The organism is Pseudomonas sp. GW821-FHT04D07, from assembly GCF_059420225.1.
Genome location: NZ_JBWKTH010000004.1, coordinates 134,817 through 192,487 on the forward strand (window position 1 = coordinate 134,817; position 57,671 = coordinate 192,487).

49 protein-coding genes and 2 pseudogenes (2 of these 51 cut by a window edge) are annotated in these 57,671 nt (G+C 61.4%); 38 read left to right on the plus strand and 13 right to left on the minus strand.

Annotation, left to right across the window (positions count from 1 at the left end; genetic code table 11):
* On the minus strand, positions 1-230 hold the start of the coding sequence (locus AC07T0_RS08020) for an efflux RND transporter periplasmic adaptor subunit (RefSeq protein WP_495000650.1). The gene continues 934 nt to the left of window position 1, outside the view; only the first 230 of its 1,164 coding nucleotides appear in the window; the start codon lies at positions 228-230; its stop codon lies off the left edge, out of view.
* A gap of 300 nt (positions 231-530) precedes the next feature.
* Here AC07T0_RS08020 and AC07T0_RS08025 point away from each other — a divergent pair, with 300 nt between their 5' ends.
* The 9 genes and pseudogenes from AC07T0_RS08025 (at position 531) to AC07T0_RS08065 (ending at position 9,207) form a co-directional block, all read left to right on the plus strand.
* Positions 531-845, plus strand: a complete 315-nt coding sequence (locus AC07T0_RS08025; RefSeq protein ID WP_495000651.1) for a type 1 fimbrial protein — start codon at positions 531-533, stop codon at positions 843-845.
* A gap of 415 nt (positions 846-1,260) precedes the next feature.
* Complete coding sequence (locus AC07T0_RS08030) at positions 1,261-1,818, plus strand: fimbrial protein (RefSeq protein WP_495000652.1); 558 nt, start codon at positions 1,261-1,263, stop codon at positions 1,816-1,818.
* Between the two features lie 64 nt (positions 1,819-1,882).
* Positions 1,883-2,617, plus strand: coding sequence for a fimbrial biogenesis chaperone (locus tag AC07T0_RS08035; protein ID WP_495000653.1), 735 nt, complete (start codon positions 1,883-1,885; stop codon positions 2,615-2,617).
* Positions 2,618-2,861: 244 nt separating this feature from the next.
* On the plus strand, positions 2,862-5,315 hold the full coding sequence (locus AC07T0_RS08040) for a fimbria/pilus outer membrane usher protein (protein ID WP_495000654.1): 2,454 nt from the start codon (positions 2,862-2,864) through the stop codon (positions 5,313-5,315).
* Complete coding sequence (locus tag AC07T0_RS08045) at positions 5,306-6,097, plus strand: fimbrial biogenesis chaperone (RefSeq protein WP_495000655.1); 792 nt, start codon at positions 5,306-5,308, stop codon at positions 6,095-6,097. The genes AC07T0_RS08040 and AC07T0_RS08045 overlap by 10 nt, the downstream gene beginning before the upstream one ends.
* Positions 6,090-7,070 carry a fimbrial protein gene (locus AC07T0_RS08050; RefSeq protein WP_495000656.1) on the plus strand — a complete coding sequence of 327 codons (981 nt, stop codon included), beginning with the start codon at positions 6,090-6,092 and terminating at the stop codon, positions 7,068-7,070. The genes AC07T0_RS08045 and AC07T0_RS08050 overlap by 8 nt, the downstream gene beginning before the upstream one ends.
* A gap of 87 nt (positions 7,071-7,157) precedes the next feature.
* On the plus strand, positions 7,158-7,400 hold the full coding sequence (locus tag AC07T0_RS08055; protein ID WP_495000657.1) for a hypothetical protein: 243 nt from the start codon (positions 7,158-7,160) through the stop codon (positions 7,398-7,400).
* 223 nt (positions 7,401-7,623) lie between these two features.
* Positions 7,624-7,905, plus strand: a pseudogene (locus tag AC07T0_RS08060) (PAS domain-containing protein); the annotation flags it as partial.
* Between the two features lie 270 nt (positions 7,906-8,175).
* On the plus strand, positions 8,176-9,207 hold the full coding sequence (locus tag AC07T0_RS08065) for a methyl-accepting chemotaxis protein (RefSeq protein ID WP_495000792.1): 1,032 nt from the start codon (positions 8,176-8,178) through the stop codon (positions 9,205-9,207).
* Between the two features lie 142 nt (positions 9,208-9,349).
* Here the strand turns inward: AC07T0_RS08065 and AC07T0_RS08070 are convergent, their stop codons facing one another.
* The 5 genes from AC07T0_RS08070 to norR form a co-directional block, all read right to left on the minus strand.
* Positions 9,350-10,102, minus strand: coding sequence for a YkgJ family cysteine cluster protein (locus AC07T0_RS08070; protein ID WP_495000658.1), 753 nt, complete (start codon positions 10,100-10,102; stop codon positions 9,350-9,352).
* Positions 10,103-10,199: 97 nt separating this feature from the next.
* Entirely contained in the window at positions 10,200-10,523 is a 324-nt protein-coding gene (locus AC07T0_RS08075) for a hypothetical protein (protein WP_495000659.1), read from the minus strand.
* Between the two features lie 35 nt (positions 10,524-10,558).
* Positions 10,559-11,050, minus strand: a complete 492-nt coding sequence (locus AC07T0_RS08080) for a GNAT family N-acetyltransferase (RefSeq protein WP_495000660.1) — start codon at positions 11,048-11,050, stop codon at positions 10,559-10,561.
* Positions 11,051-11,953 carry a chemotaxis protein CheV gene (locus AC07T0_RS08085; RefSeq protein ID WP_495000661.1) on the minus strand — a complete coding sequence of 301 codons (903 nt, stop codon included), beginning with the start codon at positions 11,951-11,953 and terminating at the stop codon, positions 11,051-11,053. It lies immediately after the preceding gene.
* 120 nt (positions 11,954-12,073) lie between these two features.
* The gene (gene norR, locus AC07T0_RS08090) at positions 12,074-13,624 is read right to left on the minus strand and encodes a nitric oxide reductase transcriptional regulator NorR (protein ID WP_495000662.1); all 1,551 of its coding nucleotides are present in this window, start codon (positions 13,622-13,624) and stop codon (positions 12,074-12,076) included.
* A 155-nt stretch (positions 13,625-13,779) separates the two neighbouring features.
* On the opposite strand from norR, the gene hmpA reads away from it, so the two are divergent.
* The 9 genes from hmpA to AC07T0_RS08135 all read left to right on the plus strand — a co-directional run bounded on the left by hmpA (position 13,780) and on the right by AC07T0_RS08135 (position 23,774).
* Positions 13,780-14,961 carry an NO-inducible flavohemoprotein gene (gene hmpA, locus AC07T0_RS08095; RefSeq protein ID WP_495000663.1) on the plus strand — a complete coding sequence of 394 codons (1,182 nt, stop codon included), beginning with the start codon at positions 13,780-13,782 and terminating at the stop codon, positions 14,959-14,961.
* A gap of 352 nt (positions 14,962-15,313) precedes the next feature.
* On the plus strand, positions 15,314-15,823 hold the full coding sequence (locus AC07T0_RS08100) for a disulfide bond formation protein B (protein ID WP_495000664.1): 510 nt from the start codon (positions 15,314-15,316) through the stop codon (positions 15,821-15,823).
* Positions 15,824-16,650: 827 nt separating this feature from the next.
* A complete protein-coding gene (cyoA, locus tag AC07T0_RS08105) occupies positions 16,651-17,589 on the plus strand; it encodes a ubiquinol oxidase subunit II (RefSeq protein WP_495000665.1) in 939 nt (312 codons plus the stop codon).
* A 3-nt stretch (positions 17,590-17,592) separates the two neighbouring features.
* Positions 17,593-19,611 carry a cytochrome o ubiquinol oxidase subunit I gene (gene cyoB / locus AC07T0_RS08110; protein ID WP_495000666.1) on the plus strand — a complete coding sequence of 673 codons (2,019 nt, stop codon included), beginning with the start codon at positions 17,593-17,595 and terminating at the stop codon, positions 19,609-19,611.
* Positions 19,612-19,614: 3 nt separating this feature from the next.
* Entirely contained in the window at positions 19,615-20,241 is a 627-nt protein-coding gene (cyoC, locus tag AC07T0_RS08115) for a cytochrome o ubiquinol oxidase subunit III (protein WP_121134588.1), read from the plus strand.
* A complete protein-coding gene (cyoD, locus tag AC07T0_RS08120; protein WP_121134586.1) occupies positions 20,242-20,571 on the plus strand; it encodes a cytochrome o ubiquinol oxidase subunit IV in 330 nt (109 codons plus the stop codon).
* 10 nt (positions 20,572-20,581) lie between these two features.
* Positions 20,582-21,469, plus strand: coding sequence for a heme o synthase (gene cyoE, locus AC07T0_RS08125; protein ID WP_495000667.1), 888 nt, complete (start codon positions 20,582-20,584; stop codon positions 21,467-21,469).
* Positions 21,470-21,709: 240 nt separating this feature from the next.
* The gene (locus AC07T0_RS08130; RefSeq protein ID WP_495000668.1) at positions 21,710-22,015 is read left to right on the plus strand and encodes a DUF4124 domain-containing protein; all 306 of its coding nucleotides are present in this window, start codon (positions 21,710-21,712) and stop codon (positions 22,013-22,015) included.
* A gap of 133 nt (positions 22,016-22,148) precedes the next feature.
* Positions 22,149-23,774 carry a methyl-accepting chemotaxis protein gene (locus tag AC07T0_RS08135; protein WP_495000669.1) on the plus strand — a complete coding sequence of 542 codons (1,626 nt, stop codon included), beginning with the start codon at positions 22,149-22,151 and terminating at the stop codon, positions 23,772-23,774.
* 7 nt (positions 23,775-23,781) lie between these two features.
* Here AC07T0_RS08135 and AC07T0_RS08140 read toward each other — a convergent pair whose 3' ends face one another.
* Both AC07T0_RS08140 and AC07T0_RS08145 read right to left on the minus strand, forming a co-directional pair.
* Positions 23,782-24,366, minus strand: coding sequence for a DedA family protein (locus tag AC07T0_RS08140; RefSeq protein WP_495000670.1), 585 nt, complete (start codon positions 24,364-24,366; stop codon positions 23,782-23,784).
* An 83-nt stretch (positions 24,367-24,449) separates the two neighbouring features.
* A complete protein-coding gene (locus AC07T0_RS08145) occupies positions 24,450-25,355 on the minus strand; it encodes a LysR family transcriptional regulator (protein WP_495000671.1) in 906 nt (301 codons plus the stop codon).
* 101 nt (positions 25,356-25,456) lie between these two features.
* On the opposite strand from AC07T0_RS08145, the gene AC07T0_RS08150 reads away from it, so the two are divergent.
* Positions 25,457-26,692, plus strand: coding sequence for an acetylornithine transaminase (locus AC07T0_RS08150; protein WP_495000793.1), 1,236 nt, complete (start codon positions 25,457-25,459; stop codon positions 26,690-26,692).
* A gap of 189 nt (positions 26,693-26,881) precedes the next feature.
* On the opposite strand, the gene AC07T0_RS08155 is transcribed toward AC07T0_RS08150, so the two are convergent.
* Both AC07T0_RS08155 and AC07T0_RS08160 read right to left on the minus strand, forming a co-directional pair.
* On the minus strand, positions 26,882-27,895 hold the full coding sequence (locus tag AC07T0_RS08155) for a sensor domain-containing diguanylate cyclase (protein WP_495000672.1): 1,014 nt from the start codon (positions 27,893-27,895) through the stop codon (positions 26,882-26,884).
* Positions 27,896-28,892: 997 nt separating this feature from the next.
* Positions 28,893-29,597 carry a hypothetical protein gene (locus AC07T0_RS08160; protein WP_495000673.1) on the minus strand — a complete coding sequence of 235 codons (705 nt, stop codon included), beginning with the start codon at positions 29,595-29,597 and terminating at the stop codon, positions 28,893-28,895.
* Between the two features lie 356 nt (positions 29,598-29,953).
* Between AC07T0_RS08160 and bcsQ the strand changes: the two genes are divergently transcribed.
* From bcsQ to AC07T0_RS08205, 9 genes are read left to right on the plus strand one after another with little or no spacing between them, the layout of a single operon-like run.
* A complete protein-coding gene (gene bcsQ, locus AC07T0_RS08165) occupies positions 29,954-31,039 on the plus strand; it encodes a cellulose biosynthesis protein BcsQ (protein ID WP_495000674.1) in 1,086 nt (361 codons plus the stop codon).
* Positions 31,036-33,297 (plus strand): UDP-forming cellulose synthase catalytic subunit, encoded by a 2,262-nt coding sequence (gene bcsA, locus AC07T0_RS08170; protein ID WP_495000675.1) that lies wholly within the window; start codon positions 31,036-31,038, stop codon positions 33,295-33,297. Before bcsQ ends, bcsA begins: the two co-directional genes overlap by 4 nt.
* Positions 33,294-35,600, plus strand: coding sequence for a cellulose biosynthesis cyclic di-GMP-binding regulatory protein BcsB (gene bcsB, locus AC07T0_RS08175; RefSeq protein ID WP_495000676.1), 2,307 nt, complete (start codon positions 33,294-33,296; stop codon positions 35,598-35,600). Before bcsA ends, bcsB begins: the two co-directional genes overlap by 4 nt.
* Complete coding sequence (gene bcsZ, locus AC07T0_RS08180; protein ID WP_495000677.1) at positions 35,597-36,778, plus strand: cellulose synthase complex periplasmic endoglucanase BcsZ; 1,182 nt, start codon at positions 35,597-35,599, stop codon at positions 36,776-36,778. Before bcsB ends, bcsZ begins: the two co-directional genes overlap by 4 nt.
* Positions 36,760-40,665 carry a cellulose biosynthesis protein BcsC gene (locus tag AC07T0_RS08185; protein WP_495000678.1) on the plus strand — a complete coding sequence of 1,302 codons (3,906 nt, stop codon included), beginning with the start codon at positions 36,760-36,762 and terminating at the stop codon, positions 40,663-40,665. The genes bcsZ and AC07T0_RS08185 overlap by 19 nt, the downstream gene beginning before the upstream one ends.
* A gap of 19 nt (positions 40,666-40,684) precedes the next feature.
* Positions 40,685-41,371, plus strand: coding sequence for an SGNH/GDSL hydrolase family protein (locus AC07T0_RS08190; protein ID WP_495000679.1), 687 nt, complete (start codon positions 40,685-40,687; stop codon positions 41,369-41,371).
* Positions 41,368-42,045 carry a cell division protein FtsQ gene (locus tag AC07T0_RS08195; RefSeq protein WP_495000680.1) on the plus strand — a complete coding sequence of 226 codons (678 nt, stop codon included), beginning with the start codon at positions 41,368-41,370 and terminating at the stop codon, positions 42,043-42,045. Before AC07T0_RS08190 ends, AC07T0_RS08195 begins: the two co-directional genes overlap by 4 nt.
* Before the next feature lie 19 nt (positions 42,046-42,064).
* On the plus strand, positions 42,065-43,480 hold the full coding sequence (locus AC07T0_RS08200) for an MBOAT family O-acyltransferase (protein ID WP_495000681.1): 1,416 nt from the start codon (positions 42,065-42,067) through the stop codon (positions 43,478-43,480).
* The gene (locus AC07T0_RS08205; protein WP_495000682.1) at positions 43,480-44,625 is read left to right on the plus strand and encodes an alginate O-acetyltransferase AlgX-related protein; all 1,146 of its coding nucleotides are present in this window, start codon (positions 43,480-43,482) and stop codon (positions 44,623-44,625) included. Before AC07T0_RS08200 ends, AC07T0_RS08205 begins: the two co-directional genes overlap by 1 nt.
* 229 nt (positions 44,626-44,854) lie before the next feature.
* On the opposite strand, the gene AC07T0_RS08210 is transcribed toward AC07T0_RS08205, so the two are convergent.
* From AC07T0_RS08210 to AC07T0_RS08220, 3 genes are all read right to left on the minus strand, one after another.
* On the minus strand, positions 44,855-46,255 hold the full coding sequence (locus tag AC07T0_RS08210) for an amino acid permease (RefSeq protein WP_495000683.1): 1,401 nt from the start codon (positions 46,253-46,255) through the stop codon (positions 44,855-44,857).
* 228 nt (positions 46,256-46,483) lie between these two features.
* Positions 46,484-46,684, minus strand: a complete 201-nt coding sequence (locus AC07T0_RS08215; protein WP_495000684.1) for a hypothetical protein — start codon at positions 46,682-46,684, stop codon at positions 46,484-46,486.
* A 28-nt stretch (positions 46,685-46,712) separates the two neighbouring features.
* Complete coding sequence (locus AC07T0_RS08220) at positions 46,713-47,501, minus strand: MlaA family lipoprotein (RefSeq protein WP_495000685.1); 789 nt, start codon at positions 47,499-47,501, stop codon at positions 46,713-46,715.
* A 170-nt stretch (positions 47,502-47,671) separates the two neighbouring features.
* Here AC07T0_RS08220 and AC07T0_RS08225 point away from each other — a divergent pair, with 170 nt between their 5' ends.
* From AC07T0_RS08225 to AC07T0_RS08270, 10 genes and pseudogenes are all read left to right on the plus strand, one after another.
* The gene (locus AC07T0_RS08225) at positions 47,672-48,382 is read left to right on the plus strand and encodes a response regulator (protein WP_495000686.1); all 711 of its coding nucleotides are present in this window, start codon (positions 47,672-47,674) and stop codon (positions 48,380-48,382) included.
* A 68-nt stretch (positions 48,383-48,450) separates the two neighbouring features.
* Positions 48,451-49,728: a sensor histidine kinase gene (locus AC07T0_RS08230; protein WP_495000794.1), complete on the plus strand. Its 1,278-nt coding sequence runs from the start codon at positions 48,451-48,453 to the stop codon at positions 49,726-49,728.
* Between the two features lie 244 nt (positions 49,729-49,972).
* Positions 49,973-51,001, plus strand: a pseudogene (locus AC07T0_RS08235) (HAMP domain-containing protein); the annotation flags it as partial.
* Positions 51,002-51,094: 93 nt separating this feature from the next.
* Complete coding sequence (locus AC07T0_RS08240; RefSeq protein ID WP_495000795.1) at positions 51,095-51,859, plus strand: methyl-accepting chemotaxis protein; 765 nt, start codon at positions 51,095-51,097, stop codon at positions 51,857-51,859.
* A 94-nt stretch (positions 51,860-51,953) separates the two neighbouring features.
* Positions 51,954-52,742: a DeoR/GlpR family DNA-binding transcription regulator gene (locus AC07T0_RS08245; RefSeq protein WP_495000687.1), complete on the plus strand. Its 789-nt coding sequence runs from the start codon at positions 51,954-51,956 to the stop codon at positions 52,740-52,742.
* Positions 52,743-52,853: 111 nt separating this feature from the next.
* A complete protein-coding gene (locus AC07T0_RS08250) occupies positions 52,854-53,318 on the plus strand; it encodes a hypothetical protein (RefSeq protein WP_495000688.1) in 465 nt (154 codons plus the stop codon).
* A gap of 180 nt (positions 53,319-53,498) precedes the next feature.
* Positions 53,499-54,368, plus strand: a complete 870-nt coding sequence (gene kdoO, locus AC07T0_RS08255; protein WP_495000689.1) for a Kdo hydroxylase KdoO — start codon at positions 53,499-53,501, stop codon at positions 54,366-54,368.
* 234 nt (positions 54,369-54,602) lie between these two features.
* Entirely contained in the window at positions 54,603-55,355 is a 753-nt protein-coding gene (locus tag AC07T0_RS08260; protein WP_495000690.1) for a putative outer membrane beta-barrel protein, read from the plus strand.
* A gap of 457 nt (positions 55,356-55,812) precedes the next feature.
* Positions 55,813-56,256: a TM2 domain-containing protein gene (locus AC07T0_RS08265; protein WP_495000691.1), complete on the plus strand. Its 444-nt coding sequence runs from the start codon at positions 55,813-55,815 to the stop codon at positions 56,254-56,256.
* Positions 56,257-57,287: 1,031 nt separating this feature from the next.
* Positions 57,288-57,671, plus strand: the 5' portion of a protein-coding gene (locus AC07T0_RS08270) for a sterol desaturase family protein (protein WP_495000692.1). It continues 108 nt past the right edge of the window; only the first 384 of its 492 coding nucleotides appear in the window; the start codon lies at positions 57,288-57,290; its stop codon lies beyond the right edge, outside the window.

The window sequence follows — 57,671 nt, forward strand, 5'->3', positions numbered from 1 at the left end:
AGGATGCCGTCGATCTGTGGGCGGATCACCACGCTGTGCAACGACAGCACCGAGCCGATACTGCTGACATAACGCGGCACATCCTGCTGGATCACGCTGACCACCTTGACCGGCACCGTGACACTGGCGCTGGGCTTGGCTTGGGAGGGCCGGCTCAGTGTCCAGGTCGCGGCAGCGGCCACGAGGACCACCAGGCCAAGGATCAACGCGGTTTTCTTCGGGATACGCATGCTGTCGGGACGCCGAGACAAAGGGATAGGAAGGTGAATGCTGGCAGAACAGCAGTTCCTTTATAACCCCCCAACCGGGTCAGCAAGGTGACGGCTACCTGACAGGGCTGTCAGAAAACCGACCGTTTTATACCGCACCGGGCTATTAAAGCCGCTATCACTTTGGCCGATAAGGTTAAAGAGCCTTATGGACAGAGAAACACTTGTGACATGTCCTACGGATAATTCTTTGGTTTCTGGTGTGGTGGCCTGTGGTGATCTTTACTGACTAATACCGGCCCTGTCTTGGGAGTATTGGAAATGAACGGAAAGAGAGTAAGTCTCGCTGTGCTGTTGTTGCTCGCGGGCAGTGTCAACCTGCAAGCGGCGAACAGCAGTGGTCAAATCAGGTTTTCCGGACAGATCGTCGAGTCTGCTTGTGACGTCGGCCGACAGACCCATGACAATATCGAGCCGGGTAGCCGACGGCTGCAAGTCGCTTCCGGATTGAGTTTGAATGTCAACACGCTGGCCAATGCCTGTCGCGATGGTCAAGTGCCGTTTAGCGTGAGTTATCAGGCGCTGGCGTCAAGTGTCGGGACGCCGCGGGGCCTGGTCATCATCACGTACAACTAAGTTGTACGTGCGCTCAGGCGTCAGCGGTTGGCGCTCATGTGTATAGACGGGGCGCCGGAAAGGTAAAAGTCCGGCGGCCTGCGTGAGTGCCCGGGCCAGGTCCCTGACGACCGCGAATAAACAGTGCCCTGTACAACTATTAGGCATGGCATCAGATCAATATCAATGCACTCGATAGTTGTGTTTTAACGATAAGTTATTTCGTTGAAATAGTTTGAATGTTAAACGGCTGTTGTTCTTTTTTCTTGAGGTTTGGAATGACGCCGAGCTCTGACAGTCTTGGCGTGCCTTTTTCTAAGCGAGATCTTAGTTGTCCAGGAGGGAAGGGCTTACAGCGTAATAAAGTCTTCGGGTCTATAGTGCTCGCCACCCAAGTGATGGGTACAAACGAATTAACTCGAAGGATTGTGTTCGCATGAAAAAGATCTCGATGACCCTGGCTTTATTGGCGGCGACTCTGGGGGCAGTCACTACCACACAGGCAGCCAACAGTGGCACGCTGAATTTTACCGGTGCCTTGACCAACACCAGTTGCGAAGTGTCTTCCGGGGGCGGTTCGGCCGATAACATCCCGGTGGACCTGGGCCGTGTGTCCTTTGCCGATATCGGTAATCGCACCGACTCGCGACTGGGCACCGCGAAAGACATCGACCTGGTGGTGACCTGCCTGCAACCGGCGGCGGAGAACACCGTGCATATGTCGTTCCGGCCTTCGCAAACCGACGTCAACGATCCTTACCTGTTGACCACCGCCGGTGCCGCCAAGGGCGTCGGTATCGGCCTGGTACGTCGCGACAGCGACGCCTTCCTCAATATCCAGGATCCCACCGACACCATTGATGGCGTCCTTGAGGCCAACGGCACCGGCTCGCGCGGCGAACTGGCGCTACGGGCGGTGTTCGTCAAGAACGGTGTGGCCACGGTACCGGGTGCCGCGACGGGCACCGTGCCCTTTGTCCTGACTTATAACTAAGTGGCTTTCTTGAACGGAGCTTTGTACAGCTCCGTTCTTTTTTTCATTGGAATGGGTAGTTCGCATGCGGAACGTTTTTGCTCCGATGATCGGCATTGTCCTGGCCGTGTGGATAGGAGCCGATGCGTGGGCGGGTATCGTGTTGAATACGACACGGGTGGTGTATCCGGCGCAAGACAAGGAAGCGGTACTCAGTGTACTGAACAATAACTCCTCGAGCATATTGCTGCAGTCCTGGCTCGAAACCGATGACGAGAGCGCCCAGGAACCGCCTTTCGTGGTGGTCCCGCCTCTGGTGCAGTTGCCTTCGGGGGGGCGGCAGACGGTGCGTATCATTCACTCCGGGGCAGAAATGCCGGCGGATCGCGAGTCGCTGTTCTGGTTGAACGTGCAGGAAATTCCCCAGGCCAGCGAGCAGGAAAATGTCCTGCAGATCGGCATCCGCCAGCGCATCAAGCTGTTCTACCGCCCTGGCCGGCTCAACGAGGCGATCGAGCAGGCGCCGGCGCAACTGCGTTGGAGCCTGCCCCGTGGTGGCGTGCTGAATGTGCTCAACACCAGCCCTTATCACGTGACGTTGGTGGACATCCAGTTGTTGTCCGGGGGGCATCGGCTCCTGCACCGGAAGAGTTCGATGCTGGCCCCGGGGCAGTCCGCTGACTATGACTTGCAGGAACATGCCCAGGCGCAGAACGCCCAACTGAATTTCAGTGTCATCAACGACCATGGGGCGCTGGTGCCTTATCGGTTGTCTGCGGCTGACTGGGCCCGGGGTCAGGCGCAACCGCTGGACAGTTAGCGACTTCGAGCGTTATCCGATTTTTCGATGCCGGACCCCGCGCGCAGGTCAGGGCATTGTGCGGGCGGAAGGAACCCGTCTGGAACACACTTCAAGCTATTGTATTGTGAAGGTGCACATGGATTGGCTTTATCAGCGAACAAAGGAAGTTCTCGCGTTATCACGTCATGGGGACAGCAGCGGTTTCGTACGCTCCCTGCTTGAGACTGCACGAGGCCCATGGGGCTTCAAATGGTCATTGGGGGTGGCGCTGATTGCGCCGGGCGCTGCCTTTGCCGAGCCGGCGGGGGATGACGGCGGGCAGGGGCCGCGTTTCAATACCGCCTTTATTCACGGCGGTGAACAGTCGGCGGACCTGAAGGCCTTCCTCGAAGGCAACAGTGTCGTGCCGGGTACCTACCGGGTGGATATCTACCTCAATCGCAACCTCGGCGCGCGGCGGGACCTGGTGTTCAGCCGCAACGCCGCCACCGGCCAGGTCGAGCCTTGCCTGACCTTGCCGATGCTCGACGACCTCGGCCTGGACCTGGAGCGTCTGCGCAGCCTCGGGGTGTTGGGCGCGGATACGGCAGGCGAGCAGTGCTTCGATTGGCGTCGCCTGGACCAGGCCAGCGTCGACTACCAACCCAATGCCCTGCAACTGAATATCAGCGTGCCGCAGATCGCCTTGCGCCGCAGCGCCCGCGGCTACATCTCGCCGCAATTATGGGATCGCGGGGTCAACAGCGGTTTTATCGACTACAGCTTGATCGGCAACCGCCGCGAAGTGACGGGGGTTCGCACCGACAGCTACTACCTGGGCCTGAACAACGGTTTGAACCTGGGGGACTGGCGTCTGCGCAACCAGTCCTCGTTGTTGCAGGGTAGCGATCAAGCGAGCCGTTGGAGCAGCAACAGCACCTTCGCCCAGCGCGACCTGACGGCCTGGAAGAGCCAACTGACCCTGGGCGAGACCTATACCGATTCGCGGGTGTTCGACAGCGTGCGTTTTCGCGGTGCCCAGGTAGCCAGCGACGACGGCATGCTGCCGGACAGCGAACGGGTCTATGCGCCGACCATCCGCGGCGTGGCCGAGAGCAATGCGACGGTGGAAATCCGTCAGAACGGCTATCTGCTGTACAGCGCCAATGTGGCGCCCGGGCCATTCGAAATCCGCGACTTCTACCCCAGCGGCTCAAATGGCGATCTGCTGGTGACGGTGATCGAGGCCGACGGTCGGCGCCGCACCTTTACCCAGGCGTTCGCCTCCCTGCCGATCATGGTGCCCGAGGGCACCTTCAGCTACAGCGTCGAAGCCGGGCAATACGACAGCAACAGCAGCGGCTACCAGACTCCCGGCTTTGCCAGCGGCACCCTGATCTACGGCCTGAGCGAGCACCTGACCGGCTACGGTGGTCTGCAGCTGGCCGGGGACTACCAGGCCAGCAACCTGGGGGCGGGAATCAATACCGGGCTGGGGGCGATTTCGGCGGACCTGACCCATTCGGTCAGTCGCCAGCCGGCCACGGACCTGGGCGGACAGAGCGTGCGCCTGCGCTACGCGAATACCCTGAATGCCACCCGGACCACCTTTGCCATCGCCGGTTATCGCTATTCCAGCGAGCAGTACCGCACGTTCGACCAGCATGTGCAGGAGCGCAGCCAGCCCGGTTTGATCCAGCTGGGGCGGGCCAGGGATCGGGTCGATCTCAATCTCAGCCAGCCGCTGGGCACCGGGACCTTGAGCGTTTCGGCCCTGGAGCAGCGCTTCTGGGACCTGCCCGGTACCTCCCGGCAGTACAACGTGACCTATGGCGGCTACTGGCGCGATCTCAATTACAGCCTGTCGCTGGACCGCGCCGAAGTCATGGATATCAACGGCCAGGCCGGTACCGACCATCAATTGACCCTGACCCTCTCAATGCCGTTCGGCAATCACGAACGGGCGACCCGCGCCTCGTTCACCGGGGTGCGCGACAGCGAGGGCGGCTCCAGCGCCCTGGCCGGCTTGACCGGGCGCCTGCCGGAGAGTCGCGACACCTTCTATTCGGTGCTGGCCGGCAATGACGGCAGCGGCGCCGGTGCGGGTTCGGCGAGTCTGAACAGCACCACGTCCATCGGGCGTTTCGAAGCCGGCTACAGCCATGGGCGCGATTTCAATAGTTGGAACCTCGGGGCTCGTGGTTCGCTGGTGGCCCATGGTGGTGGACTCAATCTTGGCCAGTCGCTGGGCGATACCTTTGTGCTGGCGCAGGTACCGGGCGTCAGCGGCGCCCGGTTCAACAACTTCGGCGGCGTCGAAACCGGCGCCAACGGCTATGCCGTGGTGCCTTACGCGCAACCCTACCGGGCCAACTGGATCAGCCTGGATACCCGCGACCTGGGCGCCGATGTCGAGGTGGATAACGCCATCGCCCAGGTGGTTCCGCGGCGTGGCGCGGTGGTTCTGGCCACCTTCAAGGCCAGTGCCGGGCGCCGGGTGCAGTTTGAACTGAGCCAGGCCGATGGCCGCCCGATTCCCCTCGGCGCGACGGTCCAGGACGCCGCCGGGCGGAGTTTGGCGGTGGTCGACCCGAGCAGTCGCGCCCTGGTGCTTAGCGAGCAGGAGCAAGGCGTGCTGAGCGTCAGTTGGTCGGATCGGCGCTGCCAGTTTTCCTTCCAACTACCGCCCAAGGACCCGCAGCGGACCTACGAACGGCTGCGCGAGGTGTGCCAGTGAAGCGGCTGAAGGTGCTGGCGGTGCTGCTGGGCTTGCTCGCGGGTGGCCCGCTGTCGGCGGCGGTGTCCCTTAGTGGTACGCGGCTGGTGTTTGACGGGCGCTTTCGCGAGGTGAGCATCGAAGCCCGCAACCGTGGCCCGGAGGAGGTCCTGCTGCAAGCCTGGCTGAGCGACGCGAACGAGGGGCCGGAGTCGTCGGCGAACCTGCCGTTCGTACTGACCCCGCCACTGTCGCGGCTGGCGCCCGAGAACCGCCAGGTCTTGCGCCTGATGTATGAGGGGCTGGGCATGCCAACGGGCCGTGAGTCGCTGCTGCACCTGTATGTGTTGGAAATCCCCCGCAGCCGCCCGGGCGACGGGCTGCTGAACATCGCGATCCGCCAACGGATCAATGTGCTGTTTCGTCCGCCGGGTCTGCCGGGGGATCCGGCGGCCACCCCGCAGCGCCTGAACTGGACGCTGGTGCGCGATGACAGTGGCGTGCATCGGCTACGGGTGGAGAACCCGACGGTGTTCCATGCCGCCCTGCTGAATATTCAGATCGAGGAGGCCCCGCGCCAGGGCACGCCCCAGCCTCCGGGGGAGGATTTGCTGGTCCCGCCGGGAGAGCGTCGTGAACTGATCCTTGCCCGCTCCCCGGCGCAGCACTTGCAGTTCAAGGCGCTGACCGACTACGGCGGCCAGCGCGCCTATCGTGCCCGGCTGGCCTTCGGTGCGCCGTTCAATGCATCGCTGAATGCCGAGCCCGTCCATTCCGAACAGAAGGTTTCATCCCATGACTAAGCTTGCTTGCCGTGCCTGGCTGCGTCCGTTGCTGTGGCTCGGACTCTTGAGTCCGACCAGCGCCTTTGCCCTGAGCTGCACCTTGCAGGGCAGTGGCGCGAGTCTGGTCAACGCTGACCTGGGCAGCACGGTCGCGATACCGGCCTCATTGCCCAATGGCAGCGTGATCTGGCGTTCGGAACCGCTCAACCTGGCGCTCGATTGCGCCCGGGACAATCCTCAGGGCGGCGACGAGGAGGTATTTATCTACCTCAATCCGGCCGGCCAGGTGATCGGCCAGGGTATCCGCGCCGGCTTGAGCCATGACGGCGTCGATCATCGCCAGAGCAGTGGACGCATCGCTACCGGGCGGCGGGTCCCGGGATGCCTTGAAGGAGCCTGTCCGCCGTTGAGCTTCAACCTGGCCTTCTCGGTGTTTATCGAGAAGTTCGGGCCGACGCCGCCTTCGGGAGTGGCGAGCAACCTGCAGGACTACCGCCTGTTCCAACTGGATGGCAGCGCTGGGCCGAGCACGGGCGGGCGCTCGCTCAATTACGTGATCAACAACCTTTCCGGTCTGCGCTTCGTTGCCTGTGATGCCGAGCTGCAGGTGATTCCCGAAACCGTCGACTTCGGCAGGGTCGCCATCGAGCGGGTGGTCATGGGCCAGGTGGCGGCGCGCCGCCCATTCGCCCTGCACACCAGTCGGACCTGTGACACGGCGTTCAGCCTGGACGCGCGCTTGAAGCCGGTGTCGGGCAGTGTCTCCGGGGATCTGCTGATTCCCCAGGGCAATGATGGCGTGGGCATCCGAATTGTCCGGGCGGACGGCGGCCTGGGGATTCCCTACAACCGCTCCTTTCACCTGGCTGACCTGCTGGGCGAAACCCGGGCAGCCATGGCCCGCTTCGATGCCGAGCTGGTGTGGAACAGTGACCGACCCAAGGCCGGGCCGTTCTCGGCCGGGGTGGTGGTCGATTTGTTCTATAAATGACCGTTGGCGGCGGCGCGGGCAGGGCGCTCGCAGGTATACTGCGGTCTTTCGGTTCGACCTGATCCGTCCCGCCTTTTCGGAGCTTCCATGACTGCCCCTGAACAACCGTCCGTTTCCGCCAACCCGGGTGAAGAGCCTGTGGTCGAGGCCGAGCTTGCGGTCAGCGAAAAGCCCGCCGTCCCGGCCTTCAGCTTTCCGTTCAACCCTGCTGAATTTGCCGCGGCGAAAAAGGCCGGCCAGACCTGGTACCAGAAAGGTGGCAAGGACGGCCATCACGAGAGACCGGGCCGCGCGCCCAATGGTACGCGTCGATCCATGGGCAAACGCTGAGCTTCGCGTGGGAGTTGGCTTGCCGGCGATGGCGAGCGTCAATGCCGCGCCAGGTTCAGGGGCCTCGTCGCCGACGGGTTGGCGCCAAAAAAAACAGTGAACGTCTTTGATTTGTCATGAACATGGCTAAATGCCAGGATCATGAGCTGGATCAGTGTCTGGCTTTTTCGCGCGCTTAGAGTCGACGTCCTGTCGACTCCTCCCACTTTCGAGCGCGTTTTCCATGAAGATCAATCTCCCGATTACCGGGCGAAATCTAGACGTCGCCTTTGACGCCAACATCCTTTCGACTACCGATCTGGACAGCACGATTACCTACGCCAATCCTGACTTCATCAGGATCAGCGGCTACAGCCGTGAGGAGCTGCTCGGTTCGCCACATAACCTGTTGCGGCATCCAGACATGCCCGCCGAGGCATTCGCGCATATGTGGCAGACCCTCAAGGACGGGCACTCGTGGATGGGGCTGGTGAAGAATCGCTGCAAGAATGGCGATCACTACTGGGTCAGCGCCTACGCCACGCCGGTGACTCGCGACGGCCAGACCGTGGAGTACCAGTCGGTGCGGACCCGGCCCGATGCCGCGCAGGTCGAGGCCGCCGAACGCTGGTACGGTTGGTTGCGCAACGGCCGTTTGCCCTGGCGTCAGCGCCTGCCCGGGCTGCGCTTGCAGACCCGGCTCTGGGCGCAGGTCAGCGCCGCGCTTGCGCTTGTCCTGGCGCTGGGGCATGGGGTTGGCGGGCAATCGCTGGAGGTTGAGTTGGGACTCTGGGTCCTGGGGAGCGTGCTGGTCGGTGTGCTGACCCATTGCTCCTTGCGCCCGTTTTCCGGGCTTACGGCGCGGGCCCGGGAGATCGCTGACAATCCCTTGAGTCAGGCGATCTACACCGGTCGGAGCGACGAGTTCGGCCAGATCGGTTTTGCCTTGAACATGCTCGAGGCCCAGGTCGGTGCGGTGGTGGGGCGCATCGGCGATGCCTCGCTGCGCCTGTCCGGGCATGCCCAGGCGTTGGCCCGGCATCTTCACAGCAGTCACGACAGCACCCTCGACCAGCAGGCCGAAACCGACCAGGTGGCGGCGGCCATCCAGCAGATGAGCGCCAGTGTGGCCCAGGTCGCCAGCAATGCTCAGCAGGCCTCGGAAGTGGCCGACCAGGTGGGCAACGAAACCTGTGCAGGTCATCAACTGGTGGGGGAAAGCCGCAGTGCGGTGCTGCGCCTGGCCAACGAACTGGCGCGGGCCACGGAGGTGATCCTGCACCTGGAAAGCCACAGCACCGAGATCTCCACGGTGTTGGAAGTGATCCGCGCGATTGCCGACCAGACCAACTTGCTGGCGCTCAATGCCGCCATCGAAGCCGCCCGCGCCGGGGAGCAGGGCCGAGGCTTCGCGGTGGTGGCCGACGAAGTGCGCGGGCTGGCCCAGCGTACGCAGCAGTCGACCAACGAAATCCAGCGCATGATCAGCAATCTGCAGGAGGGTGCGCGCAACGCGGTCGAGGTGATGCAGCACAGCAGCCAGCAGGCCGAAGACAGTGTGCAGCAGGTCCAGCAGGCGGCCGATGCCCTGGCCGGGATCAGCCAGCGGGTCAGCCGGATTACCGCGATGAGCCAGCAGATCGCTTCGGCGGTGGAGGAGCAGAGCAGCGTCAGCGAGGATATCAACCGCAATATCGTCAGCATCCGCAATGCCTGCGAGGCGCTGGTCAACGTCGGTCAGCAGAGTCATCTCAGTTCGGGGGATGTCGCGGGGCTGGCGGACGACCTGCGCTCACTGGCCCAGGAGTTCTGGCGCAAGCGCTGTTGACAGGCAGGGTCAACGCGATCCCTTGTAGGAGCCGGCTTGCTGGCGATGAGGCCCGTGAGCCTTGCATCGCCTGATCGGCCGCCATCGCCAGCAAGCCGGCTCCTACAGGTCCGTGTTTCTCCAGGCGGATCTTTATCCGGGGTCAGGCCGCCTGCAAGGGGATAAAGGCATAGGTGGTCGCCGCTTCGCTCACCACCCGAGCCCCCGCCGCCTGCAACGGCCCGGCGATGGCTGGTCCGGAGACGTGAAAGCTCCACTCGCTCGGCGCCGGCCACTGCGTCAGTTGCTGCACCTGGTCAATCGCCTCCGCGAACGCCGACATCTGCGGCAGGTAGGCGGTGAAGCCGTCGCCCTTGAGCGCCGTGGTATGAATCCCCAGCCGTGCGCAGATCAGTTCCTTGGCCTGGATATCGTCACGATCGGCCTGGCGCGAGGCCTCGATCAAGCGGACCAGTTCCAGGTCCTGCAACTGCCCGCCGACGATAAACAGCGGCTGCGTGTCCTCCCAGGCCTGCGGCGGGCAATCCTTGGCCTCGGGGCGCAGCGGGATATGCGGATTGATTTCCATCGGATAGATCCGGCACACCAGCGGCCGCCGTTGGTAGATCCGGCAGAGCAGGTCTTCGTCAAGATTCCGGCAGGGGCCGACGTTGTAGGCGGCAAAGGTGATGGCGACGCGGGCTTCGGTGTGACCGCTGGGCACGCCCCAGGAGCGGCGCAGCACGTGATCGCGCTGCTGTTCCGGCTGGCCCAGGCCATCCGCCAGAAAGGCCTCGACCAGGACGATCACCTGGCCGCCGTCCGCCGCCCATTGCCGGGCTTCGGCCAGTGTCAGGGGCACATGATGATCGGTGCAGCATTTGCCACAACCGACGCAGGAAAAATGGGTACTCATGAGTGGGCCGACCGAAAGACAAGGGCTGGGACGGTGACGTAATTCCGTTTTGTTTCGCCGTGCGAGCTTCGGTCAAAGCAAGTTATGCGCCAGCCGCTCAGTTGCTGCGGGCGGGCATGACCGAATCCCATTCGGTGACCACAGCGGTCTTGCTCTTCTTGTTGTACAGGCACAATTCGGTACCCGGCTGGTTCTTCATATGTGCCTGCGGATAGCGACCGTGCAGCAGCAAGGCGGTGTAACCGACCTTGTCGTCGAATTGCGCGGGGTTGCCCACGGGCTTAACGCTTTTCAGTTTGCTGACCTTGGTGCAACCGGCAACCACGGCCTTGTGGTAGTTCGCCCAGGCGTCGGGGCTGGCGGCCTGGGCCTGGCTGGCCAGGGTGACGAGGCTGATGAAGAGCAGGGTGAAGGCTTTCATGACAGGTCTCCTTCAAGGGCGGCGGGGAAGGGGGATTATGCCTGAGCCGGGCTGACTTCATAGCGTTCGATAAAACGCATGCCGGCGCGCTCGTACAGCTGCCTGGCGGTGAGGTTGTTTTCCATGACCTTGAGGTCGACAAAGGCTTCGCCGCGTGAGGCGAACACCTTGAAGGCCTGGCGCAACAAGGCCAGGCCCAGGCCTTGGGCGCGTCGGCGCGGATGCACTACCAGGTCCTTGATATAGGCGCTGGTCCAGCACAGGGCGACACCCGCCACGCCGTGCTCGTCGAGGGCAATCAGGCACAGCGAGGGGTCGAACTCAGCATCGGCCGTGAAACGTTGGCGCCATTGGGTGAAGTCCTCGACACTGCCACCGCCATTCAGGTAACCCAGTTTGAGCAAGGCATGCACCGGCTCCATCAGCTCGGCTCGCAACACGCCCACGCGGATGCCGGCCGGCCACTGGGGGATATCCAGCAAGTCATCGAGGTCCTTGCGCAACAACTGGCAGTGACGGTCGGGCATTTAGATCCCTTGCTCCGTGACGGTCCGGGCGGCCTGGATCAGGCACCGGGTCAGTTCCGGCGAGGAAAACTTGGTCAGCACCGCATTGGCCCCGGCCAGTCGCGCCTTCTCGCTGTTCATGGCGCTGTCCAGGGAGGTGTGCAGGAGGATATAGAGGTCCTGGAAATCCGGGGTTTCACGGATCGTGCGGGTGAAGGCGTAGCCGTCCATCTCGGACATCTCGATGTCCGAGACCACCACGTTGATCTGCTCGGCGGTGCCTTGCAGGTCGAGCAGGCAACCGATGGCCTCCTTGGCGCTGCGGGCGGTGTGGCAGGTCAGGCCAAGGGTGCGCAAGGTGAGCACCGATTGCTGCAGGGCCACCTGGCTGTCGTCGACCACCAGAATGCGCGCATGGCCGAGGATTTCCGCTTCTTCCATGGTCAATTCGCTGGGCGTGACTTCGATTTGCGTCGGTGAGATGCCGTGGATGACCTTTTCGATATCCAGCACCTGGACCAGCGTGCCATCGACCTGGGTCACCCCGGTGATAAAGGCCTTGGGTCCGCCGGAACCGTAGGGCGGCGGGCGGATATCGGTGGTCAGGCAATGGACGATCTTGCTCACGGCCTGGACATGCAGGCCCTGTTTCGAGCGGCTGATATCGGTGACGATCAGGCAGCCGCCATCCGGGTCCACCAACGGGCGTTCGCCGAGGGCGCGGCTCAGGTCGATCACCGACAGCGAGGCGCCGCGCAGGGTGGCGATACCTTTGACGTGGGGATGGGACTCCGGCAGCTTGGTCAGCGGCGGGCAGGGAATGATTTCACTGACTTTCAGCAGGTTGATTGCCATCAGCTTGCCGCTGCGCAAGGTAAAAAGCAGAAGTGACAGCGAGTCTGCGCGGGCTTTGTTGGAAGACATAGAAACCTTCTGTGGAAAAAGGTGGTTCAGGACAGATTAACCCTGAACGGCTATCGATAATGGGTTATCGACCCGAGCGGGGCTGTCTTTAGGTGTAATACACAACTCCCTGCTAAGGGCTTACTTCAAGCCGAGTCGTTTGGCCATCCGTCCCAGGTTGGCTCGGTCCAGGCCCAGTTCTCGTGCGGCGCTCGCCCAATTGTGCTGGTGGCGCTCCAGGCAGGCGCTGATCAGTTGCCGCTGGTAATTTTCCGTGGCCTGGCGCAGATCAACGTCGCTTTCAAATTCCGGCGGGGCCGGGGGTTGTGCTGCCGGGGCTGGCGCGACAGCCGTCGGCAAGCCCAGATCGGCCGCGCTCAGGCTGAGGATCTTCGGTCGTTCCCGGCAATTGCCCAAGGCCTTCAAGGCGCTACGCCCGATCAGGTGCTCCAGCTCGCGGACGTTGCCCGGCCAGTTGTACGCCAGCAGCGCCGCCTGGGCATCGGCGCTCAGGCGTAAGCTGCCCAGGCCCATGCGCGAGCGGTTCTGTTCCAGAAAAAAACCGCTTAATAGCAATACATCGCGACCGCGCTCGCGCAGGGCCGGCACGTGCAGCGGATAGACACTCAGGCGGTGGTAGAAGTCGGCCCGATAGCGCCCGCTGCGCACTTCTTCGGCCAGGTCGCGGTTGGTGGCGGCGATCAGTCGTACATCCACCTGATGCTCGCGGTCCGAGCCCAGTCTTTGTAGCTGGCCGCTTTGCAGCACCCGTAACAACTTGGCCTGGACGCTCAGCGACAGCTCGCCGACCTCATCGAGAAACAGCGTGCCGCCATTGGCCAGTTCGAACTTGCCGCGGCGATCGTTCACGGCTCCGGTAAAGGCACCGCGCACATGACCGAACAGCTCGCTTTCCACCAGGGTGTCCGGCAGGGCCGCGCAATTGAGGCTGATGATGGGTTTTTCCGCACGCGGGGAAGCCGCATGGATCGCCTGGGCCACCAGTTCCTTGCCGACCCCGGTTTCACCGGTGATCAGCACTGTCAGATCGCTGCCGCCGACGAGTTTGATCTCTTCCACCAGGCGTTTGTGGGTTTTGCTCTGGCCGATCATTTCGCGATTCTGCCCGCCGTTGGCCTGGCGATAGAGCTCGGCGCGCTGGTGCTCGTCCTCGGCGCGCAAGGCCAGACGCTCGATGCGTTCGGCGGCGTTGACCGTGGCCGCCGCCAGACTGGCGAAAGCCTGCAGGGCGTCGAGTTCGATCCGTTCGAAGCGCTCCGGGGCGAGGGCGTCGAGGGTCAGCAGACCCCAGGGTTGTTCGTCGATAAACAGTGGGCAGCCCAGGCAGTCATGGACCTCCAGGTGCTCGGTCAAGCCATCCACCAGCCCGTCGTAAGGATCCGGCAGATCGCTGTCGCTGTCGAAGCGGGTTGGTCCATGGCTGCCGAGCAGGATCTGGAAGCGCGGATGCTCGCTGATCTTGAAGCGCCGACCGAGGGTGTCGGGGCTCAGGCCATCGACGGCCAGTGGCACCAGCCACTCACCATCAAGGCGTAGCAGCGCGGCGGCGTCGCAGGGTAGCAGGGCGCGCATGGCTTCGAGCAGGCGCCGGTAGCGTTCGCTTTCGGGCAGTTCCCGTGAGAGATCCGATACCAGTGGAAGTAGGGTGGTCAGCAGGAGCTTTGCAGTCATATTGACTCCTATGGTGTCGGATTGACTATAAAGCTCTTGTAGTCTATATGACTAATATTATTTTAACTTATTGATTTATATGCATTTTAATCTTGGCATGAAGTGTGATGAGTAAAGGTTAATTCCGATAAAACCTCATACCCAGGAGTTGACCCATGCTGAGCGTTCAAGACCGTGCCATCGTCAAATCGACTGTGCCGCTGCTGGAAAGTGGCGGCGAGGCGCTGATCACTCACTTCTACCGGATGATGCTGTCCGAGTACCCGCAGGTGCGTCCACTGTTCAACCAGGCCCACCAGTCCAGTGGCGATCAGCCCCGGGCCCTGGCCAATGGCGTATTGATGTACGCCCGGCATATCGACCAGCTTGACCAGTTGGGCGACCTGGTGGCCAAGATCATCAACAAGCATGTTGCGCTGCAGATCCTTCCGGAACATTACCCGATTGTCGGCACTTGCCTGTTGCGGGCCATTCACGAAGTGCTCGGCGAGGAAATCGCCACGCCCGAGGTGATGAGTGCCTGGGGCGCGGCCTACAACCAGTTGGCCGATATCCTGATCGGTGCCGAAACCGCTATTTATGACGAGAAGGCCCTGGCGCCCGGCGGCTGGCGCGGTGCACGGCTGTTCAAGGTGACGGCCAAGGTCGAGGAAAGCCTGGAAATCACCTCGTTCTATTTCGAACCGGTGGACGGTCAGCCGATCCTGGCGTTCACCCCCGGGCAGTACATCGGCATGAGGCTGCTGATCGACGGCGAAGAGGTCCGACGCAACTACTCGCTCTCGGCGCTGGCGAAGGCCGGGCAGTATCGGATCAGCGTCAAGCGCGAAGCGGGTGGGCGGGTGTCGAACTATCTGCATGACCAACTGGCCATCGGCGCGACCCTGGAGCTGTTCCCGCCAGCCGGCGAGTTCACCCTGGCGGCCAGCGACAAGCCGTTGGTATTGATCAGTGGTGGAGTGGGGATCACGCCGACCCTGCCCATGCTCGAAGCCGCGTTGGCGGGCGAGCGACCAGTGCATTTTATCCACTGCGCGCGCAACGGCCAGGTGCATGCTTTCCGTGACTGGGTCGATGCTCTGGCCGAGCGTCATCCGCAACTCAAGCGCTTCTATTGTTATGCCGAGGATGACGGCGTCAGCCCGGCGGCGGACAAGGTCGGCCTGCTGAGTCAGGAACAGTTGGGCGAGTGGTTGCCGCAGGAACGTGACCTGGATGCCTATTTCCTCGGGCCCAAGGGCTTCATGGGCGCGATCAAGCGTCACTTGAAAGCCCTGGGAGTGCCGGAGCAACAGAGCCGCTATGAGTTCTTCGGCCCGGCCGCGGCCTTGGAGTAACCCGCGAGAGCGCCGTGGCCAGCCCGTTGGCCACGGTTGTCGGGAGGATGGATCCGGCGGCTGGGCAAAATCCTTTGGCGCGTTAATCCCGGTTTAATCGGCTTGTCGTTAATTCGCCGAGCGTTGTCGGCGATCTTGTGGTGGTTTACCCATACTCCCGCAGACGCTGGCGGGGGCTGTTCAATACGCTCAAAGGTCATGGTCAACGTGTAGACTTGCGGACAACGCATGTTCAGCGGGTTGAAGCGATTGGATTGCGACCTGTGGGCCCATGGGATACAACCTCGGTTTGATGCCGCGGCACGCTGCGCGGCCCTCCGGCCGATCCAACAACGAGTCAAAGGGAAACGGGATGACTGACGAAATGATGCGGCTGGGACGGGAAAAGCGTTTTCTGGTCCTGCTGGGGCTGGTCTGCCTCGCCTTGATCGGCGGTGCCTTGTACATGCAGGTGGTGCTGGGCGAGTTACCTTGCCCGTTGTGTATCCTGCAGCGCTACGCCTTGCTGTTCATTGCGCTCTTTGCCTTTATTGGCGCCGGCATGCGCACCCGACGCAGTCTCACGGTGCTGGAAGTGCTGGTGTGGCTGAGTGCCGTCGGCGGCATCATTGCGGCGGGCCGCCATGTCTATATCCAGGCCAACCCGGCGGTGAGCTGCGGTATCGACGTGTTGCAACCGATCGTCGATGGCCTGCCCCTGGCGTCGATCTTCCCGTTGGGTTTCCAGGTCGAGGGGTTCTGCGAAACGCCGTACCCGCCGGTGCTGGGCCTGTCCCTGGCGCAGTGGGCGCTGGTGGCTTTCGTACTGACAGTGTTGCTGGTGCCGGTGGGTATCTACCGTAATCGCCAGAAAAACCGCTGATTCCGGCGCTTGGCCCTTGGGGCCGATCCTCGCCACTCATCCTTGAAAAACGCCCCGGTCTTTCATGTAAGATCGGGGCGTTTTTATGTTCGCTAACCGCGATAAAAGTGCCTTGATGGCAGACAAGAAAAGGGCTGAAAAAACTGCGACATATTGTCACGTCGCAGCGGTCGCAGCGGTCGTTTCTGACCGCGATGTCATCTTCTGATTGACAGTCTTCCTCGAAAAAGTTCCCTGGCACCCCCTGTGTTTCATTCTTGTGCAGGGCTTGTCCCAGCCCCCCTCGAAGACCCGCGCAATACCCCGTCATGCTTGGGCCAGAGCCTCTTTTCAGGCTCTCGGCGGGGCGATTGCGGGGCGGATCAGTTGTCAAACAAAAGAGCGGTTCATGGCTTTTTGCTGAGAATGAAAAGCGATACGATTCAGGATCGTTGCAAAAACGGTTAATGATTGTTGCGTGAATTGATAAAAAATATTTCAGGATGAGACGTGGTTTATAAAACGCGACCTAACTACAATCGCCGCACTGAATGTCCGGCGCCGCTCTGCCTGAGCGCAATAGGGCGGTCGAAGGGCTCAAGGGCGCTATGCGACCCCTGGTGCTGGCAACCTTTCCAAGTATCCGCACCAAATGGAATTGGTCTGTAACAAGGCCTATGACCCACGAAATCGAATAAGAACTCACGCTCGTTCCAGAGGCGCCGATCAGCGATTGGTGCGACGGACAGGCCCTTATTCAATCGGAAAAAATTGCCAACCCTTGGCAGGGTGAAGTGTTGGCTATCGAAACCCAACTGCATTGCGCAAGCTGCTTTAGAGGTCGTGAGATGAGTAAAACAAGGTATCCCAGATTCTTAGGCTTGTTGCCACTGCTCGGCACGTTGTTGCTGGGAGGGTGCAACATGACCTTGCTCGACCCGAAGGGTCAGGTGGGCCTGGACGAACGTAACCTGATCATCACCGCTACGCTGCTGATGCTGTTGGTCGTGGTGCCGGTCATCCTGATGACCTTTGCCTTCGCCTGGAAATACCGCGCGTCGAACAAGGACGCCACCTACGCACCGAAATGGAATCACTCGACCAAGATCGAAATCGTGATCTGGGCCGTTCCTGCGATCATCATCCTGTTCCTGGGTGTCGTCACCTACAAGTCGACCCACGCCCTGGACCCTTATCGTCCGCTGGAATCCGACGTCAAGCCGATCACCGTCGAAGTGGTCGCGCTGGACTGGAAATGGCTGTTCATCTACCCGGAACAAGGCATTGCCACCGTCAACAAGCTGGTCTTCCCGGCCAAGACACCGGTGAACTTCAAGATCACTTCCGACAGCGTGATGAACTCGTTCTTCATCCCGGGCCTGGGCGGTCAGATCTACGCCATGGCCGGTATGCAGACCAAGCTGCACCTGATCTCCAACGAGAATCATGAGTACGAAGGGATTTCCGCCAACTACAGCGGCGCCGGCTTCACCGGTATGAAATTCAAAGCGACCGCAACCAGCCAGGCGGATTTCGATGCCTGGGTAGCTGAGGTCAAGAAGGCACCTAAACAGCTTGAACAAGCTGAATACGCAGACCTTTCCAAGCCAAGCCAGGACAACCCGGTCGCGCTTTATTCCGCCGTTACGCCGAACCTGTTCCAGACCATCGTCGACAAGTACGAAGGTATGAAAGCAGGCAAGCCGGTCGAGCACGAGAAGAAAGAAGTGGCCGCAACGGAAGGAATGGACATGAGTTCGCATTCAGCTGCCGGGGCAGAGGAGTAAACGATGTTTGGTAAATTAAGTTGGGAAGCGGTCCCGTTCCACGAACCGATTGTCATGATCACGCTGGCGATGATCGCCGTCGGTGGCCTGGCGTTGTTCGCGGCGATCACTTACTTCAAGAAGTGGACCTACCTGTGGAGCGAGTGGCTGACTTCGGTTGACCACAAGAAAATCGGTGTCATGTACATAGTCGTGGCCATGGTCATGCTGCTGCGCGGTTTCTCCGACGCCATCATGATGCGGACCCAGCTGGCCATGGCCACCGAGGGTTCCCCGGGCTACCTGCCGCCTCACCACTATGACCAGATCTTCACCGCCCACGGTGTGATCATGATCATCTTCATGGCGATGCCTTTCTTCACCGGCCTGATGAACATTGTCGTGCCGTTGCAGATCGGTGCGCGTGACGTGGCCTACCCGTTCCTGAACTCCCTGAGCTTCTGGCTGCTGGTTTCCGGCGTGGTGCTGATCAACGTTTCCCTGGGTGTCGGCGAATTCGCCAAGACCGGTTGGGTTGCCTATCCGCCGCTGTCGGGCCTGCAATACAGTCCGGGCGTGGGGGTGGATTACTATATCTGGGCGCTACAGCTATCAGGGCTGGGTACGACGCTGACCGGGGTGAACTTCCTGGCCACCGTGCTGAAAATGCGTACCCCTGGCATGAAGCTGATGGACATGCCGATCTTCACCTGGACCTGCACCTGGGCCAACGTGCTGATCGTCGCTTCGTTCCCGATCCTCACCGCTACACTGGCTTTGCTGACGCTTGACCGTTACATGGATTTCCACATTTTCACCAATGAACTGGGTGGAAATCCGATGATGTACGTCAACCTGTTCTGGGCCTGGGGTCACCCCGAGGTGTACATCCTGATCCTGCCGGCGTTCGGGGTTTTCTCCGAAGTCATCTCGACCTTCTCCGGCAAGAAACTGTTTGGCCACCACTCGATGATCTACGCCAGCGGCGCGATCTCGGTGCTGGGTTTCATGGTTTGGCTGCACCACTTCTTCACCATGGGTTCGGGTGCCAACGTCAACGCCTTCTTCGGCCTGGCGACCATGCTGATCTCGATCCCGACGGGGGTGAAGCTATTCAACTGGCTGTTCACCATCTACCGTGGCCGTCTGCGCATGACCAGCCAGGTTCTCTGGACCCTGGGCTTCATGGTGACCTTCGCCATCGGCGGCATGACCGGCGTACTGCTGGCCATCCCGGGCGCTGACTTCGTCCTGCACAACAGCCTGTTCGTGATCGCGCACTTCCACAACGTGATCATCGGTGGTGCGGTCTTCGGTTACATCGCCGGCTTCAGCTTCTGGTTCCCGAAAGCGTTCGGCTTCAAGCTGCACGAAGGTTGGGGCAAGGCCGCGTTCTGGTTCTGGATCTCCGGCTTCTTCGTCGCGTTCATGCCGCTCTATGCCCTGGGCTTCATGGGTATGACCCGTCGCCTGAACTCCAGCACCAACCCTGAGTGGGTGCCTTACCTGTACGTAGCGTTGTTCGGTGCCATTCTGATCGCCTTCGGTATCGCTTCGCAATTGATCCAGATCTATGTAAGCGTGCGTGACCGCAAGCAGAACATGGATGTGACCGGCGACCCATGGAACGGCCACACCCTGGAATGGTCGACCTCGTCGCCACCACCGTTCTACAACTTCGCCGAACTGCCGAAAGCCGATGTGGTTGACCCCTTCACCGAAGCCAAGGAAGACGGTACCGCGTACTCGGTGCCCAAGCGCTACCAGCCGATCCACATGCCGAACAACACCGCGACTGGCCTGATCATGGGTGCTCTGCTGACCGTGTTCGGTTTCGCGATGATCTGGCACATCTGGTGGATGGCCATCGCTGGCCTGGCCGGTACCGTGATCTATTTCATCATCCACATCTCGCGTGATGATCAGGGTTACATGGTGCCAGTGGACGTCATCGAACGTATCGAAGCCGAGCAGCACAAGGTGCTGGCGGCAGCGAAAGTGACTCCTGCCACCCGTGTTGAATCTTCGCTGGAACAGGCTTAAACCATGTCGAACTTAGTGACCAATGCTGGACACGCCCATGGTCATGACCATGGGCACGATGACCACCACCACGATACGAGCGAGATGACCGTCTTCGGTTTCTGGCTCTACCTGATGACCGACTGCATTCTGTTTGCGTCGATCTTCGCAGCGTACGCGGTGCTGGTTAACAACGTAGCGGGTGGCCCGTCGGGCCACGACATCTTCGAACTGCCTTACGTGCTGGGTGAAACCGCCTGCCTGTTGCTCAGTTCGATCACCTACGGCTTCGCCATGCTGGCGTTGTTCAAGGGCAAGAAAAGTCAGGTCCTGGTCTGGTTGGCGATCACCTTCCTGTTCGGCCTGGGCTTCATCGGCATGGAAATCAACGAATTCCACAAGCTGATCGAAGAAGGCTTCGGCCCTAACCGCAGTGGCTTCCTGTCCGGGTTCTTCACCCTGGTCGGGACTCACGGTGTCCACGTCACCAGCGGCCTGATCTGGATGGCCGTGATGATGTACCAGGTCTGGAAAAACGGCCTGACGCCAAGCAACATCACCCGCCTGAGCTGCCTGAGCTTGTTCTGGCACTTCCTGGACGTCGTGTGGATCTGCGTATTCACCGTTGTTTACCTGATGGGGACTCTGTAAATGGCTAATGCACAGCATTCCAGTGATGCCAACCACGGCAGCGTGAAGTCCTACATGGTCGGCTTTGTCCTGTCGATCATCCTGACTATCATCCCGTTCGGCCTGGTGATGTACCCGTCGCTGCCCAAGGCGGCCACCCTGTGGATCGTTCTGGTCTTCGCCGTGATCCAGGTGCTGGTGCACCTGGTGTACTTCCTGCACCTGGACCGTTCCGCGGCGCAGCGTAACAACGTAGTGGCGTTTATCTTCGCGGCACTGGTGATCGTTCTGCTGGTGGGTCTGTCGCTGTGGATCATGTTCAGCATCCACGCCGTCATGATGGCGAAGTGAGGTAAACCCGATGTCGCTCAAGCACTTTATCCAAATCACCAAACCGGGGATCATTTTCGGTAACGTGCTTTCTGTGGCGGGTGGTTTCTTCCTGGCCTCGAAGGGGCATGTCGATCTGGCCATCTTCCTGGCGGCCATGATCGGTACTTCGCTGGTGGTGGCGTCCGGTTGCGTGTTCAACAACTGCATCGACCGTGACATCGACCTGAAGATGGAGCGCACCAAGAACCGAGTGCTGGTCCAGGGGCTGATTTCCCTGAAACTGGCGCTGATCTACGCCAGCGTCCTCGGGATCGCCGGCGTGGCCTTGCTGTACCGCGTCGCCAATCCGTTGGCGGCGCTGTTCGCGGTGATCGGCTTTGTCATCTACGTCGGCTTCTACAGCCTGTACTTCAAGCGCAAGTCGGTTCACGGCACGCTGATCGGCAGTCTGTCGGGGGCGATGCCACCGGTGATCGGCTACGTGGCGGTGAGCAACAGCTTCGACATGGCGGCCCTGACGCTGCTGGTGATGTTCAGTTTGTGGCAGATGCCGCATTCCTACGCGATCGCGATCTTCCGCTTCAACGATTACCTGGCCGCATCGATTCCGGTGTTGCCGGTGAAGCGCGGGATCCTGGTGGCCAAGAAGCACATCCTGCTCTACATCCTGGCCTTCCTCGGCGCGACGTTGATGCTGACGTTCAGCGGTTATGCCGGCATGAGCTACCTGGCCGTGGCCGCGGCCATGGGCATGTACTGGTTGTACATGGCCTGGACCGGCTACAAGGCCGTGGATGACACGGTCTGGGCCCGCAAGCTGTTCGTGTTCTCGATCTTCACCATCACCGCCCTGAGCGTGATGATGTCGCTGGACTTCAAGGTGCCGAGTGAGTTGCTGCTGACTTACGCACACTGAGGATTGGATCCATGTATGGCGAAAGGCTTACATGCGGCGACACTGATCTCCTCTGTTGAGCCTTCATGACTGGGCTTAATCTGTACCTATCGCTGCTACGCAAGGATGCGTGCAGGATCAAGGACGATCGAACCAGGCCATGGAGGCCGCCGACAGGATGTCGGAATGTTTTGAAGAAAACCCGCTTCGGCGGGTTTTCTTTTATCTGTGGATGACCATCACGTACAGGGATGCACACGCATGGGCAGAGGTCTGGTCTTCGTTCTCCTTCTTGGCGCTTCCAGTTCGGTTTTCAGTGCCGACGCCTATAAGTGCGTGAGCCATGATGGCAAGATCAGTTTCGCCGCGCAGCCCTGCGCGCCGGACCAGGGCGTGTCTACCTGGGAAGGCCGTACCCAGCGCACGCAACTGCGCAGCGTCTCGGCCGATGAGGCCAAGCCCGACAACATCAATCAGCGCGCCACGAAGATCCTGCAGGCGGGTTACCACACGCGCATCATCTACAAGCTCAATATCGTTCCCGGGCCTGGACAGAAAACCCCTTGAGTCCTTCTTTCGCACGCGCGAAATTGTCGGGTAATTATTTCAAGTTGTCATACAACGTGCCGATAGCCTGCCAACTCTGGAGCTAAGGCCTGAGGTTAACCGACCCCAGGCCATGACAAAAAAGGCGCTCGTCATGTTTCTTCGTCAACTGAATATCGCACCTCGCGCGGCGTTGGGTTTTGCCTTGATCGCCCTGCTGGTGGCCTTGCTCGGGGTGTTCGCCCTGGGCCAGATGTCGAACATCCGCGAAGGCGAGGTGGCCGTTGAAAGCCAATGGCTGCCGAGTATTCGTGGGGGCGACGAAATTCGCGAGATCATGTTGCGGATCCGCACCATCTCCCTGCGCATGGCCCTCGACCAGGACCCGAAGAACATCGCGGTGTACCGCGGCCAGATGGACGTGCGTGACAAGGAATTGAGCGAGCGGATCGTCGCCTACGACAAATTGGTCACCACACCCGAGGCCCGGGCGTTGTACGACCAGTTCAAGACCACCTTCGCTGCCTACCGTACCGGTATCGCCCAGTCCTTCACCCTGGCCGAGCAGGGCCGGCGTGACGAACTGAGCAAGCTGTTGCTGGTGGACATGAAGACCGTGGTGGACGGTTCCGGCAAGCAACTGACCGATCTGGCCGACCTCTTTACCAAGCAGGTGGCGGCCGAGAGCCAGAAGTCCGAGTCGCATTACAGCGACTCACGGATGATCGTTATTCTGTTTATTGTCCTGGCGGCCCTGGCTACCGTGGGCCTGGCGATGCTGTTGACGCGCAGCATCGTCAAGCCCCTGGGACAGGCCTTGAGCGCGGCGCAGAACGTCGCACGCGGCGATCTGACTCAGCGTATCGAAAGCCATGGCAACGATGAAGTCAGTCAGCTGCTCGAAGCCCTGGCCACCATGCAGCAGACTTTGCGCGACACCTTGCAGGGCATCAGCGGTTCGGCGACCACGCTGGCCACGGCGGCGGACGAACTAAGTGCGGTGACCCAGGGCAGCACGGAAGGCCTGCAACAGCAGAACCATGAAATCGAACAGGCGGCCACTGCGGTCAACGAAATGACCACGGCGGTGGAGGAGGTGGCGCGCAATGCGGTGTCCACCTCCGATGCCACCCGTAAATCCAGCGAGTCGGCGCGACTCGGCCAGGAGCGGGTGAGCGAAACCGTCGGTGCCATCAGCGCCCTGTCCGGGGACGTCGAGCGCACCGGAGAGTTGGTGCGTTCACTGGCTGATCAGTCCCAGGGCATCGGCAAGGTACTGGAAGTGATTCGGGCGATTGCCGAGCAGACCAACCTGCTGGCACTCAATGCCGCCATCGAAGCGGCCCGTGCCGGCGAGAGCGGACGCGGCTTTGCGGTCGTGGCCGATGAAGTGCGGGCCCTGGCCCATCGCACCCAGCAGTCGACCCAGGAGATCGAACAGATGGTGTCCGGCATGCGCAGCGGCTCGACCCTGGCCCTGGAATCGATGCACACCAGCACCGCCCGTGCCGCCAGCACCCTGGCGTTGGCCGAACGGGCCGGCGAAGCGCTGGTGACGATCACCGCCTCGGTGCATGAAATCCACGAGCGCAACCTGGTGATCGCCAGCGCGGCGGAAGAGCAGGCCCAGGTCGCCCGGGAAGTCGACCGTAATCTGGTGAACATTCGCGACCTGTCGATCCGCTCGGCGACAGGGGCCGATCAGACCAGCGCCGCCAGCCACGAACTGTCGCGGCTGGCGAATTCGTTGCAGGGATTGGTCGGACGGTTCCGGGTCTGAGCCCGGCTCAGACCTTCTGGCGTTGCCGCGCCCTGGCCCGCAGATGGCGCACCAGGGCGATCCCCGCGACGATGACCACGACCCCGATCACGATGGGCAGGCGATAGGGCTTGAGATTGCCCAGCAGGCTTTCGAGGAACCCACCGGCCCAATAGCCGGCCGTGGCAAAGAGCGTGGCCCAGACCGCGGCCCCGAGCAGGTTCATCAGGCTGAAGCGCAGCGGCGACAGCCGGCTGGCGCCGATCACCATGGGGCCCACCAGGCGCATGCCGTACAGGAAGCGCACGGCGAAGATCGAGGTCAGCGGATGGCGTTGAATCAGTCCGGTCACCCGTTCTATGGCGGCTTGCTGGCGATGCAGGCGCGGTAGCAGGCGCGCGCCGAAGTAACGGCCGGTCCAGTACAGCGCCTGGTCGCCGAGCATCCCGCCGAGGCTGGCCCAGAAGATCACCAGCGGCAGGTGCAGGACTTGCTGGTGCGCCGCCACCCCGCCGAGGATCAGGATGGTTTCCCCTTCCAGCAGGCAACCGATGAAGATCGCCCAATAGCCGTAGGTGGTGAGCAGGTAATTGAAGTCGATGTGTTCGAACATAGCGCTGTACTGATCCTTGTATCGGTCATGGGCTGCGTTGCCGGTGCAGGCATTCTGGGCAGGCTCGCCCGTCCCGGCAAGCCTTACGACTGGCCCCACTTCTCCAGCGCGAACGCCACGAAACTGCGCAGCTTGGGCAGCCGGTAGCGGTCTTGCGCATAGAGCAGGTTCATCGGTCGGCTGGGCAGTTTGTACGTACCCAGCAGCGGCACCAGTCGTCCCTCGCGCAGATCGTCGCGCAGCAAGGCATCCGGCAGCATCACGATACCCATGCCGCAAAGCGCCGCCTGATACAACGCTGAAGAACTGTTGATGGTCATCGGGCCGCTGACCGGCACCAGGATTTCCCCCTCCGGCCCGCTCAGGCTCCATTGTTTTTCCACCGTCCGCCAGTCGTCTCCGGCCGGGTAGGCGAAGGCCAGGCAGTCGTGATGTTGCAGATCCTGGGGGATGATCGGTGTCCCGCGCCGTTTCAGATACGACGGCGATGCACAGACGGTCAGCGCATAGTTTTCCAGAGGGCGGGCAATCAGCGCCGAGGGTTCGGGCACCCCCAGGCGGATCGCCACATCGAAGCCGCTGTCGATCAGGTCTTCGCGCTGGTTGCTGAGCATCACGTCAAGCTTGATCCGCGGATAACGCAGCACGAATTCGCTCAGGGCCGGGGCCAGGCGTTCGGAGCCGAAGGTCAGCGGCGCGGTGATCCGCAGGATACCGCTCGGCTCGCCCTGGGCCTGTTCCGCCAGGCGCTCGGAATCCGCCACCAGCCCCAGCACCTCAAGACAACGCTGATAGTAGGTCGAGCCGAATTCAGTCAGACGCTGGCGCCGTGTCGTACGGCTCAGCAGGCTGACCCCGAGCCGTTGTTCCAGTGAGCGCAGGTGATTGCCGACCATGGTGGTGGAGATGCCGCACTCCAGGGCGGCGGCGGTCATGCTGCCGCTCTCCACCACGGTCACGTACACCCGCATTGCCTGGAAAAGATCCATTATCAATCTCAGCTTTAAAATGATTGAAGTGCAACGGAGTTTATCCAGCTCAAGTGGCTAACGATACTGCCAGTACCACCCAATGCCTGGAGCTCGACGCCATGACCGCCGCTAGCCTGATGACCACCTATCAACCGCTGGACCTGGGTTTCGTCAAGGGGCTGGGCACCCGCCTGTGGGACCGCGAAGGGCGCGAGTACCTGGATGCGGTGGCCGGCGTGGCGGTGACCAATGTCGGTCATTCCCACCCGCGCCTGGTGAGTGCCATCCGCGAGCAGGCCGGCCTGCTGCTGCACACCTCCAACCTCTACAGCATCGACTGGCAGCAACAGCTGGCCCAACGCCTGGCCCAGCTATCGGGCATGGATCGGGTGTTCTTCAACAACTCCGGCGCCGAGGCCAATGAAACGGCGCTGAAACTGGCGCGACTGCATGCCTGGCACAAAGGTATTGAGAAGCCATTGGTGGTGGTCATGGAAAACGCCTTTCACGGCCGCACCCTGGGCACCTTGTCCGCCAGCGATGGTCCGGCGGTGCGTTTGGGTTTCCATGAGCTGCCGGGGGACTTCATCAAGGTGCCGTATGGCGACCTGGCGCTGCTGCACAGCATCGCCCGCAGCCACGGTCAGCGGATCTGTGCGGTGTTGATGGAGCCGATCCAGGGCGAAAGCGGTGTGCAACTGCCGCCGCCGGGCTACCTGAAAGCCGTCCGCGACCTGTGCAAACGGCGCTCCTGGTTGCTGATGCTCGACGAAATCCAGACCGGTATCGGCCGCACCGGCCAGTGGTTCGCCTTCCAGCACGAAGGCATCGTTCCGGACGTGATGACCCTGGCCAAGGGCTTGGGCAATGGCATTCCCATCGGCGCCTGCCTGGCGCGGGGCAAGGCCGCCGAACTGTTCACCCCGGGTAGCCATGGCAGCACTTTCGGCGGCAACCCGCTGGCCTGTCGGGCCGCCTGCACCGTGCTCGATATCATCGAGGAACAGGGCCTGGTGGAGAATGCCCGGGAGCAGGGCGAGCGTTTGCTGGCACGGCTGCGTGCTGAACTGGGCGATTGCCCGCAGGTCCTGGCAATACGTGGGCAAGGCCTGATGATCGGTGTCGAACTGCGCCAGCCGGTACGTGACCTGGCGCTGATCGCGGCGCGGGACCAGGGCTTGTTGATCAACGTGACACGGGGCAAGACCATTCGCCTGCTGCCGCCACTGATTATCGATGAGCAGGAGGTCGAGATGATTGTGAAAGGGTTGTGTAGCGTATTGCAGTGGGAAAAAACCACGGCAATAGCGAAAGGCTTACACGCCGCACCCGCAATCGCCTCTATGAGCGTTTGAGCGGCTGCCCTATTCTGGATCCATCACTGCTGCGCAAGGATGTGCACAGGATCAGGGATGATCGACCATCGCCAGGACGGCAGCCGACAGGACGTTGGAATGGTCAAAAGAAAACCCCGCTTCGGCGGGGTTTTTTGTGTCGGCAGGAAAAGCCGATGCTGCCTGAAGGCGCTTCCGCTGAATGCCGCCTCAATTGGAAATCACGTTCTTGCCGGCACCCTTGGCGCGATACAGGGCCTGGTCGGCCCGGCTCATCAGTTCGGCCATGGGCTCGTCGGCGCAACGTTCCACCACCCCGAAACTCATCGTCAGCGAACTCAGGCCCAGGGGCTTGCGTTGCCGCAGGTGCTCGCGCATCTGTTGCGCCAGGTTCATGGCGGCGGTGAGTGGGCTGTCCGGCAGGACAATCATGAACTCGTCGCCGCCCCAGCGTGCCAGCAGGTCGCTGTCGCGCAGACAGCCCTGGAGCGTCTGCGCCACCTCGACCAGTACTGTGTCGCCGCCTTGATGCCCGTGTTGGTCATTGATGAGCTTGAAATCATCGATATCCATGGCAATCAGCGACAGCGCCTGGCGAAAGCGTCCGGCGCGCTGGCATTCCCGGGACAGGATCTTTTCCAGGCGATAGCGATTGGCAACCCCGGTCAGTGAATCGCTCTCGGCCAGGCGGCGGTTTTCCTCGAGTTGGGCCTGCAACCGCCGATTGACCCGTGACAGTTCGGCGGTTCGTTCGGCGACGATGGCCTCGAAAGACTGGGTCCGTACTTCCAGCTGTTCGAGCAGGCGCCGCTGGTCTTCGAGACTGCGGTGGGCGCCAATCATCCGTGCGACCGAACCGTCGGGGTTGCGGGCGATCACATAACCGCGATCTTCGATCAGGATATAGTCGCCGCTGCGGGTTCGGCAGCGGTACTCGGCGTGATAACCCAGGGTGCGTTCATTCAGGTGATCGTCGAAATGGGCCATCACCTGTGGGTAGTCGTCGGGATGAATCACGTTCTCCCAGGTGAAGACGTTGTTCGGCAGGCTATTGGGGGAGTAGCCGAGCATCTCGTACCAGCCGGGGCTGCGGTAGACCAGGCCGGTATTGGCATTCCAGTCCCAGACGCCATCGCTGACCAGTTCGAGGATTGCGTGTATGACGTCTTGGTTGATATCGCCGAGTTGGCTGTTCCAGGGTCCGCTTTTGGATGGCTCGACCATCGCTGCTCACTCCTTTGGCATTGATTTCGGTGTCTCGGGCCAAAAGCGGGGACGCAACGGTCTATGGCACGCTAATACTGTACCGTTTGTTGTAGGAAATATAGAAGTATGTGACGCGATAAAGTTCTAGCTTTCAGGTTTTGCAAAGTACAGAACATGGCTCGAACTGCAAAAAAAATTGTGTGGAGCTCAATGCTTTTCAAGAGTTAACACATTTCTAAAACCCGCTTCGACCGAAGTCGAAGCGGGCCACTGCTCAGACCTTAACGGTCATCAAAGTGATCTCGCAGAAAATTCCAAACGTGATAAGCACGAAGGGTATTGACTGCAAGGCTCCACGTACGTCGAAATAACTTGGACATACTCTGGCCCTCCCAGGTGGGCCAAACCTCCAGCGTACTTACCGGAACATGTACACCTTAGGGTTCACACACCAGTGCAAACTATGAGGTGGCCGGGCTGATGGCCCCCTGAGCGAGTCCGGCACGGGTCCTACTCCGTGTCAGGGGGCCCTAAGTCAGCGCCTGTGCCTGGCCAAGCCTCATGTTGACTGACGTGATAGCCCGTGCATGATACCCACTCTACTGAGGACGGAAATGTGCTCAAAAGGCCATGTTTCCGATAAAAGTAGTTTCAGGATGTTTATTCAAACAGGGTTTTTCCGATTGTCGCTGTGGCCTGTGCTCTGATTGTTACAGAAGTGGCAAGGAGTGTGGCTTGCACGTGTTACTCGCCGCGGTATAATCGTTCCACACACCAGTGCATCCTATGAGGCTGCGCGAGTTCTGGCCTAACCGGAGCCCGCAAAAAAGAAACCGCTACCTAAGCGGTTTTTTTTGTCTGCCAGATCTTCAATTCCGGGCCGTATCGGTCTGTCCAGGTTTCCCGCATCGAATCAAAAAAGGCAGGCCCATCCCAGGCCAGCCCTCACCGCGACTGACCTCGAAACGCACCTGCCTCTTTTCAGTTGCCGCCGCGCCCGTTCAGCGGCGGAGCGTCATTGCTGTACGACGCTATACCCGGCAAACGCCGTCTGCTGCTGAATCGCCGTGACGATGTTCTGGCGGGTCGCCGGCTGTTCGTTGCCTTCGTTGTCGACAAAGGTTTCGCTCAGCAGTTCGGCCAGGTCGCCGTGGCCGGCAAAGGCAAAGCCGAGGAATTCGAACGCTTCGCGGTCGGCATTGGCCTTGCTGCGTGGTGTGCGCAGCGGGAAGGTGATGCTGGTGTCGTCCTTGCTGATGACAAATACCGGCGCTTCTTTCTTGACGCGCGCGGCCTTGCCCTTGCCAGCACCGGGGTTGCTCAGGGCCTGGTGAGTCTGGTTCAGCACCTTGAACGCCAAGCCATAGACCAGTTCCTGGAACGCCGGATCGTCCTTGTAGCTGGAGAGAATCCGGCTGATCGGGAATTTCGTGCTCAGGTCTTCCAGGGCCGCGATATCGGCCGCCTCGGCGTCCTTGAGTTGCTTGAGCTGGCCCATGAGTTCGTAGGCTTTGTCGTCGTCGAAACGGTCGTGCGCCTGGCGGATCGCCAGACGCAGTTCACGAATCTGGTCGCTTTCTTTCGAGGTGTGGAAGGCGTCGAGAACCATCTCGCTGATGTTCTTGGCCTGGGGCACATGCTGGGAAAGATGGATGGCGTTTTCGTATTCGCGCTTGGCGGACAAGGAGGTTACGGCTTCATCGGTATGGGAATCAGGCATCGAAATTTCGCTATTTCAGTGTCATTTAACTGGGGTGAGGCTCGAAAGGCCGGGGCATTTCAGGGCGCCTAATCTATTGGACCCACGCGCCATTGTCACGACTCAACCGGTCAGTGGTCTCGGAAGGAGAGAATTTACCAGTGAAATGAATGCGTTGAGCTTATTCGCCAATTTATTGGCGATACTCGTTTTTTTTCTGATGAAAATCTATTGGACAACAAAATAATGACGCTATCAAATTGATAGCGCTTGGGGAGAGAGCAATCCGGGAATTAACGGGCAATGGAATGTACAGCTAGACGTGTGCTTGTCCCCTTACATTTGAGTTGAACCTACTTGTACGAAGGGATGCCTGCATGCACCGTTCAGATGACATTGCGAATCTGTTCAATCGATTTGGGGGGAGTGTCGAGAGCTACCGGGAAATCGAACCCAGCTATGACTACTGCGAAGACACGCCGCCACCAGTCCCCGAAGTTCCGGCACCACAGCCGGTGACTGTCAGCCTCGCCCCTCAACCAACTGAACCCTTGAGTGTCATCCCCTCGTCCTCCATGGCGCACGTAGGCTCCACGCCGTTGAGCCGGCTGCTGGTAGAGATCGAACAACAGCGCGGTGGTGTGTCTACCGTGCAGCCTGTTGGGCAGGCGACGCCCAAGCTCAAGGCCAAGGTCATTGTGGTGGTTTCGGCCAAGGGGGGAGTGGGCAAGAGCACCCTGGCCGCTGCCTTGGCCTGTGCGATCAAACGTTCCAGCGGGCGCACGCTCGCGCTCGACCTGGATCCGCAAAACGCCTTGTGCCTGCACCTGGGAGGCAGTGAGGACTGGCCGGGTATCGCCCGCTCCGACAGCGCCGACGAAGATTGGCAGCCGCTGATCCGCAAAGGCTTTGCCGGTAGCCGTTGCCTGGCCTATGGCGTGGTCGGCGAACCGCTGCGTCGGAGCCTGGAACAGCGCCTGGAAAACGATCGTCTCTGGCTGGCCCGCCAGCTGGCGCGCCTGGCCCTGGATGAGCAGGACACGCTGGTCATCGACACCCCGCCAGGAGCATCGGTCTACCTGGCCCAGGCGCTGGAAATCGCCGATGTGGTGCTGGGCGTGACCCTCGCCGATGCGGCGGCCTACACCAGTCTCAATCAGTTGGACCGGCTGCTCGCTCCCTACCTGCAACGGGAAAACCCCGCGCAATACAAAGTCGTGATCAACCAGTTGGACACGTCCCGCCAGTTCAGCCTCGATTTGTGCGAAGTGCTGAAAAAAAGAACAGGAAATCAGCTGTTGGGGGTGATCCGCCAGGATCACTTCATCAGCGAAGCCTTGGCGTACGACCGTAATCCGCTGGCGCATACCCCAAGCACCCGAGGCTGCCAGGACGTCCTCGACCTCACAAGTTCGCTGTGCGAACTGCTCACGTACGGTACGCAAGAGTCTTCTTTGTCATGACCCGCGATCCAAACCTCACGCCTCATCTCCCGGGGCGCTCGGAACTGCGCCTCAACGCCTGGCTGGAACGCTTCAACCAATGGCCGGGGGCGCTGCGCAAGGCACTGATCCTGGGCATTTCGCTGATCGGCGGGCTGTTGCTGCTCAGCATCGTCAGCGCACCGCTGGACCTTTACAGCCAGTGCCTGTTCGCCGCGCTGTGCTTCGGCCTGGCTTTGCTGGTCAAGCGCATGCCAGGGCGTTTGCCAATCCTGTTGCTGATCGTGCTCTCGCTGGTCGCCTCGTTGCGCTACATGTACTGGCGCCTGACCGAGACCCTCGGTTTCGAAGGCTGGCTGGATATCGCTTTCGGCTATGGCCTGGTGCTGGCGGAGATCTACGCCCTGGTGGTGCTGGTTTTCGGTTATGTGCAGACCGCCTGGCCCCTGCGCCGGCGGCCGGTGCTGCTCACTGGCGACCCCAGCGAGTGGCCGACGGTGGATGTGTTCATCCCCACCTACAACGAAGCCTTGAGTATCGTGAAGCTGAGCATCTTCGCCGCCCAGGCGATGGACTGGCCCAAGGACAAGCTGCGGGTGCATGTGCTGGACGATGGTCGCCGCGACGAGTTCCGGCGCTTTTGCCAGAGCATTGGCGTCAACTACATCACCCGTGACGACAACGCCCACGCCAAGGCCGGGAACCTCAATGCCGCCCTCAAGGTGACCGATGGCGAGTACATCGCCATGTTCGACGCCGACCATGTGCCGACCCGCTCCTTCCTGCAGATCGGCATGGGCTGGTTCCTCAAGGACCCTCGGCTGGCGATGTTGCAAACACCGCACTTCTTCTTTTCCCCGGACCCGTTCGAGAAGAACCTCAAGACCTTCCGTGCCGTGCCCAACGAAGGCGAGTTGTTCTACGGGCTGGTACAAGATGGCAACGACCTGTGGAACGCCACCTTCTTCTGCGGCTCCTGCGCCATCCTGCGGCGCCAGCCATTGGAAGAAATCGGCGGCGTGGCGATTGAAACCGTCACCGAGGACGCCCACACCGCCCTCAAGCTCAACCGCGCCGGCTACAACACCGCGTACCTGGCGATTCCCCAGGCCGCCGGCCTGGCCACCGAAAGCCTGTCACGGCATATCAGCCAGCGCATCCGCTGGGCCCGGGGCATGGCGCAGATCTTCCGCCTGGACAACCCGCTGATGGGCAAGGGGCTCAAACTCGGCCAGCGGATTTGCTATGCCAATGCCATGCTGCACTTCTTCTACGGTTTGCCGCGTCTGGTATTCCTCACTGCGCCCCTGGCGTACCTGATCTTCGGTGCGGAGATCTTCCACGCCTCGGCGCTGATGATCACCGCCTATGTGCTGCCGCACCTGTTCCACTCGAACCTGACCAACTCCTGCATCCAGGGGCGGTTCCGGCATTCGTTCTGGAACGAGGTCTACGAGACGGTGCTGGCCTGGTACATCATGCCACCGGTGTTGATGGCACTGATCAAGCCCAGCTTTGGCGGTTTCAACGTCACCGACAAGGGCGGGATCATCGACCAGCAGTTCTTCGACTGGAAGTTGGCCCGGCCCTATATCGTCCTGCTGGTGCTGAACCTCACCGGGTTGGGCTTTGCTGTCCACCAATGGATCTGGGGCGATCCGGCCACCGCGATCACCGTGCTGATCAACGCCCTCTGGACGCTCTACAACCTGATCATCACCAGCGCCGCCGTGGCGGTGGCCAGTGAGTCGCGGCAGATCCGCGCCGAACCACGGGTGAGCGCCGAGTTGCCGGTCAAGGTCGAATTGCCCGACGGTACCCCGGTGTATGGCGTGACCCAGGATTTCTCTCAGCGCGGACTGGGCATCAAGTTGCCGGCGGGCACCACGGTCACAGCCGGTGAGCGGGTACGGGTGACGCTGTTCCGCAACGCCGCGACCTGCGAGTTCGACACCACGGTGGTGTTCAGCAAGGGTCAGTACCTGGGCGCGCTGTTCGATCCGTTGACCCTGCGCCAGCAAAGCGAGCTGGTGCGCATGACCTTCTCCCGCGCCGACACCTGGGCCACCAGTTGGGGCAGCGGCAAGCTCGATACGCCGCTGTCGGCCCTGCGCGAGGTCAGTGCCATTGGCCTGATCGGCCTGGGCACGCTGCTCAAGGCGTTGTTGTTGCCCGCACGTCGGCGTCCTACCGATCAACAGGCGGCTGTCCGCCCGGCCCCACCGGCTAGAAAAAACGCATCTTTGAAACCGCTCGCATCTCTTATGGATAAGTCATGACCCACACACCGTTGACCCGCCGCGCCCTGCGCAGTACTCGTCGTCCTCTCATGCTCCTGGCTTCGTCGGCACTGTGCCTGGGAGGCCTGGTCCATAACACCTGGGCCGAGAGCGCCGCAGCGGTGCCCGTGGTGCCGGCCAGTGTCGCGCCACAGCTGCCGGCCGACAGCTACAGCCACAGCCTGACCCTCAAGCAACTGGGGCGCGTGGACACGATGAACCTGCAGGGTGTGGAAGCGACCGACAGCGTCAGCTTCAACATCCGCGCCGACGAGGTGGTCAACAGCGCGCAATTGTTGCTGCGCTACAGCTACTCGCCGGCGTTGCTCGCCGACCTGTCGCAGATCAACGTGCTGGTCAACGATGAAGTGGCCGCCAGCCTGGCGCTGCCCAAGGACGGTGCCGGCAAGCCGCAAGAGCAGGTGGTGACTATCCCGGCGCACCTGATCACCGAGTTCAACCGTCTGCGCCTGCAATTTATCGGGCACTACACCATGCAGTGCGAGGACCCACAGCACAGCAGCCTGTGGGCCAAGATCAACAACAGCTCGGAGCTTGAGCTCAATGTGTCGCCGATCCCGCTCAAGGACGACCTGTCGATTCTGCCGCTGCCATTTTTCGATCGTCGCGACTCGCTTCCCCTGAATCTGCCGTTCGTGTTTGCCAAGACGCCGGACCACGCCGCCCTGGAAGGGGCCGGTGCGTTGTCATCGTGGTTGGGGGCTCTGGCGGCTTATCGCGGCGCCAGCTTCACCAGCAAGGTCGGGCAACTGCCGGACAAGGGCAACGCCATTGTCCTGGTCGAGAGCAAGGACGCCGTGCAGCTGGGTGGGCTGGCCATTCCCGCGCCGAAGGGCCCGACGGTCACCCTGGTGAGCCACCCCGGCGATCCCCACGGCAAGCTCCTGATCGTCGCCGGTCGCGATGCCGCCGAACTCAAGCTCGCGGCCTCGGCCGTGGCCCTCGGCAGCAAGGCGCTGGTGGGTAACAGCGTGGTCATCGACCATCTTGATTCGTTGAGCCCGCGCAAGCCTTACGACGCGCCCAACTGGCTGCCGTCCGACCGGCCGGTCAAGCTTGGCGAACTGCTCGATCCCAAGCTGCTCAGCGTCTCCGGCTACAACCCGGGCTCCATCACCGTACCGTTGCGCTTGCCACCGGACATGTTCAACTGGCGCGAGGAAGGCGTGCGGCTGGATCTGAAGTACCGCTACACCCCACAGCAGGAATCGAGCAATTCCTCCTTGCTGGTGAGCCTGAACAACACCTTCATGAAGTCGATGCCCCTGCCTTCGATGAAGAGCCTGGGCGGTGGCGAAAGCCTGCTGAGCCTGCTGCAGAAGGATGAAAGCCTGCCTCGCGAAGCCGTCGTGCGCATCCCCCTGGGTTCCGCGGGCGCGCAGTCGCAATTGCAGTTGCGGTTTATGTTCGACTACATCAAGCAGGGCGAATGCCGCGACATCATCATCGACAACATGCGCGGCCTGGTCGACCCGGATTCGACCCTCGACCTGACCGGCTACAACCACTACATCGCCTTGCCGAACCTGGGCGTGTTCAACGACAGCGGCTTCCCGTTCACCCGCCTGGCCGACCTCTCGCAGAGCGCCGTGGTACTGCCCGACGACAGCGGGCCGGCGGAGTGGGGCGCCTACCTGACCGTGCTCGGTCGTTTCGGTGACTCCACCGGCTACCCGGCTACGGCGGTGCAGGTGGTGAGTGCCGCGGATGTGCAGTCGGTCAGTGACAAGGACCTGCTGGTGCTGGCCTCGGGCGACAACCAGCCGTTGCTCAAACAGTGGATCGACCGTTTGCCGGCCGCTGTCTCGGGCGACAACCATCGTTTCTCGTTGTCCGACCTGACCCTGCGCGTGCGCCAGTGGATCAGCCCGGATCCGGCGGCCAACCAGCGCAAGCCGACCTTGACCGTGAGCTATACCGGCCCCCGCAGCAGCACCTACCTGGCCGGTTTCGAATCGCCGCTCAAGCCCGGTCGCAGCGTGGTGGTGATTGCCAGCGGCAGGCCCGAAGGGCTGGCCGAGGCCACGGCCGCGATGATCGGCGGCGACGGCTACAAGGGCAGCCTGCAGGGCAGCCTGGCGGTGGTGCAGGGCACCGAGCTGACTTCACTGGTGGCCGACGAGCAGTATTACGTCGGTGAGCTGAATCTGTTCAAGCGCGTGCAATGGTTGCTGTCGCAGAACATGCACTGGATGCTGTTGGTGACCGTGCTGGGACTGTTGCTGGTGGCCAGCCTGTTGTTCCTGTTCCTGCGTGCCCGCGCGAAGAAGCGTCTGTCATGATCCGGCGTCGACTGTTGTTGTCCCTCGCGCTGCTGCTGCCGCTGGCCGCGCAGGCTGAGTCCTGCTCGTTGCAGAACTGGCCACTGTGGAAAAACTACGCCGAGCGTTTCGTGCAGAAGGACGGACGCATGCTCGGCTCGAGCATGGACCCCAACCAGAGCAGTTCCGAAGGCCAGGCCTACGGCATGTTCTTCGCCCTGGTCGGCAATGATCCGCAGACCTTCGACGCGCTGTGGCGCTGGACCCGCGACAATATGGCCGGGGCCAATATCACGCAGAATCTGCCCGGCTGGCTGTGGGGCCCGACCAGCGGCGGCAGCTGGGGTGTGATCGACAGCAACTCGGCCAGCGATGCCGACCTCTGGATCGCCTATGCGCTGCTGGAGGCCGATCGCCTGTGGCACAAGCCCGAGTACCGCAGCGATGCCCAGCGGATGCTGAACAACCTGGACAAGACCCTGGTGCGCAACATCCCGGGGCTGGGCAAGATGCTCTTGCCGGGCCCGGTCGGTTATGAGCACCCGGATCAGCTCTGGCGTTTCAACGCCAGCTATACGCCGATCCCGCTGCTGCGGCGCTTCAGCCAGGAGAGCCCGTCCGGGGCCTGGAAGGAGGTCGCCGAAAGCACCGCGAAGATGATCGCCGACAAGAACCTGAACCGCTTCGGCTTCGTCCCCGACTGGGTTGGTTACCGCGGCACGGACGTCAACAAAGGCATGTTCGTGGTCGACAAATTCACCTCGGCCCAAGGCAGCTACGACGCCATCCGTACGTACCTGTGGGCCGGCCTGACTTCGCCCGCCGACCCGCTGGCCAAGCCGATCCTCGACAACCTCGACGGCATGGCCCAGTCCGTCGCCTCCACCGGCGTGCCGCCGGAAAAGGTCCAGGTGGTCACGGGCGTCACCGAGGGCATTGGCCCTTACGGTTTCTCCGCGTCCCTGGTGCCCTACCTGCGGGCCAAGGGCCTGCCGTTGCTGGCCGACCAGCAGCAGCGGATCGTCGACGAGGCGATCGCGCACTACAGCAACCCCGCCGATCCAGCCTACAGCCAGCACCAGTATTACCACGTGGTGTTGAGCCTGTTCTCACTGGGCTGGACTGAAAAACGTTATCAGTTCAACAAGGACGGTACCTTGAAAGTGTCCTGGGAGGCTCCATGCGCCAGCAAACCCTAGCCCTGGCGGTGTGTGCCGCGCTGGTCGCGATGCCCGGCCTGGCCGCCGAGATCGGCAACCCGCAGTCGCTGCTGATCCAGCAGGGCTACTACTGGCAGGCCAAGGAGCATCCGGACCGGGCTGCCGAAGCCTGGAGCAAGCTGTTGGGCCTGTCTCCCGAGCAACCCGACGCGCTCTATGGCCTGGGCCTGATCGACCTGCAACAAAAACGCCTGGACGGTGCCCGCCGCTACCTGGCGCGCTTGCAGGCGATCAAGCCGCTGCCACGCCTGGCCTTGCAGTTGGAGCAGGACATCGCCCTGAGCCCGGACGACAAGCAGCAACTGCTGGAAAAGGCCCGCGAACTGAGCGACGCCGACGAGCGCGACAAGGCGGTGGTGGTGTACCGGCAACTGCTCGACGGACATCAGCCGCAAGGCTTGATTGCCCGTGAGTACTACAACACCCTGGGTTTTGCCACCGGCGGCTGGCCCGAGGCCCGCACGGGGCTGGAACGGTTGCGCCGGGAGCGTCCCGACGACGCGATCCTCGACCTGTTCCTGGCCCTGCACCTGGCACGTAACCCCGACAGTCGCCCGGAAGGCATCCGCGCCCTGGCACGCCTGTCGCACAACCCGGACATCGGCGGCAACGCCGACGAAACCTGGCGTTTCGCCTTGCAGTGGCTGGGTCCACCCTCCCGCGATCAGGTGTCGTTGTTCCAGCAGTATTTGCAGGCCCACCCGGACGATAGCGAGATCCGTGCGCTGATGAACAAGGGGCTCGCCCAGGGCCGCGGCGGTGCCGGCTGGCAGCGCGACCCGCAGGTGGCCCGTGGTCTCAAGGCCCTCGATGGCGGTGACATCGCCGGCGCCGAACAGGCCTTGCAGGCGCGTCTCAAGGAGCGCCCCAACGATTACGATGCCCTTGGCGGCATGGGCATCGTGCGTCAGCAACAGAAGCGTCTGGGCGAGGCCGAAGCCTACCTGGTGCAAGCCACCCGCCTGCCGGGCGGCGCACAGTGGAATGCCGCTCTCGACGACGTGCGTTACTGGATCCTGCTGGACCAGGCCGGCGATGCCCAGCGCAGTGGTCGGCAGACCCAGGCCCGAGCCCTGATCGAACAGGCGATTGCCAAGAATCCGGCTGAACCGGCCGGCCCCACGGCCCTGGCCAACTGGCAGGCCCAGGCCGGGCAACTGGACGCCGCCGAAGCCGGCTACCGCCAGGTGCTGGCGCGCACGACGAACTACCCGGAGGCTCTCTCCGGATTGATCAATGTGCTGTCGCGGGCGGGTAAATCCGATGAGGCGTTGCACCTGATCGATGGCCTGTCGGCGGCGGACCAGGCGCGTCTGGCGCCCACGGTGAAAATCCGCGCCTTGCGCGCCATCCAGGTGGCCAAGCTGGCCGAACGTCGCGGCGATCTGATGGCGGCGCAAAAGGCCTACAAGGAAGCCCTGGCCGATGACCCGAAAAACCCCTGGAGCCGCTTCGCCCTGGCCCGCGTCTACCTGCGCGACGGCCAGACCCAGGTGGCTCGCGATCTGATCGACGAACTGCTCAAGCAGCAACCCGACCAGCCCGACGCGCTCTACACCAGCACCTTGCTCTCGGCTGAGCTGGGTGAGTGGAGCAAGGCCCAGCGCACCCTGTCGCGGATTCCAGCGGCCAAGCGCAGCAGCGACATGAATGAGATGGAGCTGGATATCCGCCTGCATATCCAGACCGAGTTGGCGGTGGACGTGGCTCGCCGTGGCCAGCGCCAGGAAGCCTGGGCCCTGTTGTCACGCTGCGAACCGCTGGCCGGGCAGAAGCCCGAGCGTGTCGCCGTGCTGGCGGCCGCCTATGCCGAAGCCGGTAACCCGCAGCAGGGCGTGAGCCTGATGCGCCAGGTGCTCGACCGCTTGCCATCGACCCCCGACCTGCAATTGCTCTATGCCGGGGTGCTGCTCAAGGCCGACCAGGATGCCCAGGCCAGCGAGATCCTGCGGGACCTGCAGGGCAAGCCGATGAACGAGACCGCCAGCAAGCGCTATGAAGACCTGTTGTTCCTCTACCGGGTCAAGCAGGCCGATGAGTTGCGGGAAAAGAACGACCTGGTGGCGGCTTTCGACATGCTCTCGCCGGCCCTCAAGCAACGGCCCAACGACAGCCAGGCGGTGTCGTCGCTGGCGCGCATGTATGCCGCCAGCGGCAATACGCAAAAGGCCCGGGAGCTCTATGAGCCGCTGATCAAGGCCGACCCGGGCAATGCCAAATTGCAGCTGGGCCTGGCCGATATTGCCCTGCAAGGACGGGACTTCGGCCTGGCCGAGCAATCGGTGAAAAAGGCCCTTGAACTGGAGCCCGGGGTACCGCAAACCCTGACCGCTTCCGCACGGATCTATCGTGGCATGGGCAAGACCGGCGAGGCCGGCAAGCTGCTGCGCAAGGCTATCGAGATCGAAGACAGCCAGCGCCAGGAAATCTATATGGCGTCGGCCTCGCAGGCCTCGACGCCGTCGGCCAATCCCTTTGTCGGGTTGCCCGGTCAACGCCAGCAGGTGACGGCCCTGGCATCGTCGAACCTGGTCCCGCCGCCGATCAATGCCCCTGTCGTGGGCCTGGGCTCAGGCCTGGGGACCGGCGATGGCGAGGTGGTGCCGACAGCCGTCGAACGCAGGACCGGCGTCGCGGCCGGGGCGAATGCCGCGGCCAATCCGTTCGGCAATGTCTACGCCCGCGAAGGCACCTCGCGCCCGGCGTTGAGCCCGGCGCAGCTTGCTTTGAATGAGATCGTCGAAGACCGCACCGGCTATGTCGTCCAGGGGTTGACCGTGCGCAGCAACAATGGCGAAAAAGGCCTGAGCAAGCTGACGGACGTCGAAACCCCTTTCGAAGTCAGCGTGCCGGTGGGTGACAACAGCGCCAGCATGGCACTACAGATCACCCCGGTGTCGTTGTCCGCTGGCAGCCCGAGCGATCCTGCCCAGGCGCGTTTCGGTGCCAGCGGCCTGGACCCGGTCGGTTCACAGACCGCCAACGGTGTCGGCGTGGCCGTGGCCTACCGGGACAAGGAGCAAGGCCTCAAGGCGGACCTCGGCGTCAGCCCGCTGGGCTTCCTCTACAGCACGCCGATTGGCGGTGTCAGCCTCAATCAGCCATTCGCTGGCAATTCCGACTACCGCTACGGTGTGAGTGTGTCGCGCCGGGCGGTCACCGACAGCGTGACCTCCTTTGCCGGCTCCCGCGATCCGCGCACCGGTGACAAGTGGGGCGGCGTCACGGCCAACGGCGTACGTGGTGAACTGAGCTACGACGACCAGCAGGTTGGCGCCTATGGCTATGGTTCGGCGCACGTGCTGTTGGGCAACAACGTCGAGTCGAACAACCGCTTCGAACTGGGCAGCGGTATCTACTGGTACCTGCGCAACGCCCCCGACAGCATCCTCACCCTGGGCCTGAGCGGTTCGGCGCTGACCTATGCGAACAACCAGGACTTCTACACCGTAGGCCACGGCGGATATTTCAGCCCGCAAAGCTTCTTCTCCCTGGGTGTGCCGATCAGTTGGTCACAACGCACCGAGCGTTTCACCTACCGGATCAAAGGCTCGGTGGGCGTCCAGCATATCGGCCAGGACAGTGCCGAAGTCTTCCCCGGCAACAGTGATCTGCAACCACGGGCCACGGCCGCTGGGCTCACGGGCTACGACAGCACGAGTAAAACCGGTGTCGGCTACAGCTTGAATGCGGCCGGCGAATACAAGTTCGGCTCGAGCGTCTTCCTCGGTGGCACGCTGGGCGTGGACAACGCCAGCGATTACCGACAGCTCAGCGGCGGTGTGTACCTGCGCTACACCTTCGAGGATATGACCGGGCCGATGGCCCTGCCGGTCAGTCCTTTCGGCTCCCCTTATTCGAATTGATGCAACGAGGAATTGATCCATGGCTTCTTCCGTACTGGCTGGTTTGACCTTGCTCGTGATTGGCGAAAGCCACATGAGTTTCCCCGATTCGCTGATGAACCCGCTCTACGACAACCTGACTCAGCAAGGTGCCCAGGTTCACGCCATCGGTGCCTGCGGCGCCAACCCGGCGGATTGGGTTACGCCCAAGCTGAAACTCGATTGTGGCGCGACTCGCGAACCGGGTGAAAAGATCAAGGTAATGAGTCGCGGGACCCTGGACACGCAGCCGATCAAGGAGGTGATCGCCAAGGACAAACCGGACCTGGTGGTGCTGATCATGGGCGACACCATGGCCTCCTATAAGACCACACCGTTTCCCAAGGTCTGGGCCTACCAGAGCGTCACCGCGCTGACCAGGCAGATCGCCGACAGCGGTGCCAAGTGCGTGTGGGTCGGCCCGGCATGGGGCAAGGCCAACGGCAGCAACACCAACGAAAACCAGTACGGCAAGAACCAGGTCCGGACCCAGCTGGTGGCGGGCACCCTGGCCAATATGGTCGCGCCGTGCACCTATATCGACTCGACGAAGTTCTCCAAGCCCGGCGAGTGGACCACCTCCGACGGCCAGCACTTCACCATCGCCGGCTACAAATCCTGGGCGGCGGCCATCGGTAAATCATTGAACGAACTGCCCGCCGCGGCCGTGAAAGGAGCTGCACAGTGAAACGGATTTTCAATGCGCTGGGTACCCTGGCCGGCCTGGCCCTGAGTGCCAGCGCGTTCAGCGGACCGATTGCCCTGTACCCCACCGGCCCGTCCCAGGACTCGGCCTACCTGCGTTTCGTCAACGCGGCCGAGACGCCCCTGGAGCTGAGGCCCGAAGGGGCGAGCAGCAGCCTGAAGCTGGAACAGGGCCAGGCGGTCAGCGGCTTTATCCCGGTGTCTGGCGGCCAGCCGATCAAGGGCACCCTGAGCCGCGACGGCAAAAGCGTACCGTTGGACGTGAAGGTCAACGCCGGCGATTTCGCCACGGTGTTCGCCCTGGCGGATGCGCAGCGAGGCATCCGCCCAGTGGTGCTCAGCGAGGCCTTCGATATCCCCAACCAGCTCAAGGCATCGCTGGCGTTCTTCGATGCCGACCCGAGCTGCGGTGATGCGCGGGTCAACCTGGCCGGACGTGATGTCGACCTGTTCCAGAAGGCGCCCACCGGCAACCCCCGACGCCAGGAACTGAACCCACGGGCTTCGTTGGCGGTGCAGTTGGTCTGCGCCGGCCACCCGGTGGGTGCGGCGGTCGAGCTCGGCGCATTGGAGGCGAACAAGCGCTACAGTTTGTTATTACTGCCTTCGTCGACGGGGCCGCGCCTGATTACCGCCACGGATAGCTTGTCCAACTGAATCGGAAGCGCCCGTTGCCATGGTCTTCGCCTCGCTTGAATTCCTGACACTGTTCCTGCCAGCGTTTCTGCTGGTCTATGCGCTGGCCCGACCGGGCTGGCGCAACGTCATCCTGCTGATCGGCAGTTGGCTGTTCTATGGCTGGCTGAGCCCGCTGTTCCTGTTCCTGCACATGGTGCTGACCCTGCTGGCCTGGGTCGGCGGCCTGCTGGTGGACCGCTCGCGGGAGGATTCGCGAGGGCGGATACGGCTGTTGATCGCCCTGATCGTGATCAACACCGCGGTGCTCTGCTGGTACAAGTACGCGAACATCCTCGCCGCGACCTGGAACCAGTTGATCACCTATTACGGCGCCATGCCCATGGCCTGGCAGCGGGTGGCCTTGCCGGCGGGGTTGTCGTTTATCGTCCTCCAGGCGATTTCCTACCTGGTGGATGTGCACCGGCATGTGGTGCCGGTGGAGCGCAGCTTTATCAACTATGCCACCTACATCTCCATGTTCGGCCACAGCATTGCCGGCCCCATCATTCGCTATGACTGGGTCCGTCGGGAACTGAACCAGCGCTATTTCAACTGGCTGAATTTCTCCTTGGGGGCGCGCCGGTTCATGATCGGTCTGTGCATGAAAGTGCTGGTGGCCGACACCTTGTCGCCGCTGGTGGATGTGGCTTTCCACCTGGACAACCCGTCCTTTGTCGATGCCTGGATCGGTTGCCTGGCGTATTCGCTGCAACTGTTCTTCGACTTCGCCGGCTACAGCTCCATGGCCATCGGCCTGGGACTGATGCTGGGCTTTCACTTCCCGGAAAACTTCAACCGCCCGTACCTGGCCTACAGCATCCAGGACTTCTGGCGGCGCTGGCACCTGTCGTTGTCCAGTTGGTTGCGCGACTACCTGTACATCGCCCTGGGCGGCAATCGCAAAGGCGTGTGGAAGACCTATCGCAACCTGTTCCTGACCATGGCCATTGCCGGACTCTGGCATGGCGGCGACAGCTGGAACTACCTGCTCTGGGGCTCGGCCCATGGCGTGGCATTGTGCGTCGACCGCGCCTGGTCGCGCTCCAGCCTGCCGGGGTTGCCGCTCTGGGCCTGCCATGTCGCTACGCTGTTGTTCGTGTGCCTGGCCTGGACCTTGTTCCGTTCGCCGGATTTCGCCACGGCCCTGAGCATGTATGGCGGCCAGTTCGGTCAGCACGGCTTTGCCCTCGGCGATGCCCTGGCCGTGACCCTGCGCCCGGTACACGGATTGGCGGCGTTGTTGGGGCTGGCGTGCATTCTCGCGCCACTGTTGCAGCCCCGTGTGGAAAGACGTTTCGCAGGCCACGAGTTGTTCATGTTGTCTGCGGCCCTTTGGCCCGTGTTCGGGTTCATGCTGTCGTTCGCTCTGATCGCCAGTCGTGAAGCCGTGCCCTTTCTGTACTTTCAATTCTGATGAACCAGCCAACGCAATCCCCGTCCGTTGCCCCGACGCCGCCCAGCGCGCTGGCCATGCGCGCCAGTCCCCTGGCGGGCGTGATATTCACCCTGTTCCTGGCGCTGGGGGCCTTGTCCTGCGTCTGGTTGATGATCAAGGGTTCGATCGAGTTCGTGCCCAAGGTGGTGACGCCGGATATCCTCCTGCATGGCGAGATCACTCACCGTTTCGCCAAGACGCTGTCGGATGCGCCGCTGCCGAAACAGGCGGCTGATCTTGAGCGCGGCGGCAGCTGGTTGATCGACGGCGACCTCGGGCCACGGGTGCGCGAGGGCTGCTCGGGCTGGTTGTTCCTGAGTGACGAGCTGCGCCTGAACCGCAACGCGGCGGCCAATGCCCAGGCCAAGGCACAGGCGGTGCTCGACTTGCGCCAGGCGTTGAACAAGCGCGGTATTGAATTACTGGTGGCGGTGGTGCCGGACAAGAGCCGAATCGCGGCCACGCAACTCTGTTCGCTCAGGCGCCCGGCTGCATTCCAGCCACGGATTGCCGCGTGGTTGAGCGGGCTGCAAGGCGCGGGCGTGGCGGCGGTGGATCTGACGCCGAACTTGCAGGCACTGGGCGAGGGCGCTTTCCTGCGTACCGATACCCACTGGAGCGAGGCCGGGGCCAGGGCGGCGGCGGGGCGGATTGCCGAGGCGGTCACTGCCTTGAAATTCACGGTGACGCCGCACAAGACCTACGAGTTGAGTACCCAGCCTGATGCGATACGCCCGGGTGACCTGGTGCGGCTGGCGGGGATCGACTGGTTGCCGCTGGCGTTGCAGCCCAAGGCCGAGAGCGTGGCGCCGACGCAGGTCAAGGAGCGAGCTGATGCTGCGACGGGCGAGAACCTTGATGATCTGTTTGGTGACGACAATCTGCCGAACACGGCGTTGATCGGCACGTCGTTCTCGCGCAACTCGAATTTTGTCGGTTTTCTGGAGGCCGCGGTGGGCGCGCCAGTGGGCAATTTCGCCAAGGATGGTGGAGAGTTTTCCGGGGCGGCGAAAGCTTACTTCGACAGCCCTGCATTCAAGCAGACGCCGCCGAAGTTGCTGATCTGGGAAATTCCGGAACGGGACCTGCAGACGCCGTATGACGGGAATGTGCGATTACCTTGAGCTGGATAGGGCGGCGGTCTGCTGGACCGTGTCGCCTGCATCGCGAGCAATCGAGCGTCGACCGGCTGCTCCTACAGTTTTGTGTCGTGGCGTGGTTTTGTGAACGACAGGGTCCTTGTAGGAGCCGGCTTGCCGGCGATGGCGTCCGTATGAACGGTGCAAGGCTTGCTGGCCTCATCGCCGGCAAGCCGGCTCCTACAGAGCTGGGGTGTTCTCAGCGTGTCATTCTTTAGCTGACCGTCCGCACCCGGCCCTTGGCCAGCCGCAGCCGGTACAAGCCATAGATGAACAACACCCACACCGGCATCACATACACCGACACACTGATCCCCGGAATCATCAGCATCACCGCCAGGATCAGCGCGACGAAGGCCAGGCACAGGTAGTTGCTGAACGGGGTCCAGAAGGCCTTGAAACCCGGCACCACGCCTTGCCGTTCCATGGCCTTGCGGAATTTCAGGTGGGTCAGGCTGATCACGATCCAGTTGATGATCAACGAAGCCACCACCAGCGCCATCAACAGCTCCAGCGCTTCATGGGGGGCCACGTAGTTGACCACCACGCAGAGCAGGGTCACCAGCGCCGAGACCCCGATGGCTCGTACTGGCACGCCTTGTTTATTCAGTTTCATCAGCGATTTGGGCGCGTCGCCTTGCTCGGCCAGGCCGAACAACATGCGGCTGTTGCAGTACACGCCGCTGTTGTAGACCGACAGGGCGGCGGTCAGTACCACCACGTTGAGGATCTGCGCCGCCGTGTCGCTGCCGATCAGGGCGAAGATCTGCACGAACGGGCTGCCGCTGTAGGCGTCGCCGGAAGCGCCGAGGGTGGTCAGCAACTGGTCCCACGGATACAGCGATAACAGCACGGTGAGGGCACCGACGTAAAAAATCAGGATCCGCAACACCACCTGGTTGATTGCCTTGGGGATCACCTTGCGCGGCTCGCTGGCCTCGGCGGCGGTGATGCCCACCAGCTCCAGGCCACCGAAGGAAAACATGATGAAACACAGTGCCATCAGCAGGCCGCTGAAACCATTGGGGAAGAACCCGCCGTGGCTCCACAGGTTGCTGACCGAGGCTTGCGGGCCGCCGGTGCCGCTGATCAGCAGGTAGCAACCGAGGGCGATCATGCCGATGATCGCCACCACCTTGATGATCGCGAACCAGAATTCGGTTTCGCCAAAGACCTTGACGTTGGTCAGGTTGAGCAGGTTGACCAGCACGAAGAACGCCGCCGCGCTGACCCAGGACGGCACATCGGGCCACCAGAACTGCACGTACTTGCCGACGGCCGTGAGCTCGGCCATGCCCACCAGCACGTAGAGCACCCAGTAGTTCCAGCCGCAGAGAAAACCCGCGTAGCCGCCCCAGTATTTATGGGCGAAGTGGCTGAACGAGCCGGCCACCGGCTCCTCGACGATCATCTCGCCAAGCTGGCGCATGATCAGGAACGCGATGAAACCACAGATCGCATAACCGAGGATCATCGCCGGGCCCGCGGACTTGAGCACGCCGGCAGAACCCAGGAACAGGCCGGTACCGATAGCCCCACCCAGGGAAATCAGCTGGATATGGCGGTTTTTCAGGCCGCGCTTGAGCAAACCCGGTGTCAGGTTTTCACCCGTCATTGCTTCACCTTCTCTAGTTTTTCTTCTCGGTGTCGACCTGAGCGGGCCAGGCGTGCAACCGGTACTGATGCTCGACATAAGCGGCGTGGATATTAAATCCCGAAGGTGCGGGGCTCAAGTATTACGCGGGTTCGCGGGGGAAATAGAGAAGAAGCTGTAGGAGCGCGACCGGTTTCGAGAGTGCGGGTTCACTCTCGCGACCGGCGAGAAGGGCTCAAGGATGGTGGGTCAGACGCTATGTTCCGCGCGATGGACCAGCCAGCGCACTAGATCGTCCATTGGCACCTGGTGATGGCGTTCGACCCATTGCGCCCCTTGTTGCGGGCTGTAGTGCTCGGAGTAGTAGCTGAGGATCAGCTGACGCCGGTCGTCCGAGAGCCGCAGGCTGACTTCATGGCAGTGCAGGTCGGTGCCAGCGTGTTTGCTCACTCGTTGTTCAAGAATCAATGCCCGCTGTTCAGAAACCATCCTGGGCGGCCCCCTGGCAGCGGTCCTTTTCCGGCTGGGTGCTGCCCTGCTTGCCTTCCTGGACGAAAGCCGCGCGATGTTCGGCGACGACATTACGCAGTGCGCTGTAGTAGTCCGGCAGTTTTTGCAGGCTGTCGGTGAGCGGCAGCAGTTCGGCGCGCTGGTCGATCACGCCGCCGACCAGGTTGACCGTCGCCAGGGTCTTGACGGTGTCGCTGTTTGTGCCGAAGGGGTTGAAGGCCAGGCCCAGCACCCGTCCGGCGGCATCGCGGGCGTTGCCGGTGCCCAGCAGCGGCAACTCGACGATGGGGCCGTTGCCGATGCCCCAGACGCCAAAGGTCTGGCCGAAGTCGGCGGTGTGGCGGGGGATGCCGATCGGGTCCGAGACATCGATCAGCCCTGCCACGCCGAGGGTGGTGTTGACCGTAAAGCGTCCCAGGGTCGTGGCCGAACGTTTCAGGTTGCCTTGCAGCAGGTCGTTGACGAAGACCTTGGGTTCGCCAAAGTTGCTGGTGAAGTTATGCACACCCTGCTGGAAAAAATTTGGCAGGTGGCGATAACCCCGAGCCACGGGCGCCAGGGCATAGTCATCGACCGCCTTGTTGAAGGCGAAAATCCCCCGGTTGACCCGCTGGGCCGGGTCGAACACCGGATAATCGACTTGCGCGCAACTGGCGCTCGCCACCGGGGCCTGACTGCTGCAGCCGGCCAGGTACGAAACAGTCAGCAACAGCGCGGCGTGACGGAGCAGGGCGGGCGAACACTTGAGCGGGGGCATGGGCAAACAATCTCTGCGAAATAAGGATGGCCGATGCTGGCAGTCGCGCCTTGCGCAAAGATGTCTGCTTTATTGCGTCGCTGACGGTTTGTTACCGCATTGAAATATATGACGAAGCGCGGCGAATGGTTTTAGATGGGGCTCTTTCCAACTTCGAGTGATGGCCGCCGGTGAGCAGTCTGTTGATCGTGGACGACGACCTCGAGGTCCTTGCCCTGCTGAAGAAATTCTTTGTGTTGCATGGCTACACGGTGGAGGTCGCCGCCGATGGCGCCGCATTGTGGTCCGCGCTGGAGCGCCAGGCCCCGGACCTGATCATTCTCGATCTGATGCTGCCGGGGGAGAACGGCCTGATGCTGTGCCAGCGCCTGCGTCGGCAGTACGCGACCCCGGTGATCATGCTGACCGCCATGGGCGAGTTGAGCGACCGGGTGGTGGGCCTGGAAATGGGCGCCGACGACTACCTGGGCAAACCCTTCGATGCCCGCGAGTTGCTGGCGCGGGTCCGGGCGGTGTTGCGCCGGGCCGGGGAAAGCCGACCCTTGGCCGGTGAACTGCCACGTCCGCTGATCCGCTTCGCCGACTGGCAACTGGACCTGACCCGGCGCGAACTGCGCTCGCCGGATCAGGTGATGATCCCGCTGTCGGCCGGAGAATTCGATCTGTTGCTGGTATTTGTCGAGCATCCCCAGCGCATCCTTACCCGCGAGCAGTTGCTGGACCTGGCGCGGGGCCACAGTCATGACGCATTCGACCGCAGCATCGACGTCCAGGTCAGCCGTCTGCGACGCAAGCTGGAGTTCGACACCAAGCGCCCGGCGATGATTCGCACGGTGCGCAATGGCGGCTACCTGTTCACCCCTGATGTGACGCGCCAGTGAGTCGCCCTGGAGCCGGGCGTTATCGTCCCAAGGACACGGTGGCCCGCTGGATAGCCCTGACTATCCTGATGGCCATGCTCACGGCGCTGGGGTTCAACGCACTGTTCGTCAAGCTGGCGGGTGTCTGGGCCTATCCCTCCCTGATCGAGACCGGCTTGCTGGAAAAGATCGCCTCCATCAGTCGTCTGATCGATGCGTCCGAACCCGCGCAGCGGGCCCGTCTGGCGGTGGTGGTCAGCGACCCGAACATGCAGGTCAACTGGTACCGTGACCGTGAGGATATCGCCCAGCCGAAAATCGTCGAAGAAGTGCGGGGCCGGGGATCGGAAGCCATACGCCGGGCACTCAATGCGCCGAATCGCCGGATCGAGGCCTATCGGCCCTCCGATTGGCCGGGGCCGGGCGGGCGTTATGCCTTGCTGATCCAGTTGGACGACGGCTCCTGGCTGATGTTTTCTGCCGCCTCACGCAGTTGGGGACTGGAGGAGGGGCCGCGCGGGCTGATAGTGATTGTGCTGGTGCTGATTTCCACCGCTGTCGTCACGCTGGTCGCCACCCGCCGCCTGGCCAGGCCGCTGCAACAATTTGCCCAGGGCGCGCGGCGTTTTGGCGTCGACTTCCGGGCGCCACCGGTGGAGCCGGTCGGGCCCCATGAAATCCGCCAGGCGATTCTCGCCTTCAACGCCATGCAGGCCCAGTTGCAGCACTTCATCAAGGACCGCACGCAGATGCTCGCGGCCATCTCCCATGACCTGCGCACGCCCTTGACTCGCATGCGCCTGCGCGGTGAATTCATCGAGGATGCGGAGCAACAGCAGCGACTGTTTCGTGATGTCGATGAAATGCAGGCGATGATCAACTCCGCGCTGGAGTTCTTCCGCGACGATGCGCGCCTGGAAGAGGCGACCTCTTTCGACCTGGCGGAGTTGTTGCAAACCCTGGTGGACGATTATCGCGACCAGGGCGTTGAGGTCGGCTTCGAAGGACCGTCCAGGTGGGTGTACTTCGGGCGACCGCTGGGGCTCAAACGGGTGGTCGGCAACTTGTTGGATAACGCCATCAAGTACGCTAACGCGCCCTCGATCAAGTTGACGCCGGCAGGGGCGCGACTGTTGATCCACGTGCAGGACCGTGGGCCGGGTATTGCGTCGGATTACCTTGAACGGGTATTCGAACCGTTCTTTCGGTTGGAGAGTTCGCGCAACAAGAGTACCGGTGGCGTCGGGTTGGGGTTATCGGCAGCGCGGGCGATTGTGCTGGAGCAGGGGGGCGCGCTGACCCTGAGTAATCAGGCGGGGGGCGGGTTGCTTGCCTTGGTGGCGTTGCCGGTGCAGGGAAGCTTGTAGGCATCGCTCGGCGAGGACTTTTGTCACAGCAAGTAGTGCAACTTCAAACGCTAATAAAAAGCACGCTATCCCTATGGGGGTGATCACTTTTTTTGATGCCAGTCCCCCGGTATTTGTTGTTTGACAACTTTTTAATCAACACTGAAACTTTCCCTATTAAGGGCGGCTTTCGCCCTGCCCGTTGTTTTGTCCTGCCTTGATATAAAGTCAAACAAAAACCCTCCATTGTGCAGTCGCCAAAACCATGAATATTCGTTTGAAGTTCAGTCAGAAGATCTTGCTTGCCGTTTCTGCTGTCGTCGTTGTGGTCTTTGCGGTTTTCGCACTGTATGGCGATTATCAACAGCGCAACGAAATCAGCGGGAATATCGAAAACAACTTGCACACCACCGGTCAGGTCCTGGCGCAGAATATTCAGACCTGGTTGAGTGATCGCTTGTTGCTGGTGGACGCGATGGCCCAGGTCGTCGCGCTCGACCCGGCTCGGGAGAAAGTCCGCACGCTGCTCCAGCAGCCGGCGCTTACCTCGACCTTCGTTGCCAGCTACAGCGCAACGCGCGAAGGCGCCTTCGATATCTTTCCCGAACGGGTCATGCCCGATGGCTACGATCCCCGCCTGCGGCCCTGGTACGCGGACGCGGTTAAAAACGGTCCGATCCTGACCGAACCCTATATCGGCGTGGGCAGCGACTACCTGGTGATGAGCGAAGCGGCTCCGGTGAAGTCCGGCGGCCAGGTACTGGGTGTGCTCGGGGTCAATATCAGCCTGGACAAGATGGCCCGGATGATCAACGCACAAGACTTCGGAGGCATCGGTTATGCCTTCCTGGTCAGTGCCGACGGCAATATTTTGGTACACCCCGACAAAACCCTGGTAACCAAAAACCTGCGCGATATCTACGGTCTGGAGCCGGCGCGGATCGGCGCCGAACTGACCGAGGTGCGGCAAGCGGGAAGCACGCAGTTGCTGATGTTCATGCCCGTGCAAGGCTTGCCTTCGGTGAAATGGTCTGTGGGCCTGGCTGTCGACAAGGACAAAGCCTACGCGGCGCTGGCCAAGTTTCGTCTCTCGGTGGTGATCGCGACTGTCGTATTGCTGGCCATCACCTTTGTCCTGCTCAGTCTGTTGATCCGACTGCTGATGAAGCCCTTGCACCATATGACCCGTGCCCTGGAAGACATTGCCCAGGGCGATGGCGATCTGACGCAACGCCTGCCGATCCAGTCGCGCGACGAATTCGGCCACCTGGCGGGGGCGTTCAACCGTTTCGTCGAACGGATCCATGGTTCGATCCGTGAAGTGGCCTCGACCACCGCCCGCTTGAGCCAGGTGGCCAGTCGGGTGGTCAACGCCTCCAACGCCTCGATGAGCAATTCGGACAACCAGTCCCACCGCACCAGCAGTGTCGCGGCGGCCATCAATCAATTGGGTGCCGCCGCCCAGGAGATCGCCGTGAATGCCGCGGATGCCTCACAGGGCGCCTCCGATGCGCGGGACACGGCCGATGAAGCGCGACGGGTGGTCGATCGCTCGATCCAGGCGATGAATGAACTGTCGGCCAAGATCCTCTCGTCCAGCGCCCGGATCGAGCAACTCAATAGTCACACCTCCAGCATCGGCCAGATTCTCAAGGTGATCCAGGCGATCTCCGAGCAGACCAATCTGTTGGCACTCAACGCCGCTATCGAGGCCGCCCGGGCCGGTGAGTCCGGACGCGGTTTTTCGGTGGTCGCCGATGAGGTGCGCAACCTCGCCGGACGGACCCAGGCTTCGGCCCAGCAAATCCACGGGATGATCGAGGAACTGCAAGTCGGTTCCCGGCAGGCGGTGCGCACCATGGCCGAGAGCCAGCAATACAGCGCAGAGAGCGTGGCCATCGCCAATCAGGCCGGCGAGCACCTGGGACAGGTCACCCGGCGTATCGGCGAGATCGACGGGATGAACCAGTCGGTGGCCGCCGCCACCGAAGAGCAGACCGCCGTGGTCGAGGCGATCAACATGGACATCACCCAGATCGATACCTTGAACAAGGACGCGGTGGAGAATCTCAATGCCACGCTCCTGGCCTGTTCCGACCTGGAAGAACAGACGGCCCGGCTGGAGCAGTTGGTCAGTGGTTTCCGTATTTGAGGTGTTTTTTACCTGAGCGGCCCTGCCCGCGGAGTTGCCTTTCGCCTGGGAGTTTCGTATAAATCCGCATAAACATGCAAACTCAGGCATAAACATGCAAAGCGTTCATCAAGCATCGGAACTGCCGCACCTGCGGCGGCAAAAGATCCTGTTATTGCTCGAACGGGACGGTAAGGTCATGGCTTCGGAGTTGGGCGAGCATTTCGCGGTGTCGGAAGACACCATTCGCCGCGACCTCGCCGAGCTCGCCCAGGCCGGGTTGTTGCAGCGGGTGCATGGCGGCGCATTGCCGCGTCCCAAGGATACCGGCAAGGATTATTTCACCCGCATCGCCGAACCCAACGAAGTGAAAACCCGCCTGGCGCAGATGGCCGCACGTCGGGTCGAGGAAGGGCAGATCGTGCTGTTCGACTCCGGCACCACCACCTTGCAGATCGCCCAGTCGCTGCCGTCCGGGTTGTCGATCACCGCCGTTACCTGTTCGCCGATGATCGCCATGACCCTGGCCGAGCATCCGGGGATCACCGTGATCCTCGCGGGCGGCAAGCTCAACCCGACGACCATGGCCTCGGGCGGGCACGAGGCGGTCCGGCTGATCCAGGGCGTCAAGGCCGACCTGCTGTTTACCGGCGTCTGCGCGATTCACCCGGAGATGGGGATTACTTCGCTGCATTACGACGAAATCGCCGTGAAACAGGCCATGCTCGACAGCGCCTCGCAGGTGGTCGCGGTGACCACGGCGGACAAGCTGGGGGCGGTGGAACCGTTTGTGGTGGCGCCTTGTACGCGCTTGCAGACCCTGTTCACCGAGCACTTTGTGGTGCCGGAAGATATCCAGGCATATCGGCGCCTGGGCATTGAAGTCGTACAGCTGGAGGCATGAGGCGATTGGCCGGTACCAGAGCCACTTTCTTGAAACAGTCGTTAATACACTAACGGCGAAGGAATATTTCAGGAGGCTATAGTTTGGATTCATGCCAAAGGAGGGCGTGTTATGACATTCAATGACCTGATCGGTAAGTATTTATTTCTGCCCATGCTCGATACTTTTGAATGGCCGGATGAAATGTGGCCGTATTTTCAGGTACTGGCGGGGCATGATTTTATCGGCGAAATAACCTGTTTTTATAGTGAAGCAGGTCATGCCGGGAAAATCATCGGCGCCTTTCACCCAGAAGAAGACGGCAGTGCGGAGGAGGGGCGTCTACGTGTCGTATTTGATGGCCTGAGCGCGGATCCTCAATGCGATGTCGAAGGCAGTTTTTGTGAACTTTACAAGGCCCCGTCACAAGAAGTCATGAGCAGGATGTGGCAGGCGACGCACTATAAATTGGTCATGAACAGTGCCGGTGACTACAACCTGTGGCTGATGCATTCCCAGGAGGGCGCGGCCATTTTGCAGTTCAGCGTGGCGGATGAGTTCAGAAGCACTCGTCTGGCGAAGATGAAAACCTGTTAGCCGTCGGCGGTATCAGGACGCGCGGGGGCTTGCCGGTCCCCGCGTTGCCTGGGCGTCGGGGTGTCTAGCTGAGCCTTCTTGGGCGAGGCATCTTGTAATCGAAGGTAACAAAACGTTGCAATGGCCAGTCGGATCGCCGCATCATTGTAGGCCTACTCCCCAAAGAGGCCCCCTGAGGAAATGGATTCTCAGATCATAGGCATCGATTTCGCCGATTGGCGGATGCCTGAAGTAAACGCGCAATGGATAGCTGCGTTGGAGGCGGGCAAGGTGCTTTATTTCCCACGGTTGTCATTTGAACTGCGGGAAGAAGAGAAGTCCTTGCTCCGTCCGGACATTCGCTCGCCCAAGGCACGTAATATCAGCCTGGATGCGAATAATCAGCTCAAGGGCGCAGAAGGCGATGCCGCTGAGCAACAAACGCTGAGCGAGATGATCGGCCGTTTCCGTGAGCAGGCGCAGACGCTGGTGTACTCGCTGCTGCCCCGCTACCAAGGTGCCTTGCGCCTGGCCCCTACCAGCTACCGTCCGATGCAGGTCGAGACCCGTGCCCAGTCCTGGCGCGCCGATGACCGCCGCCTGCATGTCGATGCCTTTCCTTCGCGTCCCAACTATGGCGAGCGCATTCTGCGGGTGTTCAGCAACATCAACCCCGAGGGGGTTCCGCGCGTGTGGCGTGTCGGCGAGCCTTTCGAAACGGTCGCCGCGAAGTTCCTGCCACGGGCCAAACCGTATGTGGCTTGGCAAGCTGGCTTGCTGAAGGCGTTGCGTATCACCAAGTCATATCGCAGCGAATATGATCACTTGATGTTGCAGTTGCATGACGGCATGAAAGGCGACCCGGTCTATCAGGAAGCCGCCGAGCAAGTGACCATGCCATTCGCCGCGGGCTCGGTTTGGGTGTGCTTCTCGGACCAGGTACCGCATGCGGTCATGTCGGGCCAGTACATGCTCGAGCAGACTCTGCATATACCCGCTGACAAACAGTACGACCCCCAGTCCAATCCTTTGGCGATCCTGACGCGGATGATGGGTCGGTCTTTGGTTTGAGCGCCCACGCTGACGGGGGGTGAAACGTCGACTGCGCGTCCCTCGTGATTCAACCTCGAATATTGGCCTCTGTCTGGCGTGCCGCCGGGTAGACGCTCGCGCGGTGTTTTTTGCCTGAATCGACAAGGTGAAGAAAATATGAACGTTAAGTGAGTATTTTTTGAACTAAATCATCAGTTTCCTGTTCATAGATTCCCGGATTCTTCACGTTTATACCCTAATGGAGTAGTGTTCATGTTCAATCGTCTGACTCACCTGTTCATCAAATCCTCGGCCCTGGCGGTGATTGCCAGCCCGATGGTCGCGATGGCGGCGCCCTCCACCGATCCGATTTCCCAATTCGGTGTCCTGGGCAGCTACAGCCACTTCAAGCTGGAGGGTGGCAGCCAGTCAGAGAAAAGCCATATGCCCACTGCTGGCCTGTTCTACAACTTCGGCAACAAGATGACCGCTGAATCCGGCCTTATCTACCAGGCGGGTGTCGAAGTGAAGTACGGCAAGAATGATGACAACAAACTCAAGGACGGCCAGGGCGACCTCGACCTGGGCTGGCGTGCGGCGCTGGACTCGCACAACTTCTTCGACGTGATCGTGGGTGGTGGTTACCGCTGGACGCGCTACGAGCCTGACTCCGCGGACTACGACGTCAAGCTCACCAGCCGTTCGCCGTTTGCCAAGGCCGCGCTGGGCTATAACCATCAGTTCGATGCCGCGACGATGCGCATCGAGGCGGGTGTACGACGCAGCATTGGCAGCGAGGCGCAGATCAGGGTCGCCGGCGAGGGCTCCGATACAGTGGACCTGAAGGACCATACCAACCCCTATGCCGAAGTGAACTTCCTGTTCAACCCACAAAGTTCGTTGCCGATTGTCGCGGGCGTTTATTACACCCACACCGAGTTCAAACTGGACGGTGATTCCGATCTGGCGGACAACACCAAACTCAAGATTGACGAGTTCGGTGCCAAGGTCGGTATCGCATTCTGATGAATGAAGCGCGGGACCTCCGGGGCCCGCGCTTTATCCTCGCAGTTGCTGTGCTTTTTCCTACGATGATTTATTCCTTCCTGTTCCCCCTAGACGCCGCGCCAGCGAAATAGTAGCTTTCCAGCCCAAAGCCCTCTGCTTCTGGCCCTCTCCACGCGCCAGCGACTCAGGCCTTCATAGCGGTTAAGGAAGATGCAGTGAAACTGCCGATGACAGGCTGATCCTTCAGTCTGGTCCAGCAGTCACTTTTCAAGGACGAGCGATGGCCTGTCGGTCTTACTACTCAAACCTGAAAAAGCCCCCCGACCGTATTGATTGATGTCGACGGCCTCCGTCCGTCGATTGTCGATGGAACGTTCGCGCCGGTGCAGGTTGTCCGGTAAAAGTGTTCTCCCTGCCATTAATCCCCTAGCCACTATCTCGCGTTCCCTGTCCCGTACTTTCCAAGGAGCTGTAAATGAAAGGCAAGATCCTGAGTTACGACGCCAACACTCGTAACGGCATTATTTCCGGTGATGACGGCAACCGTTACACCTTCGACGTGGTCGAGTGGAAGGCTGCGGTGCTGCCCAAGGCGGGCACCCGCGTCGACTTCGCTGGCAATGGTGCGTTTGCCGAAGCCATCTTCGCCGACGGCGCTGCGGCGAGCGGCAACTCGAAGAAGATCCCGGCGGCCCTGCTGGCGTTCTTCCTCGGTGCTTTTGGCGTGCACAAGTTCTACCTGGGCTACAACGTCCAGGGCGTGATCATGTTGCTGGTGTTCCTGTTCGGTTGGCTGCTGCTGGGTATCCCGTCGATCGTGATCAGCATCGTCGCCTTTGTCGAATTCATTATTTACCTGATCAAGTCCGAAGAAGACTTCGAGCAGACTTATGTGGTCGGTAAACGCGGCTGGTTCTGAGTCGCTGACCCTGGACTTGAGTCAGTCCGGGGCGGTTGTCGGCGTTAGCGTCGATGGGCAGGGGCACGTTGGGTGCTCCTGTTCGACTGACGAAAGCCCTGTCTGTATAGCTGTTGTGCCTTACCCTCTCGATATTTACTACGAATACGTTTGCTTGCGATGGTCGTTGGGCTGATGCGGCGCCTTCGGGCATGCCCTGGTTTTGAGGGGAGCGAGCTGCGATGTGGCTGCTGCCAGATAAATCGAGGCGAAAAAAAACCACCTTAGTAGGGTGGTTTTTTCCGCAAGCCTGATGTGGAGCCAGCTTGCTCATCTCACAGAGACTGATAACGAGCCTTCACTTTACTGAAATCATGTTTATTACGCAAATCTGGTAACAGCTCATTATGTTTCTAAGTGTTTAGCGGTGGCGAAGTCCTGAAATTTTTTGATTAAAGTTTTTCGGGTAAGTAATACTTTTTACTTTTAATTCCATATTCGAGCTGGGGTATGGTTCTCTGGCTCTTTCGTTAAAAAGACTTTTTGAAGTGGTCAAGCCAGCGCGCGCATTTTGGACCTCCTGACACGGCTTAGTAAACCGTGCCGGATTGGCTCAGGGGGCCATTAGCCTGGCCGCCTCACAGAGACTGATAACGTAGTTCTCGAAGGCATGCGTGTTCCGGTAAGCATGCTGGAGGTTTGGCCCACTTTGGGGGCCAATGTATGTCCAAGATCCTTCGACGTACCTGGAGCCTCGTAGTCAACTTGTTACGGGTTTATCACCTGTATGAGTTTCTACGGGATCACTACGATAATCAGCGGTAAGGGTTATTGAAGTGGCCCGCCTCGGCTTCGGTCGGGGCGGGTTTTGATTCAGATCCCAGGGCGGCTATTGGGTCGTCTCCTTCCTCGCCAAAGCCAGCACCCCTTGAGAAAGTCGGACGCCGAATCACTCGGCGCATTCGATTTGCCTGCCTACCGAGGTATGCTTGAGCACGGCTCAATTATTTTCCGGCCGCCTTTTCGACGTACCTGCGAGCTCACGGCGTTCCATGATCACCCACGTTGCCCTGTTTCTCTGCACCCTGATGGCCATGGAAGGGGTCGGCTATCTTGCGCACAAGTACGTCATGCACGGCTGGGGCTGGTTTCTGCACCGTTCCCATCACGAGGAGCGCCTGGGCGCCTTCGAGACCAACGACATCTACCTGCTGGTATTGGCGGCGGTGGCCATCACGCTGATCGTAATGGGCAATAGCGGGTACGACCCCCTGCAGTGGATCGGCGCTGGGGTGGCGGCGTTCGGGATCATCTATGTCGTGGTGCATGATGGCATCGTCCACCGCTATTGGCCCTTTCGGCCAAGACCCCGTCATGGTTACTTGAAGCGTTTGCATCAGGCGCACCTACTGCACCATGCGGTGAAAGGGCGTAAG

What these genes read in the sequence shown, in the direction of transcription:
- AC07T0_RS08035 (WP_495000653.1), top strand. Translation starts at nt 1,883, where the DNA reads ATGCGGAACGTTTTTGCTCCGATGATCGGCATTGTCCTGGCCGTGTGG.
- AC07T0_RS08260 (WP_495000690.1), top strand. Translation starts at nt 54,603, where the DNA reads ATGTTCAATCGTCTGACTCACCTGTTCATCAAATCCTCGGCCCTGGCG.
- AC07T0_RS08135 (WP_495000669.1), top strand. Translation starts at nt 22,149, where the DNA reads ATGTTTCTTCGTCAACTGAATATCGCACCTCGCGCGGCGTTGGGTTTT.
- AC07T0_RS08200 (WP_495000681.1), top strand. Translation starts at nt 42,065, where the DNA reads ATGGTCTTCGCCTCGCTTGAATTCCTGACACTGTTCCTGCCAGCGTTT.
- kdoO (WP_495000689.1), top strand. Translation starts at nt 53,499, where the DNA reads ATGGATTCTCAGATCATAGGCATCGATTTCGCCGATTGGCGGATGCCT.
- AC07T0_RS08145 (WP_495000671.1), bottom strand. Translation starts at nt 25,355, where the DNA reads ATGGATCTTTTCCAGGCAATGCGGGTGTACGTGACCGTGGTGGAGAGC.
- cyoA (WP_495000665.1), top strand. Translation starts at nt 16,651, where the DNA reads ATGAGTAAAACAAGGTATCCCAGATTCTTAGGCTTGTTGCCACTGCTC.
- AC07T0_RS08210 (WP_495000683.1), bottom strand. Translation starts at nt 46,255, where the DNA reads ATGACGGGTGAAAACCTGACACCGGGTTTGCTCAAGCGCGGCCTGAAA.
- norR (WP_495000662.1), bottom strand. Translation starts at nt 13,624, where the DNA reads ATGACTGCAAAGCTCCTGCTGACCACCCTACTTCCACTGGTATCGGAT.
- cyoC (WP_121134588.1), top strand. Translation starts at nt 19,615, where the DNA reads ATGTCGAACTTAGTGACCAATGCTGGACACGCCCATGGTCATGACCAT.
- AC07T0_RS08240 (WP_495000795.1), top strand. Translation starts at nt 51,095, where the DNA reads ATGAGCAATTCGGACAACCAGTCCCACCGCACCAGCAGTGTCGCGGCG.
- AC07T0_RS08190 (WP_495000679.1), top strand. Translation starts at nt 40,685, where the DNA reads ATGGCTTCTTCCGTACTGGCTGGTTTGACCTTGCTCGTGATTGGCGAA.
- AC07T0_RS08100 (WP_495000664.1), top strand. Translation starts at nt 15,314, where the DNA reads ATGACTGACGAAATGATGCGGCTGGGACGGGAAAAGCGTTTTCTGGTC.
- AC07T0_RS08030 (WP_495000652.1), top strand. Translation starts at nt 1,261, where the DNA reads ATGAAAAAGATCTCGATGACCCTGGCTTTATTGGCGGCGACTCTGGGG.
- AC07T0_RS08050 (WP_495000656.1), top strand. Translation starts at nt 6,090, where the DNA reads ATGACTAAGCTTGCTTGCCGTGCCTGGCTGCGTCCGTTGCTGTGGCTC.
- AC07T0_RS08160 (WP_495000673.1), bottom strand. Translation starts at nt 29,597, where the DNA reads ATGCCTGATTCCCATACCGATGAAGCCGTAACCTCCTTGTCCGCCAAG.
- AC07T0_RS08155 (WP_495000672.1), bottom strand. Translation starts at nt 27,895, where the DNA reads ATGGTCGAGCCATCCAAAAGCGGACCCTGGAACAGCCAACTCGGCGAT.
- AC07T0_RS08220 (WP_495000685.1), bottom strand. Translation starts at nt 47,501, where the DNA reads ATGCCCCCGCTCAAGTGTTCGCCCGCCCTGCTCCGTCACGCCGCGCTG.
- bcsB (WP_495000676.1), top strand. Translation starts at nt 33,294, where the DNA reads ATGACCCACACACCGTTGACCCGCCGCGCCCTGCGCAGTACTCGTCGT.
- AC07T0_RS08070 (WP_495000658.1), bottom strand. Translation starts at nt 10,102, where the DNA reads ATGAGTACCCATTTTTCCTGCGTCGGTTGTGGCAAATGCTGCACCGAT.
- AC07T0_RS08130 (WP_495000668.1), top strand. Translation starts at nt 21,710, where the DNA reads ATGGGCAGAGGTCTGGTCTTCGTTCTCCTTCTTGGCGCTTCCAGTTCG.
- AC07T0_RS08140 (WP_495000670.1), bottom strand. Translation starts at nt 24,366, where the DNA reads ATGTTCGAACACATCGACTTCAATTACCTGCTCACCACCTACGGCTAT.
- AC07T0_RS08025 (WP_495000651.1), top strand. Translation starts at nt 531, where the DNA reads ATGAACGGAAAGAGAGTAAGTCTCGCTGTGCTGTTGTTGCTCGCGGGC.
- bcsZ (WP_495000677.1), top strand. Translation starts at nt 35,597, where the DNA reads ATGATCCGGCGTCGACTGTTGTTGTCCCTCGCGCTGCTGCTGCCGCTG.
- AC07T0_RS08185 (WP_495000678.1), top strand. Translation starts at nt 36,760, where the DNA reads ATGCGCCAGCAAACCCTAGCCCTGGCGGTGTGTGCCGCGCTGGTCGCG.
- AC07T0_RS08265 (WP_495000691.1), top strand. Translation starts at nt 55,813, where the DNA reads ATGAAAGGCAAGATCCTGAGTTACGACGCCAACACTCGTAACGGCATT.
- AC07T0_RS08080 (WP_495000660.1), bottom strand. Translation starts at nt 11,050, where the DNA reads ATGCCCGACCGTCACTGCCAGTTGTTGCGCAAGGACCTCGATGACTTG.
- cyoE (WP_495000667.1), top strand. Translation starts at nt 20,582, where the DNA reads ATGTCGCTCAAGCACTTTATCCAAATCACCAAACCGGGGATCATTTTC.
- AC07T0_RS08075 (WP_495000659.1), bottom strand. Translation starts at nt 10,523, where the DNA reads ATGAAAGCCTTCACCCTGCTCTTCATCAGCCTCGTCACCCTGGCCAGC.
- AC07T0_RS08205 (WP_495000682.1), top strand. Translation starts at nt 43,480, where the DNA reads ATGAACCAGCCAACGCAATCCCCGTCCGTTGCCCCGACGCCGCCCAGC.
- AC07T0_RS08250 (WP_495000688.1), top strand. Translation starts at nt 52,854, where the DNA reads ATGACATTCAATGACCTGATCGGTAAGTATTTATTTCTGCCCATGCTC.
- cyoD (WP_121134586.1), top strand. Translation starts at nt 20,242, where the DNA reads ATGGCTAATGCACAGCATTCCAGTGATGCCAACCACGGCAGCGTGAAG.
- AC07T0_RS08055 (WP_495000657.1), top strand. Translation starts at nt 7,158, where the DNA reads ATGACTGCCCCTGAACAACCGTCCGTTTCCGCCAACCCGGGTGAAGAG.
- AC07T0_RS08230 (WP_495000794.1), top strand. Translation starts at nt 48,451, where the DNA reads ATGGCCATGCTCACGGCGCTGGGGTTCAACGCACTGTTCGTCAAGCTG.
- AC07T0_RS08150 (WP_495000793.1), top strand. Translation starts at nt 25,457, where the DNA reads ATGACCGCCGCTAGCCTGATGACCACCTATCAACCGCTGGACCTGGGT.
- bcsQ (WP_495000674.1), top strand. Translation starts at nt 29,954, where the DNA reads ATGCACCGTTCAGATGACATTGCGAATCTGTTCAATCGATTTGGGGGG.
- cyoB (WP_495000666.1), top strand. Translation starts at nt 17,593, where the DNA reads ATGTTTGGTAAATTAAGTTGGGAAGCGGTCCCGTTCCACGAACCGATT.
- hmpA (WP_495000663.1), top strand. Translation starts at nt 13,780, where the DNA reads ATGCTGAGCGTTCAAGACCGTGCCATCGTCAAATCGACTGTGCCGCTG.
- AC07T0_RS08085 (WP_495000661.1), bottom strand. Translation starts at nt 11,953, where the DNA reads ATGTCTTCCAACAAAGCCCGCGCAGACTCGCTGTCACTTCTGCTTTTT.
- bcsA (WP_495000675.1), top strand. Translation starts at nt 31,036, where the DNA reads ATGACCCGCGATCCAAACCTCACGCCTCATCTCCCGGGGCGCTCGGAA.
- AC07T0_RS08245 (WP_495000687.1), top strand. Translation starts at nt 51,954, where the DNA reads ATGCAAAGCGTTCATCAAGCATCGGAACTGCCGCACCTGCGGCGGCAA.